This is a genomic window from Streptomyces sp. NPDC020742 (genome assembly GCF_040641675.1).
Taxonomy (GTDB): Bacteria; Actinomycetota; Actinomycetes; order Streptomycetales; family Streptomycetaceae; genus Streptomyces.
In genome coordinates, this window is the sequence record NZ_JBFAEA010000018.1 from 57672 (window position 1) to 115342 (window position 57671).

Annotated in this window: 44 protein-coding genes and 2 pseudogenes (1 of these 46 only partly in view); 22 read left to right on the top strand and 24 right to left on the bottom strand. The window is 71.8% G+C overall.

The features are described 5' to 3' along the window. Positions 1-205: 205 nt before the first annotated feature. A complete protein-coding gene (locus AB0G84_RS26380) occupies positions 206-1735 on the bottom strand; it encodes a UDP-N-acetylglucosamine 1-carboxyvinyltransferase (protein ID WP_361325596.1) in 1530 nt (509 codons plus the stop codon). A 97-nt stretch (positions 1736-1832) separates the two neighbouring features. Here AB0G84_RS26380 and AB0G84_RS26385 point away from each other — a divergent pair, with 97 nt between their 5' ends. Further along, positions 1833-2828, top strand: a complete 996-nt coding sequence (locus tag AB0G84_RS26385) for a DUF1648 domain-containing protein (RefSeq protein ID WP_361325599.1) — start codon at positions 1833-1835, stop codon at positions 2826-2828. 1 nt (position 2829) lies between these two features. Next, positions 2830-3189 (top strand): GntR family transcriptional regulator, encoded by a 360-nt coding sequence (locus AB0G84_RS26390; protein ID WP_361325602.1) that lies wholly within the window; start codon positions 2830-2832, stop codon positions 3187-3189. A 166-nt stretch (positions 3190-3355) separates the two neighbouring features. Here AB0G84_RS26390 and sigJ read toward each other — a convergent pair whose 3' ends face one another. After that, on the bottom strand, positions 3356-4246 hold the full coding sequence (gene sigJ, locus AB0G84_RS26395) for an RNA polymerase sigma factor SigJ (RefSeq protein WP_361325605.1): 891 nt from the start codon (positions 4244-4246) through the stop codon (positions 3356-3358). Positions 4247-4276: 30 nt separating this feature from the next. Continuing rightward, positions 4277-5446, bottom strand: a complete 1170-nt coding sequence (locus AB0G84_RS26400) for an alkene reductase (RefSeq protein ID WP_361325608.1) — start codon at positions 5444-5446, stop codon at positions 4277-4279. A gap of 112 nt (positions 5447-5558) precedes the next feature. Here AB0G84_RS26400 and AB0G84_RS26405 point away from each other — a divergent pair, with 112 nt between their 5' ends. Together AB0G84_RS26405 and acnA are read left to right on the top strand one after the other, a co-directional pair. Next, positions 5559-6488: a sigma factor gene (locus AB0G84_RS26405; protein WP_361325610.1), complete on the top strand. Its 930-nt coding sequence runs from the start codon at positions 5559-5561 to the stop codon at positions 6486-6488. Positions 6489-6639: 151 nt separating this feature from the next. Next, positions 6640-9354: an aconitate hydratase AcnA gene (gene acnA, locus AB0G84_RS26410; RefSeq protein ID WP_361325613.1), complete on the top strand. Its 2715-nt coding sequence runs from the start codon at positions 6640-6642 to the stop codon at positions 9352-9354. Between the two features lie 120 nt (positions 9355-9474). Here the strand turns inward: acnA and AB0G84_RS26415 are convergent, their stop codons facing one another. Next, positions 9475-12837, bottom strand: a complete 3363-nt coding sequence (locus AB0G84_RS26415; RefSeq protein WP_361325616.1) for a GH92 family glycosyl hydrolase — start codon at positions 12835-12837, stop codon at positions 9475-9477. 551 nt (positions 12838-13388) lie between these two features. Between AB0G84_RS26415 and ngcE the strand changes: the two genes are divergently transcribed. The 9 genes from ngcE to AB0G84_RS26460 all read left to right on the top strand — a co-directional run bounded on the left by ngcE (position 13389) and on the right by AB0G84_RS26460 (position 26214). Then, positions 13389-14825 carry an N-acetylglucosamine/diacetylchitobiose ABC transporter substrate-binding protein gene (gene ngcE, locus AB0G84_RS26420; protein WP_361325619.1) on the top strand — a complete coding sequence of 479 codons (1437 nt, stop codon included), beginning with the start codon at positions 13389-13391 and terminating at the stop codon, positions 14823-14825. A 73-nt stretch (positions 14826-14898) separates the two neighbouring features. Beyond that, positions 14899-15822 carry a sugar ABC transporter permease gene (locus tag AB0G84_RS26425; protein WP_361325622.1) on the top strand — a complete coding sequence of 308 codons (924 nt, stop codon included), beginning with the start codon at positions 14899-14901 and terminating at the stop codon, positions 15820-15822. Between the two features lie 11 nt (positions 15823-15833). Beyond that, positions 15834-16763 carry a carbohydrate ABC transporter permease gene (locus tag AB0G84_RS26430; RefSeq protein WP_361325625.1) on the top strand — a complete coding sequence of 310 codons (930 nt, stop codon included), beginning with the start codon at positions 15834-15836 and terminating at the stop codon, positions 16761-16763. Between the two features lie 388 nt (positions 16764-17151). Continuing rightward, entirely contained in the window at positions 17152-18351 is a 1200-nt protein-coding gene (locus AB0G84_RS26435) for an ROK family transcriptional regulator (protein ID WP_361325628.1), read from the top strand. A 140-nt stretch (positions 18352-18491) separates the two neighbouring features. After that, positions 18492-19586 (top strand): substrate-binding domain-containing protein, encoded by a 1095-nt coding sequence (locus AB0G84_RS26440; protein ID WP_361325631.1) that lies wholly within the window; start codon positions 18492-18494, stop codon positions 19584-19586. Positions 19587-19915: 329 nt separating this feature from the next. Further along, positions 19916-20716, top strand: a complete 801-nt coding sequence (locus AB0G84_RS26445; RefSeq protein ID WP_361325634.1) for an ATP-binding cassette domain-containing protein — start codon at positions 19916-19918, stop codon at positions 20714-20716. Continuing rightward, positions 20713-22020 (top strand): sugar ABC transporter permease, encoded by a 1308-nt coding sequence (locus tag AB0G84_RS26450; RefSeq protein ID WP_361325637.1) that lies wholly within the window; start codon positions 20713-20715, stop codon positions 22018-22020. Before AB0G84_RS26445 ends, AB0G84_RS26450 begins: the two co-directional genes overlap by 4 nt. A gap of 479 nt (positions 22021-22499) precedes the next feature. Continuing rightward, on the top strand, positions 22500-24491 hold the full coding sequence (gene dxs / locus AB0G84_RS26455) for a 1-deoxy-D-xylulose-5-phosphate synthase (RefSeq protein ID WP_361325640.1): 1992 nt from the start codon (positions 22500-22502) through the stop codon (positions 24489-24491). A gap of 196 nt (positions 24492-24687) precedes the next feature. Continuing rightward, on the top strand, positions 24688-26214 hold the full coding sequence (locus AB0G84_RS26460) for an amino acid permease (RefSeq protein ID WP_361325642.1): 1527 nt from the start codon (positions 24688-24690) through the stop codon (positions 26212-26214). A gap of 175 nt (positions 26215-26389) precedes the next feature. On the opposite strand, the gene AB0G84_RS26465 is transcribed toward AB0G84_RS26460, so the two are convergent. From AB0G84_RS26465 to AB0G84_RS26475, 3 genes are all read right to left on the bottom strand, one after another. Next, positions 26390-26797: an NTP pyrophosphohydrolase gene (locus AB0G84_RS26465; protein WP_361325645.1), complete on the bottom strand. Its 408-nt coding sequence runs from the start codon at positions 26795-26797 to the stop codon at positions 26390-26392. An 83-nt stretch (positions 26798-26880) separates the two neighbouring features. Continuing rightward, positions 26881-29016 carry a 3-hydroxyacyl-CoA dehydrogenase NAD-binding domain-containing protein gene (locus tag AB0G84_RS26470; RefSeq protein WP_361325647.1) on the bottom strand — a complete coding sequence of 712 codons (2136 nt, stop codon included), beginning with the start codon at positions 29014-29016 and terminating at the stop codon, positions 26881-26883. After that, positions 29013-30239, bottom strand: coding sequence for an acetyl-CoA C-acyltransferase (locus tag AB0G84_RS26475; protein ID WP_361325650.1), 1227 nt, complete (start codon positions 30237-30239; stop codon positions 29013-29015). The genes AB0G84_RS26470 and AB0G84_RS26475 overlap by 4 nt, the downstream gene beginning before the upstream one ends. A 248-nt stretch (positions 30240-30487) precedes the next feature. Between AB0G84_RS26475 and AB0G84_RS26480 the strand changes: the two genes are divergently transcribed. Beyond that, positions 30488-31183: a PepSY domain-containing protein gene (locus tag AB0G84_RS26480; RefSeq protein ID WP_361325653.1), complete on the top strand. Its 696-nt coding sequence runs from the start codon at positions 30488-30490 to the stop codon at positions 31181-31183. Positions 31184-31259: 76 nt separating this feature from the next. On the opposite strand, the gene AB0G84_RS26485 is transcribed toward AB0G84_RS26480, so the two are convergent. The 3 genes from AB0G84_RS26485 to AB0G84_RS26495 all read right to left on the bottom strand — a co-directional run bounded on the left by AB0G84_RS26485 (position 31260) and on the right by AB0G84_RS26495 (position 34238). Then, positions 31260-32549, bottom strand: coding sequence for a ribonuclease D (locus tag AB0G84_RS26485; RefSeq protein WP_361325656.1), 1290 nt, complete (start codon positions 32547-32549; stop codon positions 31260-31262). A 98-nt stretch (positions 32550-32647) separates the two neighbouring features. Next, positions 32648-33310: a response regulator transcription factor gene (locus AB0G84_RS26490; RefSeq protein WP_361325659.1), complete on the bottom strand. Its 663-nt coding sequence runs from the start codon at positions 33308-33310 to the stop codon at positions 32648-32650. A gap of 271 nt (positions 33311-33581) precedes the next feature. Continuing rightward, positions 33582-34238, bottom strand: a complete 657-nt coding sequence (locus tag AB0G84_RS26495) for a DUF3000 domain-containing protein (RefSeq protein WP_361325662.1) — start codon at positions 34236-34238, stop codon at positions 33582-33584. A 102-nt stretch (positions 34239-34340) separates the two neighbouring features. On the opposite strand from AB0G84_RS26495, the gene hemE reads away from it, so the two are divergent. Continuing rightward, complete coding sequence (gene hemE / locus AB0G84_RS26500; RefSeq protein ID WP_361325665.1) at positions 34341-35408, top strand: uroporphyrinogen decarboxylase; 1068 nt, start codon at positions 34341-34343, stop codon at positions 35406-35408. A gap of 52 nt (positions 35409-35460) precedes the next feature. Here the strand turns inward: hemE and AB0G84_RS26505 are convergent, their stop codons facing one another. The 3 genes and pseudogenes from AB0G84_RS26505 to AB0G84_RS26515 form a co-directional block, all read right to left on the bottom strand. Further along, a complete protein-coding gene (locus AB0G84_RS26505) occupies positions 35461-36843 on the bottom strand; it encodes an FAD-dependent oxidoreductase (protein ID WP_361325668.1) in 1383 nt (460 codons plus the stop codon). Positions 36844-36996: 153 nt separating this feature from the next. After that, positions 36997-37152, bottom strand: a pseudogene (locus AB0G84_RS26510) (aldehyde dehydrogenase family protein); the annotation flags it as partial. 130 nt (positions 37153-37282) lie between these two features. Continuing rightward, complete coding sequence (locus AB0G84_RS26515) at positions 37283-38479, bottom strand: thiolase family protein (RefSeq protein ID WP_361325671.1); 1197 nt, start codon at positions 38477-38479, stop codon at positions 37283-37285. A gap of 290 nt (positions 38480-38769) precedes the next feature. Here AB0G84_RS26515 and hemG point away from each other — a divergent pair, with 290 nt between their 5' ends. Beyond that, a complete protein-coding gene (gene hemG, locus AB0G84_RS26520) occupies positions 38770-40233 on the top strand; it encodes a protoporphyrinogen oxidase (protein WP_361325674.1) in 1464 nt (487 codons plus the stop codon). A gap of 11 nt (positions 40234-40244) precedes the next feature. Further along, the gene (hemQ, locus tag AB0G84_RS26525) at positions 40245-40997 is read left to right on the top strand and encodes a hydrogen peroxide-dependent heme synthase (protein WP_361325677.1); all 753 of its coding nucleotides are present in this window, start codon (positions 40245-40247) and stop codon (positions 40995-40997) included. A 128-nt stretch (positions 40998-41125) separates the two neighbouring features. On the opposite strand, the gene AB0G84_RS26530 is transcribed toward hemQ, so the two are convergent. The 7 genes and pseudogenes from AB0G84_RS26530 to AB0G84_RS26560 all read right to left on the bottom strand — a co-directional run bounded on the left by AB0G84_RS26530 (position 41126) and on the right by AB0G84_RS26560 (position 49593). Continuing rightward, positions 41126-42811, bottom strand: a complete 1686-nt coding sequence (locus AB0G84_RS26530) for an alpha/beta hydrolase (RefSeq protein ID WP_361325680.1) — start codon at positions 42809-42811, stop codon at positions 41126-41128. Between the two features lie 84 nt (positions 42812-42895). Further along, a complete protein-coding gene (locus tag AB0G84_RS26535) occupies positions 42896-43699 on the bottom strand; it encodes a TIGR04222 domain-containing membrane protein (RefSeq protein WP_361325683.1) in 804 nt (267 codons plus the stop codon). Positions 43700-43803: 104 nt separating this feature from the next. Next, a complete protein-coding gene (locus AB0G84_RS26540; RefSeq protein ID WP_361325686.1) occupies positions 43804-44778 on the bottom strand; it encodes a TIGR04222 domain-containing membrane protein in 975 nt (324 codons plus the stop codon). A 332-nt stretch (positions 44779-45110) separates the two neighbouring features. Beyond that, positions 45111-46338, bottom strand: a pseudogene (locus AB0G84_RS26545) (DUF692 family multinuclear iron-containing protein); the annotation flags it as partial. A gap of 243 nt (positions 46339-46581) precedes the next feature. Continuing rightward, the gene (locus tag AB0G84_RS26550; protein WP_361325797.1) at positions 46582-47661 is read right to left on the bottom strand and encodes a serine hydrolase domain-containing protein; all 1080 of its coding nucleotides are present in this window, start codon (positions 47659-47661) and stop codon (positions 46582-46584) included. 472 nt (positions 47662-48133) lie between these two features. After that, on the bottom strand, positions 48134-48658 hold the full coding sequence (locus AB0G84_RS26555; RefSeq protein WP_361325688.1) for an SLATT domain-containing protein: 525 nt from the start codon (positions 48656-48658) through the stop codon (positions 48134-48136). 179 nt (positions 48659-48837) lie between these two features. Next, positions 48838-49593 (bottom strand): peptidyl-tRNA hydrolase, encoded by a 756-nt coding sequence (locus AB0G84_RS26560; RefSeq protein ID WP_361325691.1) that lies wholly within the window; start codon positions 49591-49593, stop codon positions 48838-48840. A 195-nt stretch (positions 49594-49788) separates the two neighbouring features. On the opposite strand from AB0G84_RS26560, the gene AB0G84_RS26565 reads away from it, so the two are divergent. Beyond that, positions 49789-50763, top strand: a complete 975-nt coding sequence (locus AB0G84_RS26565; protein WP_361325799.1) for an ATP-binding cassette domain-containing protein — start codon at positions 49789-49791, stop codon at positions 50761-50763. Further along, complete coding sequence (locus tag AB0G84_RS26570) at positions 50760-51428, top strand: ABC transporter (RefSeq protein ID WP_361325694.1); 669 nt, start codon at positions 50760-50762, stop codon at positions 51426-51428. Before AB0G84_RS26565 ends, AB0G84_RS26570 begins: the two co-directional genes overlap by 4 nt. A gap of 78 nt (positions 51429-51506) precedes the next feature. Here the strand turns inward: AB0G84_RS26570 and AB0G84_RS26575 are convergent, their stop codons facing one another. Together AB0G84_RS26575 and zapE are read right to left on the bottom strand one after the other, a co-directional pair. Then, the gene (locus tag AB0G84_RS26575; RefSeq protein WP_361325697.1) at positions 51507-52874 is read right to left on the bottom strand and encodes an alkaline phosphatase PhoX; all 1368 of its coding nucleotides are present in this window, start codon (positions 52872-52874) and stop codon (positions 51507-51509) included. Between the two features lie 157 nt (positions 52875-53031). Beyond that, positions 53032-54117: a cell division protein ZapE gene (gene zapE, locus AB0G84_RS26580; RefSeq protein WP_361325802.1), complete on the bottom strand. Its 1086-nt coding sequence runs from the start codon at positions 54115-54117 to the stop codon at positions 53032-53034. A gap of 106 nt (positions 54118-54223) precedes the next feature. Between zapE and AB0G84_RS26585 the strand changes: the two genes are divergently transcribed. Together AB0G84_RS26585 and AB0G84_RS26590 are read left to right on the top strand one after the other, a co-directional pair. Next, positions 54224-55048: a pyrimidine reductase family protein gene (locus AB0G84_RS26585; RefSeq protein WP_361325700.1), complete on the top strand. Its 825-nt coding sequence runs from the start codon at positions 54224-54226 to the stop codon at positions 55046-55048. Positions 55049-55187: 139 nt separating this feature from the next. Continuing rightward, on the top strand, positions 55188-55685 hold the full coding sequence (locus AB0G84_RS26590) for an indole-3-glycerol phosphate synthase (RefSeq protein ID WP_361325703.1): 498 nt from the start codon (positions 55188-55190) through the stop codon (positions 55683-55685). Here the strand turns inward: AB0G84_RS26590 and AB0G84_RS26595 are convergent. Continuing rightward, positions 55630-56385, bottom strand: coding sequence for an ABC transporter ATP-binding protein (locus tag AB0G84_RS26595; RefSeq protein WP_361325706.1), 756 nt, complete (start codon positions 56383-56385; stop codon positions 55630-55632). The two genes, AB0G84_RS26590 and AB0G84_RS26595, sit on opposite strands and share 56 nt — an antisense overlap. After that, positions 56382-57476: an ABC transporter permease gene (locus tag AB0G84_RS26600; RefSeq protein ID WP_361325805.1), complete on the bottom strand. Its 1095-nt coding sequence runs from the start codon at positions 57474-57476 to the stop codon at positions 56382-56384. The genes AB0G84_RS26595 and AB0G84_RS26600 overlap by 4 nt, the downstream gene beginning before the upstream one ends. Before the next feature lie 184 nt (positions 57477-57660). Here AB0G84_RS26600 and AB0G84_RS26605 point away from each other — a divergent pair, with 184 nt between their 5' ends. Then, positions 57661-57671: the beginning of a sensor histidine kinase gene (locus AB0G84_RS26605; RefSeq protein WP_361325709.1), read on the top strand. The gene runs 1222 nt beyond the window's last position; only the first 11 of its 1233 coding nucleotides appear in the window; the start codon lies at positions 57661-57663; its stop codon lies off the right edge, out of view.

The window sequence follows — 57671 nt, forward strand, 5'->3', positions numbered from 1 at the left end:
GGTGAGACTCCGGCATAGCGATCCACCCTACGAGTTGCTCCTTGTGGATGCAGCTGCGGCGACGCCCGACAACCGAGGATCTCTTGACGAGAGCTGTGTCCCGTCGAGAAGTCCCACAGATGCCGCCGCACCCCCTCCAGGCCCGCATTCGTGCAGGTCAGGCAGGGGGTGCGGCGGGGTGCGAGGGCACTCTTGTGACGACCGGTCAGATGTCCCGGAACGTCTCGATCTGCGCCCCGATCGAGTTGAGGCGTTCCGCGAGGTCCTCGTAGCCGCGGTTGATGACGTAGACGTTGCGCAGGACGGAGGTGCCCTCGGCGGCCATCATGGCGAGGAGGACGACGACCGCGGGGCGCAGGGCCGGGGGGCACATCATTTCCGCGGAGCGCCAGCGGGTGGTGCCGTCGACCAGGACGCGGTGCGGGTCGAGCAACTTGACCTGGGCGCCGAGGCGGTTGAGGTCGGTGAGGTAGATCGCGCGGTTGTCGTAGACCCAGTCGTGGATGAGGGTCTGGCCCTGGGCGCTGGCCGCGATCGCGGCGAAGAAGGGGACGTTGTCGATGTTGAGGCCCGGGAAGGGCATCGGGTGGATCTTGTCGAGCGGGGCCTGGAGCTTGGAGGGGCGGACCGTCAGATCGATGAGCCGGGTGCGGCCGTTGTCGGCGTGGTACTCCGCGCTGCGCTCGTGGTCCAGGCCCATCTCCTCCAGGACCGCCAGCTCGATCTCCAGGAACTCCACCGGCACCCGGCGGATCGTCAGCTCCGACTCGGTGACGACCGCCGCGGCCAGCAGGCTCATCGCCTCGACGGGGTCCTCGGACGGCGCGTAGTCCACATCGCGCTCGATGTGCGCGGTGCCGTGGACGGTCAGGGTGGTGGTGCCGATGCCGTCGACGCGTACGCCCAGCTCCTCCAGGAAGAAACAGAGGTCCTGGACCATGTAGTTGGAGGAGGCGTTGCGGATGACGGTGACGCCGTCGTGCCGTGCGGCGGCCAGCAGCGCGTTCTCGGTGACGGTGTCTCCGCGCTCGGTCAGGACGATCGCGCGCTTGGGGGCGACGCTGCGGTCGACCTCGCCGAGGTAGGTGCCGTCGGTCGCGGTGATCTCCAGCCCGAAGTGGCGCAGCGCCGTCATGTGGGGCGTCACGGTGCGGGTGCCCAGATCGCAGCCACCGGCGTACGGCAGCTTGAAGTGGTCCATGCGGTGCAGCAGCGGGCCCAGGAACATGATGACGCTGCGGGTGCGACGGGCCGCCTCCATGTCCATGGAGTCCAGGTCGAGTTGGGCGGGCGGGATGATCTCCAGGTCGTTGCCGCCGTTGATCCAGCGGGTACGGACGCCGATGCTGCCCAGCACTTCGAGGATGCGGAAGACCTCCTCGATGCGGGCCACCCGGCGCAGCGTGGTGCGCCCCGCGTTGAGCAGGGTGGCGCACAGCAGCGCCACGCAGGCGTTCTTGCTCGTCTTCACATCGATGCTGCCCGACAGTCGGCGGCCGCCGACCACCCGCAGATGCATCGGACCGGCATAACCGAGGGACACAATTTCGCTGTCGAGCGCCTCGCCGATACGGGCGATCATCTCAAGGCTGATGTTCTGGTTCCCGCGCTCGATGCGGTTGACCGCACTCTGGCTGGTGCCGAGTGCCTCCGCGAGTTGAGTCTGGGTCCAGCCGCGGTGCTGCCGGGCGTCACGGATGAGTCGGCCGATGCGTACGAGGTAGTCGTCTGCCATGAGGGGACCGTATCTCAGATATGAGATGGCTATGCAATTGTGGATAACTGGATTGTTCGCCTACTATGCGAACAACTGAGAGGTGGTCACCAAGCCGATGAAGAGTGCCGAGCGTTCCGCCGTGGCGCCAAGGGGCCGTCTGTGGGCCCTGATTGCCGTCCTCCCCTTCGTCACCGCCACCGCGGTCGTCGCCGGTGTCTACACCTCCGTGTCCGCCCGTTTGCCGGATCCGCTTGCCACCCATTTCGGTGCAGCCGGCCGGGTGGACGGCTACTCCTCCGTCCACGGGTTCCTGACCGGCTGTCTGGTCGTGCTGCTCGTCCTCGGCACCGGCCTCGGGCTGCTCGTCCAGCGCCAAGAGCCCTCGGCGGGGACGCTCTGGGCGATCGCCGTCGGCTACGCCACCGCCGCCGGAGTCGGCTACCTCAGCTGCCTGACCCTGCTCGGCAACGCCGCGGCCACCGACGCCTCGGCCGTCCGGCTGCCGCTGTGGCAGGCGGCCGTCGCGTTGGGGGTGGCCCTGGCGGCCGGCGCGCTGGGACGGCTGCTCGCCGGTCGGGCGCCCCGTCCGCCCCGGCCGGCCGCGGGCGACGCGCCCCGTCTCGACCTCCCGGCCGGAGCCACGGCCGGCTGGTCACGGACCATCAGCACCCCGCCGCTGGTCGTACTGGGTGTGCTGACCGCCTGCGGAGGACTGGTCCTCCTCACGTCGGGCAGTGCGATCGCCGGTGTCGCGCTGCTGCTGTCCGGGGCTGCGGCCGCCGCCGTCACCGCGATACGGGTGACCGTCGACCGCCGCGGTCTGACGCTGGCGCCGCTGCTGCTGTCCGCCTTCCGAATCCGCTTCCGGCGGATACCCCTCGCCCGTATGAGCGAGGCCACCAGCCGCCCGATCTCCGTCTTCGCCGAATTCGGCGGCTGGGGCTACCGTGTCCGCCCGGGTCGCAGCGGGCTGGTGCTGCGCTCGGGGGACGCCGTCGTGCTGCGGTTGACCAGCGGCCGGGAGTTCGTGGTGAGCGTGGACGACGCCGCGACCGCCGCCGCACTGCTCAACACGTACCTGGACCGCGCACGTTCGCAGCAAGGAGGCTGAGGTGCTCTTCCGCGTCGACCCCGGCTCGTCGGTTCCGCTCGGCGACCAGATCGCGGCCTCGGTACGCGGAGCCATCGCGGACGGTTCGGTGTGCACCGGCGAGCGGCTGCCGGCCGCCCGCGAGCTCGCCGCGTCCCTCGGTGTGAATGTGCACACCGTGCTCCGTGGCTACCAGCGCCTGAAGGAGGAGGGGCTGATCGAACTCCGCCGCGGCCGGGGCGCGGTGGTCACCGGTGCGGCCTCCCCGGCCCGCGCCCGGCTGGGCGAGACCGCGGCCCGGCTGATCGCCGAGGCCCGCCATCTGGGGCTCTCCGACGAGGAGATCGTGACGGTGGTGCGGCTGGGGCTGGCCGGGCGCTGACCGAACGGGACCGCTGGCGCCCGGCCCCGGGGTACCCGGAATGCCGGGTCCGTGCCGTGAACGCCGGCTCCGATCCCCCCTTCCGGTCCGTCGTTGAGTCGTCCGGTCGGTCGTCCGGTCACGTCGCCGGTCAGCCATCTGGTCAGCCGTCCGGTCAGCCGTCCGGTCAGTCGTCGAGGACGGTGAGATCCAGGTGCCGCAGCCGGGCCGGGTCGGCGAGGATGTTGATCTCGGCGATCTTTCCGCGCACCACGGTGAAGTCCATGACCGAGAACGGCCGCCCGCCCGGCGCGGCGACCAGCCCGGGGGCGCCGTTGACCAGCGCCGGCCGGGTGAACTGCGCGAAGTGCGAGAACATCAGCGCCTGTTCCACGACGGTCCGGGCGCCATGGACCAACTTCGAGATCCCGCTCGATGCCCCCGCATCGGCCCGCAGCACCACGTCCGGGTCGAGCACCGCCAGCAGCCCGTCGAAGTCACCGGCGCGCGAGGCCGCCAGGAAGGCGTCGACGACCTCCCGCTGCCGCACGGGGTCGGTGTCCGGGGCCGGGGCGGTGCCCTGTACCCGGCGCCGGGCCCGGCTGGCCAGTTGCCGGGCAGCGGCGGGCGTACGGCCGACGAGCGGCGCGATCTCGTCGAAGGGCATCGCGAACATGTCGTGCAGGACGAAGGCGAGCCGTTCGGCGGGGGAGAGGGTCTCCAGGACGACGAGCAGCGCCAGCCCGACCGAGTCGGCGAGCACCGCCTCGCTCTCCGGGTCCTGTGGACCGACGGGGTCCAGCCGGGTCACGACCGGTTCGGGCACGTACACGTCGAGGGAGTCCTCGCGCCGCGCCTTCCGCATCCGCAGCTGGTCCAGGCACACCCGCCCCACGACCGTCGTCAGCCAGCCGCCGAGGTTCTCCACCCCGCCCGCGCCGGACCGGCTCAGCCGCAGCCAGGTCTCCTGGACGGCGTCCTCGGCCTCACTCAGCGAGCCCAGCATCCGGTAGGCCACCGCCCGCAGATGGCCGCGGTTCTCCTCGAACCGCTCCGCCAGCCATTCGGTGTCGCTCATCGCTCCCACGTCCTCCCCCGCAAGGTTCCGTCATCGCCATGACGTACGCCGCGGATCGTATGTGACAGGGTCGCCGGCGCCGTCCCCCTCGCAGACCGGGTAATCGACATAGCCGCGCGCCTCCCCGGTGTAGTACGTGGCCGGGTCGCCGACCGCCGGCGCACGGCCCAGGGCGAACCGGGTGACCAGGTCCGGGTTGGCGATGAAGAGCGTGGCGAACGAGACCGCGTCGGCGAGACCGGCCCCGATGAGGGCGTTCCCGGACTCCCGGTCGAAGCCGAGGTTGGCGATCAGGGGCCCGGCGAACCGCCGGCGGAAGCGCGCGAAGGCGGCGGGGTCGGGCGCCGCGCCCGGAGGCAGGTCCGGCCCGCGGAGGTGGAGGTAGGCCACCGGGTGGTCGTTGAGCCGGTCCACCAGCGCGTCGTAGTCGGCCAGCGTCTCCTCGTCGGCGGCGAAGTGCCGGTCCGCCGTCCAGTACGGCGAGAGCCGCACCCCGACGCGCCGTCCGTCCCAGGGCGCGGCGATCGCGTCGACGGTCTCCAGCAGCAGGCGCCGCCGTCCGGCGCGGTCACCGCCGTAGGCGTCGTCGCGGCGGTTCAGCCGGGGGCTGAGGAACTGCGCCATCAGGAAGACGCCGTTGGCCGCGAGCTCCACGCCGTCGAACCCGGCCCGCCGGGCGTTCGCCGAAGCGGTGCGGTAGTCGGCGAGGGTGTCCCTGAGGTCCTCGGCGGTCATCTCGCGCGGGGTGACGGTGTCCTTGAAGCCGTCCGCGGTGAAGGACCGGACGCCGGGGTCGACCGCCGAGGGCCCGGCGGGCAGCGCACCGCCGAGGTGATCGGGGTGCGAGGCGGCGCCGGTGTGCCAGAGCTGGAGCACCATCCGGCCGCCCCGCTCGTGCACGGCGTCGGTGACCCGTCTCCAGCCGGCGATCTGCTCCTCGGTGTAGATCCCGGGGACGTGACGGAAGCCGATGGCACGGGGGCTCACCCAGGTCCCCTCGGCGATGATCAGCCCCGCACCGGCCCGCTGGGCGTAGTGGGCGGCGTGCAGCTCCGTCGGCACCAGCCCGGCGTTGGTCGCGCGGGCCCGGGTGGTCGGCGCCATCACCACCCGGTTGGGCAGCCGGAGGTCGCCGAGGACCGCCGGCTGGAGCAGCGGCTGGGCCTCGGGCGTGGGGGCCGGGACGGATGGGGTGGTCATCGTGGTCACCTCTGCACGGTGGGGTTCGTCGGGAAGTCGGCTACGTCATGAGGCCGACAGGACGTCGGATGCGTCATAGAGGTCGACGGAGCGCGACGAGGAAAGGTGACCGATGGCAGGGCAGGACGTTCTCGCGGCACGGTTCGAGGCACAGCGGAGCCGGCTGGGCCAGATCGCCTACCGGATGCTCGGCTCGCTCCCCGAGGCGGAGGACGCCGTCCAGGAGAGCTGGCTGCGGCTCGGACGCGTCGACGCCGACCGGGTGGAGAACCTCGCCGCCTGGCTGACCACCGTCGTCTCCCGGGTCTGCCTGGACATGCTGCGCTCCCGCACCGCGCGCCGGGAGGACCCGGCCGGGTCGGAGCTGCCCGACCGGGCCCCGGACACCGGGGGCGGGAGCGACCCGGAGCACGAGGCGTTCCTGGTCGACTCGGTCGGCCGGGCGCTGCTGGTGGTCCTCGACCGGCTGGGGCCGGCCGAGCGGGTGGCGTTCGTCCTGCACGACTCCTTCGCGGTGCCGTTCGACGCGATCGCCCCGATCGTGGAGCGCTCACCGGTCGCCACCAAGAAGCTGGCCAGCCGGGCCCGGCAGAAGGTGCGGGGCACCCCGGCGGTCCCCGCCGCCGAGGTGGCCCGGCAGCGGCGGGTCGTCGAGGCGTTCCTGGCCGCCGCGCGCGGCGGCGACCTGCGGGCCCTGCTGGAGGTGCTGGCCCCCGACGTGGTGCGCACGGCCGACCCGGCCGCCCTGCCGCCGGGCGGGGTGACCGAGCTGCGGGGCGCCCGGGCGGTGGCCGAGGGGACGGTGCAGCTGGCGCGCACCGCGCGGTTCGCGGCACCGGCGCTGGTCGACGGCAGGGTGGGCATCGTGGTGGCCCCGCACGGCCGGTTGCGCCTGGTCCTCACCGTCGCCACCGAGGGCGACCGGATCACCGGGTACCAGGTCCTCGCCGACCCCGCCCGGCTGCGGCGGCTGGACCTCGGGGCTCTTGACAGGACGGGACCGGGGCAGTCAGGGCATGACCAAGCCGCAACGATGTACTAGAGTTATCTCGACATCGAGATATCTGCCACGAGGCGTACCGCTGCCGCGCCAGCAAGGCGTGCCTAACTTAGGCTTACCTTAGTGGATGGGGCAAGGACCCGTGACGGCAGCATTGCGGTGGTACGCGAATTCATGCATGAAGGAGACTGTCGTGTCGGCGAACAGCTTCGACGCCCGCAGCACGCTGCAGGTGGGCGACGAGTCGTACGAGATCTTCCGGTTGGACAAGGTGGAGGGCTCGGCCCGCCTCCCCTACAGCCTGAAGGTGCTGCTGGAGAACCTGCTCCGCACCGAGGACGGCGCGAACATCACCGCCGACCACATCCGGGCGCTCGGCGGCTGGGACTCCCAGGCCCAGCCCAGCCAGGAGATCCAGTTCACGCCGGCCCGCGTGATCATGCAGGACTTCACCGGCGTGCCCTGTGTCGTGGACCTCGCCACCATGCGTGAGGCCGTGAAGGAGCTGGGCGGCGACCCGGCGAAGATCAACCCGCTGGCGCCGGCCGAGCTGGTCATCGACCACTCCGTCATCGCCGACAAGTTCGGCACCAAGGACGCCTTCGGCCAGAACGTCGAGCTGGAGTACGGCCGCAACAAGGAGCGCTACCAGTTCCTGCGCTGGGGCCAGACCGCCTTCGACGAGTTCAAGGTCGTTCCGCCCGGCACCGGCATCGTCCACCAGGTGAACATCGAGCACCTGGCGCGTACCGTCATGGTCCGCAACGGCCAGGCCTACCCCGACACCCTCGTCGGCACCGACTCGCACACCACCATGGTCAACGGCCTCGGTGTGCTGGGCTGGGGCGTCGGCGGCATCGAGGCCGAGGCCGCGATGCTCGGCCAGCCGGTCTCCATGCTCATCCCGCGCGTCGTCGGCTTCAAGCTGACCGGTGAGCTGAAGCCGGGCACCACCGCCACCGACCTGGTGCTCACCATCACCGAGATGCTGCGCAAGCACGGCGTCGTCGGCAAGTTCGTCGAGTTCTACGGCGAGGGCGTGGCCGCCACCTCGCTGGCCAACCGCGCCACCATCGGCAACATGTCGCCGGAGTTCGGCTCCACCGCCGCGATCTTCCCGATCGACGACGAGACCCTGAACTACCTCAAGCTGACCGGCCGCTCCGAGCAGCAGGTCGCGCTGGTCGAGGCGTACGCCAAGGAGCAGGGCCTCTGGCTCGACCCGGCCGCCGAGCCCGACTTCTCCGAGAAGCTGGAGCTGGACCTGTCGACGGTCGTCCCGTCGATCGCCGGCCCGAAGCGTCCGCAGGACCGGATCGTCCTGGCCGAGGCCGCCACGCAGTTCGAGCGCGACGTCCTCAACTACGTCTCCGACGCCGACGAGGCCGGCGAGGAGTCCTTCCCGGCCTCCGACTCCCCGGCCGCCACCAACGGTGTGCCGAGCCGCCCGACCACGGTCACCGCCCCCGACGGCTCGACCTACGTGATCGATCACGGTGCGGTCACGGTCGCGGCCATCACCTCCTGCACCAACACCTCGAACCCCTACGTCATGGTCGCCGCCGCGCTGGTGGCCAAGAAGGCGGTCGAGAAGGGCCTGACCCGCAAGCCGTGGGTCAAGACCACCCTCGCCCCGGGCTCGAAGGTCGTCACCGACTACTTCGACAAGGCCGGGCTGACCCCGTACCTCGACAAGGTCGGTTTCAACCTCGTCGGCTACGGCTGCACCACCTGCATCGGAAACTCCGGCCCGCTGCCGGAGGAGGTCTCCAAGGCCGTCAACGAGCACGACCTGGCCGTGACCTCGGTGCTCTCCGGCAACCGCAACTTCGAGGGCCGGATCAACCCCGACGTCAAGATGAACTACCTGGCGTCCCCGCCGCTGGTCGTCGCCTACGCCCTGGCCGGCTCCATGAAGGTGGACGTCACCAAGGACGCGCTGGGCACCGACCAGGACGGCAACCCGGTCTACCTGAAGGACATCTGGCCCACCGAGGCCGAGGTGAACGAGGTCGTCGCCAACGCCATCGGCGAGGACATGTTCGAGAAGTCCTACGAGGACGTCTTCGCCGGTGACGCCCAGTGGCAGGCGCTGCCGATCCCGACCGGCAACACCTTCGAGTGGGACGCCGAGTCGACCTACGTCCGTAAGCCCCCGTACTTCGAGGGCATGACGATGGAGACCACCCCGGTCGCCGACATCGCGGGCGCCCGCGTGCTCGCCAAGCTCGGCGACTCGGTCACCACCGACCACATCTCCCCGGCCGGTGCGATCAAGGCCGACACCCCGGCCGGTCAGTACCTCACCGAGCACGGCGTCGAGCGTCGCGACTTCAACAGCTACGGCTCCCGCCGCGGCAACCACGAGGTCATGATCCGCGGCACCTTCGCCAACATCCGCCTGCGCAACCAGATCGCGCCGGGCACCGAGGGCGGCTACACCCGCGACTTCACCCAGGACGGCGGTCCCGTCTCCTTCATCTACGACGCGTCGCAGAACTACCAGGCCGCCGGCACCCCGCTGGTCATCCTGGCCGGCAAGGAGTACGGCTCCGGCTCGTCCCGCGACTGGGCCGCCAAGGGCACCGCGCTGCTCGGCGTCAAGGCCGTCATCGCCGAGTCCTACGAGCGCATCCACCGCTCCAACCTCATCGGCATGGGCGTCCTCCCGCTGCAGTTCCCGGAGGGCCAGTCCGCCGAGTCCCTCGGCCTGACCGGTGAGGAGACCTTCGCCGTCTCCGGCGTGACCGAGCTGAACGACGGCACCACGCCGCGCACGGTCAAGGTCACCACGGACGGCGGCGTCGAGTTCGACGCCGTGGTGCGCATCGACACCCCCGGCGAGGCGGACTACTACCGCAACGGCGGCATCATGCAGTACGTGCTGCGCTCGCTGATCCGCAAGTAAGCGCCGCAACGCAACGACGGGCCGCACTCCCCGGATCGGGGGGTGCGGCCCGTCCGCTTACCGGCGGCCGGCCGGCTCGGCTGTCAGAACAGCAGGCGATAACCACAACGGTCTGACGGGTCAACCGGTTTTGCCGCGGCCCAGCAGCTCGATCTCCGCGAGGGTGCCCGGTCCACCGTCGCTCACCAGCCGGTAGTGCCGGTACGAACCGGGGTGGGCGAGGCCGAACACCCGCGTCTGCCGGTCCCAGGTGAAGCGCTCGCCGGAGCGGCGGTCGAGCACCTGCCAGTGCCGGCCGTCGGCCGAGCCCTCCAGCCGCCAGCCCCCGGGCGCCGCGGCGTGGTCCGCCGACGTCAGGGTGTACGAGCCGACCCGGGCCGGTCCGGTCGGATCGGCCGCCACGGTGGTGAAGGACCCCGCGGTGCCGGAGGAGTTGTCGAAGAGCGGGCCGGCCGCCGGATCGGTCACATCGGCCGGCGGTGTGGGCACCTTGTCGTCCCGGGTGATCGAGGTCGGGGCGTCGTCCGGGCCGGAACCCCAGGCGGAGGGCCGGGGGCCCATGGTGAACGTCAGGGTGCCGCCGCGCGCCAGCAGCCCGTGCGGCAGGGCGGTGGAGTGCCAGGGCGTGCCGTTGACCTGGAGGCCCTGCGCATAGATGTTGCGGGCGCTGTTCCGGGGGGCCTCGATGGTGAGGTCGCGGCCGTTCTCCAGGTGAACGGTGGCCCTGGTGAACAGCGGTGAGCCCACCGCGTACTCGCCCTGCCCCATCACCAGGGGGTAGAAGCCCAGCGCACCGAAGACGTACCACGCGGACATCTCGCCGTTGTCCTCGTCGCCCGGATATCCCTGGCCGATCTCGCTGCCGAGGTAGAGCCGGGAGAGGGCCTCGCGGACCCGCTGCTGGGTCTTCCAGGGCTGCCCGGCCGCGTCGTAGACGTAGGCGATGTGGTGCGAGGGCTGGTTGCTGTGCCCGTACATGCCCATCCGGGTGTCCCGCGCCTCGGTCATCTCGTGGATCACCCCGCCGTAGGAGCCGGCGAACTCCTTGGCGGCCGTCTCCGGGGTGGAGAAGTAGGCGTCCAGTTTCCCGGCCAGGCCGGGGCGGCCGCCGTAGAGAGCGGCGAGGCCGCGGGTGTCCTGCGGTGCGGTGAAGGCGAAGGTCCAGGCGTTGGTCTCGGTGTAGTCGTAGCCCCAGACTCGGGGGTCGAACTGCCCGGGAGGCAACCGCCAGTTGCCCTGGGCGTCCTTGCCCTGGAAGAAGCCGACCTTGTCGTCGAAGAGCCTGACGTAGTTCTGTGCGCGGCCCAGGAAGTACGCCGACTCCTCCTTGTACCGGGGCTTCCCCGTCTTCTCGTACAGGGCCTTGCCCATCCGGGCGATGCCGAAGTCGTTGAGGTAGCCCTCCAGCGCCCAGGACATCCCCTCGCGGGTGTCGGTGCTGGTGTAGCCGAGGAAGGGGGCGGTGTCCATGCCCTTCCGGCCGACGCCGGGGTGCGGCGGGGCGACGGTGGCGTTCTTGACCGCCGCGTCGTAGGCGGCCTCCGCGTCGAAGCGCACGCCCTTGGCGTAGGCGTCGGCGAAGGCCACATCGGAACTCGTCCCGGTCATCAGGTCCGCATAGCCGGGCGAGGACCAGCGCGAGATCCAGCCGCCGTCCTTGTACTGCTGGACGAAGCCGTCGACCATCCTCCCGGCCCGCCCCGGGGTGAGCAGGGAGTAGGCGGGCCAGGTGGTGCGGTAGGTGTCCCAGAAGCCGTTGTTGACGTAGACCGCACCGTCGACGATCTTCGAGCCGGTGCGTGTCGGGGTGTCCTGGCCGGTCCGTGGTGAGAAGGGGCTGGCGTAGCGGCTGCGCCCGCCGGCCTTCTCGAAGCCGGAGTTGGGGTAGAGGTAGAGGCGGTAGAGGCTGGAGTAGAGGGTGGTGAGCTGGTCCCGGCTCGCGCCCTGGACCTCGATCCGGCCGAGGAGGTCGTCCCACTGGGACTGCGCCCGCCGCTCGATGGTGCCGAAGGGCGTACCGGCCGGGATCTCCCGGTCCAGGTTCTCCTTCGCCTGGTCCACGCCGATCAGGGAGGTGGCGATCCGCAGGGTCACGGTACGGTCCGCCCCGGGCCGGAAGCGCAGATAGCCCGTCACGTCCTTGCCGCCCCCGCCCTCCAGCCGGCCGCCGCCGGTGACCGGTGCGTCTACGACGCCGTAGACGAACAGTCGGGTGGCGCCGACCGAGAGTCCGCTGCGGACGTCCGAGAAGCCGGTGACCACGCCGCGGTCGGTGTCTAGGCTCAGCCCGCCCTTGTTGTTGACGTTGTCGAAGATCAGGCTCGCCCGGTCGTCGGGGAAGGTGAAGCGCATCAGCGCCGCGTGGTCGGTCGGGGTGATCTCGGCCTTGAGACCGTTGTCGAAGGTCACGCCGTAGTAGTGCGGTTTCGCGGTCTCACGAGAGTGGTGGAAGGGCAGGGCCCGACCGGTGCGGGAGGCGTCCGGGGTGCCGGCCGCGACCGACGGCATGACCTGGAAGGTCTGCCGGTCGCCCATCCAGGGGCTGGGTTCATGGCTGGCGCTGAAGGCCTGGAGGGTAGGGAGGTTGTCGGCGTTGTTCCGGCGGGCGTACTCATAGAGCCAGTCGGAGGAGCCCGCGTTGGTCACCGGGGTCCAGAAGTTGAACCCGTTCGGGACGGCGGTCGCGGGGAAGGTGTTGCCGCGGGAGAAGCTGCCGCTGGAGAGGGTGCCGCGGGTGGTGACGGCGTAGTCGGAGAGGTGCGCGAGCGGCTTGTCCGGGGGCTCGGGGGCGAGGGTGACGTCATCGAGCCAGCCGCGGAAGGCCGGTGCGGTGCCCGGCGCCCGGGGCGCGTCGTAGGCGAGCAGGATCCGGTCGACGGTCCGACCGGCGGCGACCGCACCGATCCGCGACGTGCGGTGGTTCCACTGGTTGACGTAGAGGGTCTTGGACGCGGCCTGACCCTGCGGGGTCAGCGGGGCGCCGTGCTGGTCGACCGCCCGCAGGTCGCTGAGGTAGCTGCCGTCGGTGAAGGCCAGATCGACCGAGACATGGGTCGCCGGGTAGTCGAGATCGGTGGTCGCCATCTCCGGGAAGAGCCGGTACGACAGCGAAGTGTCCGCGGTGACCGGCAGGTTGACGTCGAAGACTTTGTTGTACGCGTAGCCGTGGCCGGCCGCGGTGTGGGTGCCGGCGTAGCGCAGCGCATGGCCGCCGGTGAATCCGGCGTGCGCCTTGGCGGTGGGGGAGTCGGCGGGGCCGGTGTCGGTCCGGGTGCTCATACCGGGGGCCACGGGGGTGGTCTCCGGTGTGACGCCGGAGGCCTTCGGCCGGCCGTCGGGGCCGGTCTCGACGGTGTCGGTCCAGTCCGGCCGGGCGTCGCCGGGCTCGAAGGAGGAGCTGAACTCCGCGGCCTGACGGGGCTGGTGGGGCGGCACGGCGTGGACCGGGCCGGGAGCGGTGAGGACGAGCAGAGCGGCCGCCACCAGGGCGGCCGGGCGGGTGAAGCCCCGTAGGCCCCGTCGTCGAACTCCCGCCTGCCCCGCGAACGACGGGAGCGTGACGGCAGGGCCTGGTGCACTGTGCCGGTGTCTGAGCCGCACGCGGTCCCTCTCAACCAGGTTGACATCGTTGTCAGTTGCATGACGCCGCGTTGAACAGAGATAAGTAAGGTGCGTGGGCCCTTTGGTGTCAAGGGTGTCGCTGCGATCACTGGGCCGCCCGTGTCGCGGGGTGATCCGGACGGGTGTGCGTGGGGGATCCCGTGCATGCCGGGGAGGTCTCAACTAGGGAAAGACTCCGGGCCAACCCTGCATTCGATCTTGCCCCGTCGACCTGAAGTGGACTATACCTGTCGCGTCCGGCCGGCCGTACGACCCAGGCCGTAAGGAACCGGGGGGAAGGCGTGGAGCCGAACGTCTCCGCATTTCCCTGGCGCGCCCGGTGCACATCCCGTACAACTCAGCTTCATCTGACCCGCGGTGCCGGGGTGGCTCCGGTACACCGCCTGAGTCCTGAAGAAGGCGAGGACTTGAGCATGGGATCCACCTCAGAATTCAACCGCCGTGATCTGGTGAAGCGGGCGGCGGCCCTAGGAATCATCGCGGTGCCGGCCATGGGAACGCTCTCGGCGTGTGCCACCGGAGGGGGCGGCGGGGACGAGGACGGCGGCGCCAAGAACAAGGGCGCGACCTCGGCGAAGAATCCGCTCGGCGTGAAGAAGGGTACGCCGATGGAGGCGTTCATCTTCAAGGGCGGCCTGGGTGACCAGTATGCCAAGGACGCCGAGGCGGATTATGCAAAGGCGTACGGCGTCACGGTCAAGCACACCGGAACGCAGCAGGTCGGTCCGAAACTGCAGCCGCGATTCGCCGGCGGGAATCCCCCGGACGTCATCGACAACTCCGGGGCCGACCATCTGGACATGAACAAGCTGTCCGCGCAGGGGCAGTTGCAGGATCTGAGCGAACTGCTCGATGCGCCGTCGCTGGACGACCCGAAGAAGAAGGTCCGGGACACCCTTTACCCCAGCACCCTGGAAAAGGGCAAGCACAAGGACACCTTCGACGTTCTCTACTACGCGTTCACGGTCTACGGTTCGTGGTACTCCAACAAGCTGCTGAAGGACAAGGGCTGGGAGTACCCGACCTCGTTCGACGACATGATCAAGCTCTGTGCCGAGATCAAGAAATCGGGCGTGGCACCCTGGACGTACCCGGGCAAGTACCCGTACTACCTCCACTTCAATGTGTTCGCGCAGATCGCCAAGATCGGCGGACTGGACAAGTGGATCGCCATCGACAATCTGGAGCCGAAGGCCTGGACGTCGAATGACGCGGTCAAGCAGGTCATCGAGCACTACGAGGAACTCGCCGCCAAGGGCTACTTCCTCCAGGGCAGCCAGGGCCTGACCCATATCCAGTCGCAGACCGCCTGGACCCGGGGCAAGGCGGTCTTCATCCCCAACGGCTCCTGGGTCGAGAACGAGGCCGCGCCGACCACGCCCAAGGACTTCGACATGGCCGTCGGCCCGCTGTTCAACGGCGGCAGCGACGACAAGATGCCGCACGGCACGGTACGCGCCGAACCCAGTGAGCCGTTCATCGTGGCCAAGGGCGGAAAGAATCCGGTCGGCGGAATGGAGCTGCTGCGCATCCTGCTGTCCAAGAAGCACGCCCAGAATTTCGCCACGAAGGTCAAGTCGCTCACCTCGGTGCCGGGCGCGACCGACGGAATGCAGCTCTCGCCCGGCCTCTCCTCGGCCGCGAAGGTCGTCAAGGAGGGTGGCCAGAACCTGCTGATGATTCAGCTCCAGGAGTGGTACCCGAAGCTGACGGACGAGAAGCTGGGCGGACTCACCAGCCAATTGCTGACCGGTGACATGAAGGCCGCGGAGTGGATCAAGAAGGCCCAGCAGTACGCCGACGAATGCGCCAAGGACGACTCCATCACCAAGTTCCACCGCGAGGCCTGACCGGGGACCTGTCCGCCCCTGATCCATCGGACAGGCTCACACCACCGCTGACGAGGGAGGGCCGGGGAGCGCAATGCAACACGGCAAGTACCGATTCATCGTGGGGTTCCTGGCCCTGCCTCTGCTGCTCTACGGGATCTTTGTGATCTCGCCGTTCGTCCAGGCATTCCAGATCTCGACCACGGAATGGAGCGGCCTGCGCGGCACCGCCAAGAGCGTTGGGCTGAGCAACTACAGCAAGCTGCTGCACAGCGACGAGTTCTACAACGCGCTCAAGCACAACGTCATCATGCTGCTGCTGGTCCCGATCGCCACCCTGGCACTGGGACTCTTCTTCGCCTTCATGCTCAATGTCGGCGGCCGGGCGCGACGGGGCGCGGTCATCACCGGTGTCCGGGGAGCCGCGTTCTACAAATTCGTCTACTTCTTCCCGCAGGTCATCTCGATCACCATCATCTCGGTGATCTGGTTCAACATCTACAATCCGGATCCGCACGACGGCATGCTCAACTCGCTGCTGGGCGCGGTCGGTCTGGACTCGCTGCAGAGTTCCTGGCTCGGTGAGCGCAGCATCGCCCTCGCCTGCATCAGCGTGGTGATGGTCTGGGCGAACGTCGGCTTCTATGTCGTCCTCTTCTCCGCCGCGATGGCCTCCATTCCCCGGGAGATCTACGAGGCCTCGCTGCTGGACGGCGCGAACCGCATCCACACCTTCTTCCGGATCACCCTCCCCCTGCTGTGGGACACCGTGCAGACGGGCTGGGTGTACATGGGCATCATCGCGATGGACGCCTTTGCACTGGTGCAGATCATGTCGGTCAACATGGGCGGCCCGGACGGCGCCACCGATGTCGTACCGCTCCGGCTGTACCAAACCGCCTTCCGCGACAGCCAGTTCGGCTATGCGGCGGCGATGGGCGTCGCCATGCTCGTCGTCACGCTGTTGTTCGCCGTCCTCACGATGCGCTTCGCGCGCCGTGAACGGGTCGAGTTCTAGGGGCAGGGCGCATGACGACACAGACCAACGCGACGGAGAAGCTGTCGGCGCTGCCCGGGCAGCGGTCCGGGGGGCGACGGGGCGCCCGCACCCCGCGCGGGCGTTCCGAGGGCGGCGTCCTCAACGTCTTCTCGCACGGCATGCTGATCGTATGGGCGCTGATGGTGGGCATGCCGCTGCTGTGGGTGCTCTGGAGCTCGTTCAAGAGCAGCGGCGACATCCTGTCCACGCCCTGGTCGCTTCCGGACTCCCTGCACTTCGAGAACTGGGGCAACGCCTGGGAGAAGGCCAACATCGGCAAGATGTTCCTCAACACCCTGATCGTGGTGGGCGGTTCGGTCACCGGGACGATGGTGCTCGGCTCGATGGCCGGCTACGTCCTGGCGCGGTTCCGGTTCCCGGGGAACCGCTTCATCTACTACCTCTTTGTCGCCGGGATGTCCTTCCCGGTGTTCATGCTGGTCATCCCGCTGTTCTTCGTGCTGCGGGACTTCCCCGGCGTGCCGCTGCTGGCGACGTACCAGGGCCTGATCGCCGTCTACATCGCCTACTCGCTGCCGTTCACGGTCTTCTTCATGACGTCCTTCTTCCGTACGCTGCCGACGTCGGTGGCCGAGGCGGCGATGATCGACGGGGCGTCACACGCCCGGACCTTCTTCCAAGTGATGCTGCCGATGGCCCGGCCCGGCCTGATCAGCGTCGGGATCTTCAACTTCCTCGGGCAGTGGAACCAGTACCTGCTGCCGATGGTGCTCAACCAGGACGAGGACAAGTACGTCCTGACCCAGGGCCTGGCCAACATCGCGCTGCAGCAGGGCTATGAGGGCGACTGGGGCGGGCTGATGGCCGGCATGATGATCGCGATGCTGCCGGTGCTGCTGGTGTACTTCATCTTCCAGCGCCAGGTGCAGGCCGGGCTCACCGCGGGGGCGATCAAGTAGGGCGGACCGGCCGCCCCGGACCGGCCGCCCCGCGGTGGGCGTACCACCGGAGTCGGGGCGCACCCGGGCGTACCGCCGGGGCGAGCGGGACGTACTGCCGATGGATTTGCGCCATCCCGGCGCGTGCCTTGTGCGCGCGCCGCGGCTGCTCCGGGGCGGTTCCGCGGTGGCGGAGCCGCCCCGCAGGCGTCTTCCCTGCTGGCCTGTCCTGATCATGTGGGCCTCAACGCCTTGACGAGACTTCCCGGCTGGAGTTCTGCTTAGAGTTCACATGTTGAATCAAGGGTCGCCCCCCGAGGGTGTGGGTGCGACCGGCGGGCGGTCGTCGTGCCTCCCCCGGCCCCCGGCTGGGAGGCACCCCGGGCCCCAGACAGGAGTGGATGAGTCGATGGAGACTCCGGGGTCGCAGTCCTCGCTGCACCGGGCCAATCTGGAGCGGGTCGTGCGCGCGGTGCGTATGGCGGGCTCACTCACGCAGGCGGAGATCGCCCGGAGCACGGGGCTGTCCGCGGCCACCGTCTCCAACATCGTTCGCGAGTTGAAGGACGGCGGGACCGTTGAGGTGACCCCCACCTCGGCGGGCGGGCGCCGGGCCCGCAGCGTCTCGCTCTCCGGCGACGCGGGGATCGTCGTAGGGGTAGATTTCGGACACTCCCACCTGCGGGTGGCGATCGGCAACCTCGCCCACCAGGTGCTCGCCGAGGAGGCCGAGCCGATCGATGTGGACGCCTCCGCCGCCGAGGGCTTCGACCGGGCGGAAGTGCTGGTCAACCGGCTGATCGAAGCCACCGGCATCGGTCCGGGCAAGGTCATCGGCGTCGGTCTGGGCGTACCCGGACCGATCGATGTGGAATCCGGGACGCTGGGCTCGACCGCGATCCTGCCGGGCTGGTCGGGCACGAACCCCGGCCAGGAGCTGTCCGGCCGCCTCGGCGTGCCGGTCTACGTCGACAACGACGCCAACCTCGGCGCGCTGGGCGAACTGGTGTGGGGCGGTGGCCGCGGAGCCGCCGACCTGGCCTACATCAAGGTCGCCAGCGGCGTCGGCGCCGGCCTGGTGATAAGCGGGCAGATCTACCGCGGGCCGGGCGGTACCGCGGGCGAGATCGGGCACATCACGCTGGACGAGTCCGGCCCGGTGTGCCGCTGCGGCAACCGCGGCTGCCTGGAGACCTTCACCGCGGCCCGGTACGTCCTGCCGCTGCTGCAGCCCAGCCACGGTCAGGACCTGACCATGGCGCGGGTGGTCCAGCTGGCCCGCGAGGGGGACCCCGGCTGCCGCCGGGTGATCGCGGATGTGGGCCGGCACATCGGCAGCGGCGTGGCGAACCTGTGCAATCTGCTCAATCCCAGCCGAGTGGTGCTCGGCGGCGACCTCGCCGAGGCCGGTGAACTGGTGCTGGCGCCGATCCGCGAGTCGGTCTCCCGATACGCGATCCCCAGCGCGGCGCGGCAGTTGGGCGTCGTCCCCGGCACGCTCGGCGGCCGGGCCGAGGTGCTGGGCGCGCTGGCGCTGGTGCTGAGCGAGATGGGCGATTCGACCCTGCTCGACGGCGCCCTCGGGGCGGACGCTCCTGCCCTGGCATGAGCGCTCTGAGTTCACACAGCTAACGCATGGCACCGTTGTCATCTCGTTAAGGATTTACTCCTTGACGGTCGGCGGGGGGCCGAGTTGACTTCCAGCCACCTCGGCCGCAACGACGCGGCCTCGTTAGGGAGGCAACCCCAATGAACGTTTGGACGCGTCGCGTCGTCGTAGGTACTGCCGCCGTCTCGATGGCCCTCTCCGTGGCCGCCTGCGGTAAGGCGGGGGACAACGCCAAGGGTGGCGGTGGCGACAACAAGACCATCGGCCTGCTTCTGCCGGAGAACAAGACCACGCGTTACGAGACCTTCGACCGCCCGCTGATGGAGGCGAAGATCAAGCAGCTGTGCAGCGACTGCACGGTGCGGTACAACAACGCGGCCCAGGACACCGAGACCCAGAAGAAGCAGTTCGACGCGCTGATCACCCAGGGCGTGAAGGTCATCATCCTGGACGCGGTCGACTTCAAGGCCACCAAGTCCTGGGTGAACCAGGCGGCGAAGAAGGGCGTCAAGGTCGTCGCGTACGACCGGCTGGCCGAGGGCAAGCTCTCCGCCTACGTGTCCTACGACAACGAGAAGATCGGCCGCCTGCAGGGCCAGGCGCTGGTCAAGGCGCTCGGCAACAAGGCCAAGGACAGCAAGGTCGTCATGATCAACGGATCGCCGACCGACCCGAACATGCCGTTCTTCAAGAAGGGCGCCCACAGCGTCCTCGACAAGCAGGTCAAGAAGATCGCGTACGAGCAGGACATCCCCGACTGGTCGTCGGACGAGGCCAACCGGAAGATGGGCGCGGCCCTCGACTCGCTCGGCAAGGACGGCTTCCAGGGCGTCTACTCCGGCAACGACGGCATGGCCGGCGGCATCATCACCGCGCTCAAGCAGAAGGGCGTCAAGGTCCCGGTCGGTGGTCAGGACGCCGAGCTCGCGGGTCTACAGCGGATCCTCAAGGGTGACCAGGCCTTCACGATCTACAAGCAGATCAAGCCGCAGGCCGACTCCACCGCCGAGATCGCGGTCAAGCTGCTCAAGGGCGAGAAGATCGACTCCCTGACGGACCGCAAGGTCGACAGCCTCAGCGGCGAGGTCAAGGGCATCCCCGCGAAGCTCTACGACGCGCAGATCGTGACCAAGGACAACATCGCCTCCACGATCATCAAGGACAAGGTCTACAAGGCGAGCCAGATCTGCACCGGCGACGTCAAGAAGGCCTGCGCGGCGGCCGGCATCAAGTAGGGCCACCGCCGCGGCCGGGACCCAATTCCCCGGCCGTCCCCGGGCCCGCGCCGTTCGACCCACGCCGACGCACCCCGGCCCACCCCGACTCACTCCGGACCAGGCCACCGGCCCACCGGCCGACGGCACCGTGCACACCTCGCCTCGGCCCTGGTGAAGGGCCCCCGCCCCGGGTCAAGGCACCCACCCCCGGTCAGGGCCCCCGGTCCGGGCCCGGCTCGCGCCTCTCCGTTCCGGGCGCGGGCCGGGCCCTCCCGCACTACCCCCCCGCCTCGCAGAGTCCCCCCTCTGTGCACCACCATCCCGCCGTTGTGACGGCGGCGAAGGAGATGATTCACGTGTCCGCTCCGCCCGTGCTGGCGTTGCGCGGGATCTCCAAGCGGTTCGGCGCCGTCCAAGCACTCACGGACGTCACCCTGGAGATCCACGCCGGAGAGGTGGTCGCCCTCGTCGGCGACAACGGCGCCGGTAAGTCCACCCTGGTCAAGACCATCTCGGGCGTCCACCCGGTCGACGACGGCGCCATCGAGTGGGAGGGCCGGACGGTACGCATCGGCAAGCCGCACGACGCCCAGGAACTCGGCGTCGCCACCGTGTACCAGGACCTCGCGCTCTGCGACAACCTCGACGTCGTCGCCAACCTCTTCCTCGGCAACGAGACCCGCACCGCCGGTGTCCTCGACGAGATCGCCATGGAGAAGCGGGCCAAGGAGCTGCTGGACACCCTGTCCATCCGCATCCCCAGCGTCCGCATCCCGGTCGCCGCGCTCTCCGGCGGTCAGCGGCAGGTCGTCGCCATCGCCCGTGCGCTGATCGGCGACCCGAAGGTCGTCATCCTCGACGAGCCCACCGCGGCCCTCGGCGTCGAGCAGACCGCACAGGTCCTCGACCTCGTCGAGCGGCTGCGGGAACGCGGTCTGGGCGTGATCCTCATCAGCCACAACATGGCCGACGTACAGGCCGTCGCGGACCGGGTCGCGGTGCTGCGGCTGGGCCGCAACAACGGTGTCTTCGATGTCGAGGGCACCTCCCACGAAGAGGTCATCGCCGCGATCACCGGCGCCTCGGACAACGCCGTGACCCGCCGCAAGGCGCGCACCGCCCTGGTGAAGAAGGAGGCCGGAGCATGAGCGACCTCACCAAGGAGCCGACCGGCGAGGCGCAGGCCACCGAGGCGGCACCGACCGCCGCCGAAGCCCCCCAGCCGGCCGCCGTCGACCCCCGCCTGCTCGTCCGCGAGCAGGGCGTTGCCGGCTACCTCAACGACTTCAAGCGCCGGGTGCGCGGCGGTGAGCTGGGCTCGCTGCCGGTCGTCGTCGGCCTGATCGTCATCGCGATCATCTTCCAGTTCAAGAACAGCAGCTTCCTGTCCGCGGACAGCCTCGCGAACATCGGTGTCTACACCTCGGGCCTCGGCATCATGGCCGTCGGCATCGTCTTCGTGCTGCTGCTCGGCGAGATCGACCTCTCGGTCGGCTCCGTCGCCGGCGTCGGCGCGGCCGTCTGGGCCGTGCTGAGCGTCACACACGGGGTCAACGACTGGCTCGCCGTGCTGATCGCGGTGGCCGCCGGTGTGGCGATCGGCACGCTGCACGGGTTCTTTTTCGCCAAGATCGGAGTGCCGGCCTTCGTCGTCACCCTGGCCGGTTTCCTCGGCTGGAGCGGTCTGCAGATCTGGATGATGGGCAACGAGGGCTCCATCAACACGCCGAGCGGCAGCGTGGTGGAGAACCTCACCGGCTACTACTTCGAGGACAAGGCGGCGGGCTACGGCCTCGCGCTGGTCGCGGTCCTGGCGTACGCCGCGTCGCAGTTGCTGGACCGCAAGCGCCGCAAGGCCGCCGCGCTGCCGTCCCGGCCGTTCAGCGAGATCCTGCTGCGCTCCGGAGTGGTCGCGGTGCTCGCCTTCGCCGTCGCCTACGTCCTGAACGAGCCGGCCGGCGCCCGCGGCCTGCCGCTGGCCCTGGTGCTCTTCCTCGCGGTGCTGGTCATCGCCGACTTCGTGGTGCGCCGCACCACCTACGGCCGGCAGATCTTCGCGGTCGGCGGCAACGCCGAGGCGGCCCGCCGGGCCGGCATCAACGTGAACAAGATCCGGATCAGCGTCTTCGCGATCTCCGGCATGCTCGCCGCCTTCGGCGGGCTGTTCATCGCCAGCCTCTCCGGTGGCGCCACCAAGAACCTGGGGTCCGGCAACACCCTGATGAACGTCATCGCGGCGGCCGTCATCGGTGGTACCAGCCTCTTCGGCGGACGCGGAAAGATCTGGTCCGCGCTGCTGGGCATGCTGGTCATCCAGTCCATCCAGCAGGGCCTGAACCTGCTCGGCATGGCCAGCGAGATCCAGTACATGATCACGGGCGCGGTGCTGCTCGCCGCCGTCGTGATCGACTCGGTGTCGCGGCGGACCCAAAAGACCGCGGGGCGCACGTAAGGCCCCGTCGTTGGTCGTCTGCGGCGGCGCTCCGGGCGCACGTAAAGTCCCGTCGTTGGTCGTCTGCGGCGGCGCTCCGGGCGCACGTAAGGCCCCGTTGTCGGTCGTCTGCGGCGGCGCCCCGGGCGTACCCGGCGCCCCGTCGTCATCCTTCTGCCGTAGCCGTCCGGGGGCACCCGGACGGGCGGCAGCCGCCCCCGTGGCGGTGTGCCGGGTGCGCCTGACCCGCGCCCGGCCGCCGCCGGCGGCACCGGCCCCCACCGGGCACGATCCGGTGGGGGCCGGTCCGCGTCCGCGGCCGGGCCCATACCACGTCTGCGGCGGTGCTCCGACCGGTGGGCTGAAAGCCGCCCTCACCCGAGTGACATACATCGCCGGGCCCGGGCGTCGGCCCAGCGGACGCGACATTAGACTCATCTGATCGGCAAGCTCGATCAACAGCAGCAAGCTCGACGACCCACAGCAGCAAGGAGGCAGGGGTGGCGTTGCTTTCCCGTATCAGGGGACCGCGCGATCTGGACCGACTGGACCCGGAGCAGCTCCAGCAGCTGGCGGGGGAGATCCGTACCTTCCTTGTGGACGCGGTCTCCAAGACCGGCGGACACCTCGGCCCGAACCTCGGTGTGGTCGAGCTGACCATCGCCCTGCACCGGGTCTTCGACTCGCCCCACGACCGGGTCCTCTTCGACACCGGCCACCAGTCCTACGTCCACAAGTTGCTCACCGGCCGTCAGGACTTCTCCAGGCTGCGCGCCAAGGGCGGTCTGTCCGGCTACCCCTCGCGGGCCGAGTCGCCGCACGACGTGATCGAGAACAGCCACGCCTCGACGGTGCTGGGCTGGGCCGACGGCCTGGCCAAGGCCAACCAGGTGCGCGGCAGTGACGACCACGTGGTCGCGGTCATCGGTGACGGCGCGCTGACCGGCGGCATGGCCTGGGAGGCGCTCAACAACATCGCGGTCGCCAAGGACCGCCCGCTGGTCATCGTCGTCAACGACAACGAGCGCTCCTACGCGCCGACCATCGGCGGCCTGGCCGACCACCTGGCGACCCTGCGCACCACCGACGGCTACGAGCGCTTCCTGGCCCGTGGCAAGGACATCCTGGAGCGCACCCCGGTCGTGGGCAAGCCGCTCTACGAGACGCTGCACGGCGCCAAGAAGGGCCTGAAGGACTTCATCGCCCCGCAGGGCATGTTCGAGGACCTGGGCCTGAAGTACGTCGGCCCGATCGACGGCCACGACCTGGAGGCCCTGGAGTCCGCGCTGCAGCGCGCCAAGCGCTTCGGCGGCCCGGTCATCGTGCACTGCCTGACCGAGAAGGGCCGCGGTTACAAGCCGGCCGAGCAGGACGAGGCGGACCGCTTCCACGGCATCGGGGTGATCCACCCCGACACCGGTCTCCCGGTCGCTTCCGGCGGCGCCAGCTGGACCTCCGTCTTCGGCGAAGAGATGGTCAAGCTGGGCCAGGAGCGCGAGGACATCGTGGCGATCACCGCCGCGATGCTGCAGCCGGTCGGCCTGGGCAAGTTCGCCAAGGCCTTCCCGGACCGGGTCTACGACGTGGGCATCGCCGAGCAGCACGCGGCCGTGTCGGCCGCGGGCCTGGCCACCGGCGGCCTGCACCCGGTCTTCGCGGTCTATGCCACCTTCCTCAACCGCGCCTTCGACCAGGTCCTGATGGACGTCGCGCTGCACAAGTGCGGGGTGACCTTCGTCCTCGACCGGGCCGGCGTGACCGGCGACGACGGCGCCTCGCACAACGGCATGTGGGACATGTCGCTGCTGCAGGTCGTCCCCGGCCTGCGGATCTCCGCGCCGCGCGACGCCGACCAGGTGCGCGCCCAGCTGCGCGAGGCCGTCGAGGTCAAGGACGCGCCGACTGTCGTCCGCTACTCCAAGGGCAAGGTCGGCCCCGCCGTCGAGGCGGTGGGCCGGGTCGGCGGCATGGACGTGCTGCGCGAGCCCGCCGAGAGCACCGGGCGCCCGGACGTACTGCTGGTCTCGGTCGGTGCACTCGCCCCGATGTGCCTGGAGATCGCCGACCTCCTCGACAAGCAGGGCATCTCGACGACCGTGGTGGACCCGCGCTGGGTCAAGCCGGTCGACGAGGCGCTCCCGGGCCTGGCCGCCCGGCACCGTGTGGTGGTCACCGTGGAGGACAACTCCCGTACCGGCGGCGTCGGTTCCGCCATCGCCCAGGCGCTGCGGGACGCCGGGGTGGACCTGCCGTTGCGCGACTTCGGCATCCCCGAGCGGTTCCTCGACCATGCCTCCCGCAAGGAGATCATGGCGGAGATCGGGCTGACCGCTCCCGACATCGCCCGCCAGGTGACCGGCCTGGTCGCCAAGATCGACGGCCTTCCCCAGTCCCGGACCGGTGGGTCCGGCGCGGCCTCGATCGACGACGCGGACGCGCCGGAGGCCGGTGCCCAGGGCGCGGCCGAGCCGGCCGAGGTCGCCCGCGACTGACGGCACAGCCTGCGCCGATGGGCCGGTCGGTCATCCGTACGGATGTTCCGCCCGGCCCATCGGCATACCCGGTGACCCACCCCATCGGGTGAATCACCGCCGTGTGGAGGCTCGCCGAGGCTGACTGTTTCCTGACATTGCGGAGACTCGGTCAGTTCAGGAGAGTTGCGAGGGTCGTCCAGGCGGAGGTTCGCCCATGAGCACACAGCACGGCACACCACACCATTCCAGCCGCCAACGCGGCATGTTCCGGACGAAGACTGTCGAGCAGTCGATCCTGGACACCGAGGAGCCGGAGCACGCACTCAGGAAGTCCCTGTCGGCGCTCGATCTCACCGTTTTCGGCGTCGGTGTCGTCATCGGCACCGGCATCTTCGTCCTCACTGGAAAGATCGCCAAGGAGCAGGCCGGCCCGGCCGTCGCGCTGGCCTTCGTCGTCGCGGGCGTGGTCTGCGCCCTGGCGGCGCTGTGCTACGCGGAGTTCGCCTCCACCGTGCCGGTCGCCGGATCCGCCTACACCTTCTCGTACGCCTCCCTGGGCGAGCTGCCGGCCTGGATCATCGGCTGGGACCTGATCCTGGAACTCGCCCTGGGCTGTGCGGTGGTCGCGGTCGGCTGGTCGGGGTACATCCGCTCCTTGCTGGACAGCGTCGGATGGCACCTTCCGCCCATGCTGTCCGGCACCCACGAGGGGCACTTCGGCTTCGACCTGCTCGCCTGCCTCCTCGTCCTGGCGCTGACCGCCATCCTGGTGCTCGGGATGAAGCTGTCGTCGCGGGTGACCGCGGTGGTCGTCGGGGTCAAGGTCACCGTCGTCCTGCTGGTCATCGTCGCCGGCGCCTTCCTGATCAGCGGTGCCAACTACCAGCCCTTCGTGCCGCCCAGCGTGCCCAGCCAGGCCGGCGGCGGGTTGGCCGCGCCGCTGTCCGAGCTGCTGTTCGGCTTCGCCCCGTCCCACTTCGGCACCATGGGCATCTTCGCCGCGGCGGCCGTGGTCTTCTTCGCGTTCATCGGCTTCGACATCGTGGCGACCGCCGCCGAGGAGACCCGCAATCCGCAGCGCGACGTCCCCCGCGGCATCCTCGGCTCGCTGGCCATCTGCACGCTGCTCTACGTCGCGGTGTCGATCGTGGTCACCGGCATGGAGAAGTACGACAAGCTCTCCGTCGACGCCCCGCTCGCGGACGCCTTCAAGGACCTCGGCCACCCGTTCTTCGCCGACGTCATCAGCTTCGGCGCCGCCGTCGGCCTGACCTCGGTCTGTCTGATCCTGCTGCTCGGCCAGAGCCGGGTGTTCTTCGCGATGAGCCGGGACGGCCTGCTGCCGCGGGTCTTCTCCCGCGCCCACCCCAAGTACGGCACCCCCTACCGGTCGACCATCGCACTGGGCGTCGTGGTCGCCGTGGTCGCCGGCTTCACCTCGATCGACGTCCTGGCCGAACTGGTCAACATCGGCACGCTGTTCGCGTTCGTGGTGGTCGCCATCGGCGTCATCCTGCTCCGCCGCTCCCGCCCCGACCTGCACCGGGCCTTCCGCACCCCGTGGGTGCCGTTCGTGCCGGTGGTGTCGGTGCTCGCCTCGCTGTGGCTGATGCTCAACCTGCCCGCCGAGACCTGGGTGCGGTTCGCGATCTGGATGGTGGTCGGCTTCGGCGTCTACTTCCTGTACGGGCGGTCGCACAGCCGGCTGGGCCGCCATGGACAGCAGGAGGGCCGGGGCTGACCCCGGTCTGCCGACTCGTCCCCGGCCTATCCCCGGCCCGTCCCCGGCCCGTCCCCGGTCCGTCCCCGGTCCGTCCCCGGCCCGTCCCCGGTCCGTCCCCGGTCCGTCCCTGTTCCGCTCCGCCGAACGGCCCGTACGCCACGGTGTACGGGCCGTTCGTACGCCGTGGGCGGCCCTACGGCGCGTCCGCAGCGCGCCCCCGGCCGTCCCGCCTGCGCACCGTCCGCGGGCCGGCCACCCGGGCGCCCAGCGCCTCGACGCGGGCCCGCAGGCCGCGGTCCGCGGTGACCACCAGGCAGTCCCGTCCGCCGCGCTCGTCCGCGACCAGTTCCACGATCCGGTCGTCGCCGCTGCCGTCCGCCGGCACCACCCGCACCCCGTCGACCGAGGTCACCCCGCGGGCCGCGCCCTCCACCACCAAGACCAGCTCCAGGGGCGGGGCGACCAGCCCCGGCAGCCCCTCCGCGGCGTACCCGCACAGGGCGTCCCGCAGCCGCTCCGCGGCGCCGTGCCGGTCCCGCCACCAGCCGTCGGGCACCGAGCCGACGACGTTGGCGGCATCGACGATGACCAAGGAGTCCATGCCTCCACCCTGCCATGCCGTACACAGGGAAAGGCGCGGGCCGGCTCCTTCGAGCCGACCCGCGCCTTGGCACGGCCATGGCCTTACGCGGGCACGCTCGCCACGCCGGGGGCCAGGAACTTCTTGCCGATCACCCGCTCGGAGACACCCGCGCGGTCCAGGTACGGCGTGATGCCGCCCAGGTGGAAGGGCCAGCCGGCGCCGGTGATCAGGCACAGGTCGATGTCCTGCGCCTCGGCGACCACACCCTCGTCCAGCATCAGGCCGATCTCCTGTGCCACCGCGTCCAGGACGCGGTCGCGGACCTGGTCCTCCGTCAGCACCGAGTCGCCCTGCTTGAGGAGCGCGGCGACCTCGGGGTCCAGCTCCGGCTTGCCGGAGTCGTAGACGTAGAAGCCGCGCTTGCCGGCCTCGACGACGGCCTTGAGGTTCGGCGAGACCTTGAAGCGGTCCGGGAAGGCGCGGTTGAGCGTCTCCGAGACGTGCAGGCCGATCGCCGGGCCGACCAGCTCCAGCAGCACCAGCGGCGACATCGGCAGACCGAGCGGCTCGATGGCCTTCTCGGCGACCTCGACCGGGGTGCCCTCGTCGATGACGTTCTGGATCTCGCCCATGAAGCGGGTCAGGATGCGGTTGACGACGAACGCCGGGGCGTCCTTCGTGAGCACCGCGGTCTTCTTCAGCTTCTTGGCGACACCGAAGGCGGTGGCCAGCGAGGCGTCGTCGGTCTTCTCGCCGCGCACGATCTCCAGCAGCGGGAGGATCGCGACCGGGTTGAAGAAGTGGAAGCCCACGACCCGCTCGGGGTGCTTGAGCTTCGAGGCCATCTCGCTGACCGACAGCGAGGAGGTGTTGGTGGCGAGGATGGCGTGCGCCGGGGCGACGGCCTCCACCTCCGCGAACACCGTCTGCTTGACGCCGATCTCCTCGAAGACGGCCTCGATGATGAAGTCCGCGTCGGCGAAGCCCTCGGCCTTGTCCAGCACACCGGTCACCAGGGCCTTGAGGCGGTTGGCCTTGTCCTGGTTGATCCGGCCCTTGCCGAGCAGCTTGTCGATCTCGGCGTGGACGTAGCCGACGCCCTTGTCGACCCGCTCCTGGTCGATGTCGGTCAGCACGACCGGCACCTCCAGGCGGCGCAGGAAGAGCAGCGCCAGCTGCGAGGCCATCAGACCGGCGCCGACCACGCCGACCTTGGTGACCGGGCGTGCGAGGTTCTTGTCCGGTGCGCCGGCGGGCCGCTTGGCGCGCTTCTGCACCAGGTTGAACGCGTAGATGCCGGAGCGCAGTTCGCCGCCCATGATCAGGTCGGCCAGCGCCTGGTCCTCGGCGTCGAAGCCGGCCTGCAGGTCACCGCTCTTGGCCGCGGCGATGATGTCCAGCGCGCGGTAGGCGGCCGGGGCGGCCCCGTGCACCTTGCCGTCGGCGATGAACCGGCCCTTGGCGACGGCCTGGTCCCAGGCCTCACCGCGGTCGACCTCGGGGCGCTCGACTGCCACGTCGCCCTTGAGGACCTTCGCGGTCCAGATCAGCGACTGCTCCAGGAAGTCCGCGCCCTCGAAGATCGCGTCCGCGATGCCGAGGTCGAAGACCTGCTGGCCCTTGAGCTGCTTGTTCTGGTTGAGCGAGTTCTCGATGATGACCGAGACGGCCTTGTCCGCGCCGATGAGGTTCGGCAGCAGCGCACAGCCGCCCCAGCCCGGGACGAGACCGAGGAAGACCTCGGGCAGCGAGAAGGCCGGCAGCGCCTGGGAGACCGTGCGGTAGGTGCAGTGCAGACCGACCTCGACGCCACCGCCCATGGCAGCGCCGTTGTAGTACGCGAAGGTCGGTACGGCGAGCGCGGCCAGCCGCTTGAAGACCTCGTGGCCGCCCTTGCCGATGGCGAGGGCTTCCTCGTGCTTCTTCAGCAGCTCGACGCCCTTGAGGTCGGCGCCGACGGCGAAGATGAACGGCTTGCCGGTGAGGCCGACGCCGACGATGTCGCCGTCCGCGGCCTCCTTCTCGACCTGGTCGAGCGCGGCGTTGAGGTTCGCCAGCGAGGCCGGGCCGAAGGTGGTCGGCTTGGTGTGGTCGAAGCCGTTGTCGAGCGTGATGAGCGCGAACCGGCCCGCGCCGTACGGCAGGTCGAGGTGGCGGACGTGCGCCTGGGTGACGACCTCGTCGGGGAACAGCTCGGCCGCACCCTTCAGGAGTTCGGCGGTGGTGGTGGTGCTCACTTGTCGCCTCCGGCGTCCTTGTGGTTCGGGTTCTCCCAGATGACCGTCGCGCCCATGCCGAAGCCGACGCACATGGTGGTCAGGCCGTAGCGGACCTCCGGCTGCTCCTCGAACTGGCGGGCCAGCTGCGTCATCAGCCGGACACCGGAGGAGGCCAGCGGGTGGCCGAAGGCGATGGCGCCGCCGTACTGGTTGACGCGCGCGTCGTCGTCCGCGATGCCGTAGTGGTCGAGGAAGGCGAGCACCTGCACGGCGAACGCCTCGTTGATCTCGAACAGGCCGATGTCACCGATGCCCAGGCCCGCCTTGGCGAGCGCCTTGTCGGTGGCCGGGATCGGGCCGTAGCCCATGACCTCCGGCTCGACGCCGGCGAAGGCGTACGACACCAGACGCATCTTCACCGGGAGGTTGTTCTCCCGGGCGAAGTCCTCGGAGGCGATGATCGAGGCGGTGGCACCGTCGTTGAGGCCGGCGGCGTTGCCCGCCGTGACGCGGCCGTGGGTACGGAACGGCGTCTTCAGACCGGCGAGGTTCTCCAGGGTGGTGCCCGGGCGCATCGGCTCGTCGGCGGTGACCATGCCCCAACCGGTCTCGCCCACCTCGGCGTTGGTGTTGCGCACCGAGATCGGGACCAGGTCCTGCTGGACCTTGCCGTTGGCGTAGGCCTTGGCCGCCTTCTCCTGCGAGCGCACGGCGTACTCGTCGGCGCGCTGCTTGGTGATCTGCGGGTAGCGGTCGTGGAGGTTCTCCGCCGTCATGCCCATGAACAGGGCGGACTGGTCGACCAGCTTCTCGCTGACGAAGCGCGGGTTGGGGTCCACGGCCTCACCCATGGGGTGGCGGCCCATGTGCTCGACACCGCCCGCGATGACGGCGTCGTACGCGCCGAAGGCGATGGAGCCCGCGGTGGTCGTGACGGCCGTGAGCGCACCGGCGCACATGCGGTCGATGGAGTAGCCGGGCACGGACTGCGGGAGGCCCGCGAGGATGCCGGCCGTACGGCCGAGGGTCAGGCCCTGGTCGCCGATCTGGGTGGTGGCGGCGATGGCGACTTCGTCGATCTTCGCGGGGTCCAGGGCCGGGTTGCGGCGCAGCAGCTCCCGGATGGCCTTCACGACGAGATCGTCGGCGCGGGTCTCGTGGTAGATGCCCTTCGGGCCCGCCTTGCCGAACGGGGTGCGGACGCCGTCGACGAAGACGACGTCCCTAGCGGTACGAGGCACGTTGGCTCTCCTCCAGGTGCGGGATGGCGCTGCTGCGTGGGCGCCCCGAAGGGCGCTTCACACCGACATGCTACTTACGGGTAACCAGGCTGCACACCCCCACCGCCATGAGCGGTGAAGGTCACACCGGATGGAGGCGCGGAGGCCTGCGTGCCGGGATCGCGACCGATCGAGCAGGGTGACCGAAAAGGGCCGAATGCGGTCGGGTCCTGGCGTAATTCGTACGTTCCTGCACTTAGAGTGCGTGCATGGATACGAAGAGTAGCGATGTGGTGACGGTCCGTCGGCTACCGGCCGTGCCCCGCACCCTCGGCCTGGTCTGCGCCGTCGTCGCCGCCGGCGCGCTGCTGGCGGGATGCGGCAGCGAACACGCGGACGGCGGCCAGGACCACGTCAGCGCGGTCCCCTCGCGGGAGGTGGCCGCCTCGGCCGGCGCCCACGCCAGCCCCACGCTCACCGCCGACCAGGCCCGGCGCAAGGCGCTGATCCCGGCCGCCAAGGTGGACTACGCGCACGCGCTGCGGGCGGCGGTGGCGGCCGTCCCGTCCTCGGAGCCGCTCGCGGCCGACCTCAAGGGCACGGCCAACAGCCCCTATTGGCAGACCGCGGTGGCCACCTCCGACGGAACGGTGAACCAGGTCCGCGTCGACGCGGTCACCGGCAAGGCCGGCCAGCCGCGCACCGAGTCGGACGACACCGACGACAAGCAGCAGCTCGCGGCCCGGCTGAACAAGGCCACCGTCACGGCCGAGGAGGCGGCGCAGACCGCCACCGAGAAGACCAAGGGCACGGTCAGCGCGATCGAGTTGGGCACCGCCGACAACGGCAGCGACGCGGTGGTCTGGTCCGTGGACGTGGTGACCACCGACGACTGGAACCAGACGCACTACGAGATCGACGCGACCAACCGCAAGGTGCTGCGGATGCAGGTCGACCAGGACTGACACGGACCGGCCGGGGCCGGGGAACCGTGTCCCCGGCCCCGGCCGGCCCGTGCGGCTGCCTCCGGGGCGGCCCGTTTCAGTCCGCGTCCGGGTCCGTCAGCAGGGCGTCCGTGAGGAGCGGCGTCACCTGCTCGATCTGCCAGGGGCGGGCGCCGTGGCCGGCCAGGACCGCAGCCACCGTGTCCGGGGTGGGGTCGGCCGGCGGCTCCCAGCACAGCCGGCGCACCGTGTCCGGGGTGATCAGGTTCTCCTGAGGGAGGTTCAGGCGCTCGGCGAGCCCGGTGACCGCGGCGCGGGCGGCCGACAGCCGGGCCGCGGCGGCCGGGTCCTTGTCGGCCCAGGAGCGCGGCGGCGGCGGGCCGTTGAGCGGCTGGCCGGGCTGCGGCAGCTCGTTCTCGGGCAGCGCGCGGGCACGGTCGACGGCGGCCTGCCACTGCTCCAGCTGCCGGCGGCCCATGCGGTGCCCGAAGCCGGACAGCCCCGCGAGGGCGTGGCTGTTCGGCGGCAGGTGCAGCGCCGCCTCCACGATCGCGGCGTCCCCGAGCACCTTGCCGGGGGAAATGTCGCGCCGCTGGGCGATCTGGTCGCGGGCCGTCCACAGCTCACGGACGACCGCCATCTGGCGCCGCCGGCGAACCTTGTGCATCCCGGAGGTGCGGCGCCAGGGGTCCTTGCGGGGCGGTGGCGGGGGAGCGGAGGCGATCGCCGCGAACTCCTGCCGGGCCCACTCCAGCTTCCCCTGCCGCGTCAGCTCCTCCTCCAGCGCGTCGCGCAGGTCCACCAGCAGCTCGACGTCGAGGGCGGCGTAGCGCAGCCAGGGGTCGGGCAGTGGGCGGGTGGACCAGTCGACGGCGGAGTGGCCCTTCTCCAGGGCGTAGCCGAGGACGTTCTCGACCATCGCGCCGAGGCCGACGCGGGCGAACCCGGCCAGCCGCCCGGCCAGCTCGGTGTCGAACAGTCGGCTGGGGGCCATCCCTATGTCACGCAGGCACGGCAGGTCCTGGCTGGCGGCGTGCAGTACCCACTCGGCGTCGCCGATCGCCTCGCCCAGGGCCGACAGGTCGGGGCAGCCGACCGGGTCGATCAGCGCGCTGCCCGCGCCCTCCCGGCGCAGCTGGACGAGGTAGGCGCGCTGGCCGTAGCGGTAGCCCGAGGCCCGCTCGGCGTCCACCGCCACCGGGCCCGTACCGGCCGCGAACGCGGCCACGACCTCGGCGAGCGCCTCTTCCGTGGCGACCACCGGGGGGATGCCCTCACGGGGCTCCAGGAGAGGGACCGGCGCCGGGCGGAGATCCGGAGGAGGGTCTCCGGCTGCTCGCAGTGTCGTGTCTGTCGTCTCTGCTGCGGTGTTTTGGGCGTCGGTCACCAGTCAAGGGTATCTGTGTATGCACGTCGCCCGTCGAGGGAACGTTCCCTCGACGGGCGAGCGGGTCGCGTGAAGTCGGTCGAATTCAGCTGAAGCGGTCAGTGGATGATGCCGGTGCGCAGGGCGACCGCCACCATTCCGGCCCGGTCGCCGGTGCCGAGCTTCCGGGCGATCCGGGCGAGGTGGCTCTTGACGGTCAGCGCCGACAGCCCCATCGACACGCCGATGGCCTTGTTGGACTGGCCCTCCGCCACCAGCCGCAACACCTCGACCTCACGGCCCGACAGCTCGCGGTAGCCACCCGGGTGTCCGGGGGCACCCGGCGGGCGGCGCTGCAGCCGGGCCGCGTTGGCGCCGATCGGGGAGGCGCCGGGGCGGCCCGGGATGCCCAGGTTGGTCCGGGTGCCGGTGACGACATAGCCCTTGACGCCGCCGGCCAGGGCGTTGCGCACGGCGCCGATGTCGTCGGCGGCGGAGAGCGCGAGGCCGTTGGGCCAGCCGGCCGCCCGTGTCTCGGACAGCAGGGTGAGGCCGGAGCCGTCGGGAAGGTGGACGTCGGCAACGCAGATGTCGCGCGGGTTGCCGACGCGGGGACGGGCCTCCGCGATGGACGACGCCTCGATCACGTCCCGTACCCCGAGGGCCCACAGGTGGCGGGTGACGGTGGAGCGGACGCGGGGGTCGGCCACGACGACCATGGCCGTCGGCTTGTTCGGGCGGTAGGCGACCAGGCTCGAAGGTTGCTCGAGGAGAACAGACACCGGGCCTCCTGGGGGGAGTGGCGAGGGACGGAAGCCGACTTGGGGGAGCCGGAATGATCCGTGTTTGAAGGGTCACTGACCTCTTCGGCAGCAATCCTGGGGAACTTTAGACTTTGATCACGATTTAGTTAGGGGCAATTCGGGCAAATCGGATGGGTGATCGATCAGGTGTGGGCACGGAGTGCATACCGAGGTGATCAGAGCCGTACGCGAACGTGATCAGTACGGACGGGAGGGTGCGGGCCCGCGGGCGCGCCCGGTGTCACCGGCCTCAGCGCGGTTGTGCACCACGACGCTGCGGCAGCGGTACCACCCCGCCGCGCGGCGCCACCTCCAGCGTGGCCGGCGGCAGCCCGGCGACCTGGCACAGCAGATCGCACCACGCCGACAGGTGTGCCGCCAGATCCGGCACCCCGCCGGGCCCCTCGACCGGAGTCCAGGACGCCCGGATCTCGATCTGGGTCGCCGGCTCGCGCGCCGCCAGCCCCCCGAAGTAGTACGACCCGGCCCGGGTCACCGTGCCGCTCGGCGCGGCGTACCGCACCGAGCGGGCATCCAGCGCACCCGTCAGCCACGACCAGGACACCTCCGGCAGCAGCGGGTCGGCGCCCATCTCCGGCTCCAGCTCCGCCCTCGCCAACGTCACCACGCGGAAGGCGCCCTGCCAGGTGTCGTCGCCCGACGGGTTGTGCAGCAGCACCAGCCGGCCGTCCGCCAGGTCCTTGTCCTCGCCGCCCGGCCCCTCGCCGTGCTCGACGACCGCCGCTTCCAGGGCGTACGCATAAGGGGCGAGCCGCTTGGGTGCGGGCGTCGGGTCGATCTCGATCTCCGGCCGGAGTCGGGCCGTGCGCAGCGCCTCGACCGCCTTACGGAAGGGGATCGGGGCCTCGTCCGCGCTGTCCGCGAGGTGTTCGTGAGCCGCAGCCATGCCCGGAAGCGTAGGCGGAAGACGACCCGCATACGGGGAGGACACCCGGTGCGCGCGTCGCCCATTCGGAGGCCCCCTTGCGCGCATGCGAAGATTTGGGCCGTGAGCGCCAACGACAGCCCCCGGGGCCAGCAGCAGACCGCTACGTACGACTCGGCTTTCCTCAAGGCCTGCCGGCGGGAGCCGGTGCCGCACACACCCGTGTGGTTCATGCGCCAGGCCGGGCGCTCACTGCCCGAGTACCGCAAGGTGCGCGAGGGCATCGCGATGCTCGACTCCTGCATGCGGCCCGAGCTGGTCACCGAGATCACCCTGCAGCCCGTGCGCCGGCACGGCGTCGATGCCGCCATCTACTTCAGCGACATCGTCGTCCCCCTGAAGGCCATCGGCATCGACCTCGACATCAAGCCCGGCGTCGGCCCGGTCGTCGAGAACCCGATCCGCACCCGCGCCGACCTGGCGCAGCTGCGCGACCTGGAGCCCGGAGACGTGTCCTACGTCACCGAGGCCATCGGCCTGCTCATCCGGGAGCTGGGCGAGACCCCGCTGATCGGCTTCGCCGGCGCGCCGTTCACGCTCGCCAGCTACCTCGTCGAGGGCGGCCCGTCCCGCAACCACGAGCGCACCAAGGCCCTGATGTACGGCGACCCGCAGCTGTGGGCCGACCTGCTGGACCGCCTCGCCGAGATCACCGCGGCGTTCCTCAGGGTCCAGATCGACGCCGGGGCGAGCGCGGTCCAGCTCTTCGACTCCTGGGTCGGCGCGCTCTCGCCCGCCGACTACCGCCGCGCCGTGATGCCGGCCTCCGCCAAGGTCTTCCGCGCCGTCGAGGGCCTGGGCGTGCCGCGCATCCACTTCGGCGTCGGCACCGGTGAACTCCTCGGCCTGATGGGCGAGGCCGGCGCGGACGTCGTCGGCGCGGACTGGCGGGTCCCGATGGACGAGGCGGCCCGCCGGGTCGGCCCCGGCAAGGCGCTCCAGGGCAACCTCGACCCCGCCGTGCTGTTCGCCCCCCGCGAGGCCGTGGAGACCAAGGCCCGCGAGGTGCTGGACGCGGCCGCCGGGCTGGAGGGCCACATCTTCAACCTCGGCCACGGCGTGCTGCCCAGCACCGACCCGGACGCGCTGACCCGCCTCGTCGAGTACGTCCACACGCAGACGGCGCGCTGAGCGGCCCCGCGGCGGACCGGGGCCGGGGCGCCCGGCGCCCCGGCCGGCGGGGTCAGGCGCCCGCCGCCCGCACCGCCGCGGTCGCCTTGCGGGCCGCGACCAGCACCGGGTCCCAGACCGGGGAGAACGGCGGGGCGTAGCCCAGGTCGAGGGCGGTCATCTGCTCCACCGTCATCCCTGCGGTGAGGGCGACCGCCGCGATGTCCACCCGCTTCCCGGCGCCCTCACGGCCGACGATCTGCACCCCGAGCAGCCGGCCGGTGCGGCGCTCGGCGAGCATCTTGACGTGCATTGGGCGGGCGCCGGGGTAGTAGCCGGCGCGGTTGGTGGCCTCCACGGTGACGGTGACGAACCGCAGCCCGGCGGCGTCCGCGTGCCGCTCCAGCAGCCCGGTCCGCGCGATCTCCAGGTCGCAGACCTTGCTGACGGCGGTGCCGACCACCCCGGGGAACGTCGCATAGCCGCCGCCCACATTGGCCCCGATGACCTGGCCGTGCTTGTTGGCGTGGGTGCCCAGCGCGATGTGCCGGGTGTGGCCGGAGACCAGGTCGAGGACCTCGACACAGTCGCCGCCGGCCCAGACGTCCTCCCGGCCGCGGACCCGCATCGCCAGGTCGGTGAGCAGCCCGCCGGAGTCGCCCAGCGGCAGCCCGGCCGCCGCGGCCAGCGTGGTCTCCGGGCGTACGCCCAGGCCGAGCACCACCACATCGGCCGGGTACTCGGCGTCCTCGGTGGTCACCGCCCGGGCCCGGCCCTCGGTGTCGGTGAGTACCCCGGTGACGGTCGCCCCGCGCACCGTCTCGATGCCCAGCCCGCACATCGCCTCGTGGACCAGTGCGCCCATGTCCGGGTCGAGGGTCGACATCGGCTGCGTACGCTGCTCCAGGACCGTGACCGCATAGCCGCGGTGGACCAGTGCCTCGGCCATCTCCACCCCGATGTAGCCCGCGCCGACCACCACCGCTCGCCGGCCGGTGGACCGCTCCAGGGTGTCCAGCAACGCCCGGCCGTCGTCCAGGTTCTGCACCCCGTGCACACCCGGCGCGTCGATCCCCGGCAGGCGGGGCCGGCGCGGCCGGGCGCCGGTCGCCAGCACCAGCTTGTCGAAGCCGGTCCACGACTCCCGGCCGCCGTTGTCCAGCTCCCGGGTCCGCACCCGGCCCCGGTCCAGGTCGAGTTCGGTGACCTCGGTGCGCATCCGCAGATCGATGTCCCGGGCCCGGTGCTCTTCGGCGGTGCGGGCGATCAGCGCGTCCGGCCCGTCGACCACCCCGCCCACCCAGTACGGGATCCCGCAGGCCGAGTACGAGGTGAAGTGGCTGCGCTCGAACGCGGTGATCGCCAACTCGTCGGGTTTCCTCAGCCGCCGCGCCTGTGACGCCGCGGCCATCCCCGCCGCATCGCCCCCCACGACCACCAGCCGTTCCGCCGCCATCTCGAACTCCCTCTCGTCGCTTACTGCTGCCCTGTGTGGTCCGCCGTGGCGGGTCGTTCCGAGGACCCCGCCGCCCGCCCGGCGCGCGCTCCGTCACGGTACGGCCGGCGGGCCGCTGTGCCGTGGCTTCAGGACGGGTAGGCGGCGGGCGTGGCGCGCATCGTCGTCCAGCGGGCCGAGGTGCCCCTCTTCGCGGTGGGGGTCCCCGACGGCCGGGGCGTCGGCCTTGGCGGCCAGCCGTTCCCCGTACGCGTCGTGGAGCGAGGCGTGGACGAGGTGGCGTCCCGCGGTCATGCACACCCGGCTCTGTAGGCGGCCTTGCCCTGGATGCTGCCGGCCTCCCGGACGATCCATGCGCCGGTCTCCGGCTCATGGGCCCGTGTTGGTGGTGCGGCCGGGGTCGGGGGCTGACGGGCGGTTGCGGTCCCGGCCGGTGGGCTCAGCGTTCCAGTACGAGCGCGAGCCCCTGCCCCACGCCGATGCACAGGGCGGCGAGGCCGGTGCCCGAGCCCAGGGCGGCGAGCTGGTGGGCGACCGCGCCCGCCAGGCGTGCGCCGGATGCGCCCAGGGGGTGGCCGATGGCGATGGCGCCGCCGCGTGGGTTCACCACCGCGGGGTCGAGATCCGGCCACTGGCCGATGCAGCCCAGCGCCTGGGCCGCGAACGCCTCGTTGAGCTCGAAGGTGGCGAGGTCGGCGAAGCCGCGGCCGGAGCGGTCCAGGGCCCGCCGGACCGCCTCCACCGGCCCCAGCCCGAACAGCTGCGGCTCGACGCCGGTCACCGCGCTCGCGCGGAGACGGGCCAGCGGCTCCCGCCCGGTGGCCCGCAGCCCCTCCTCGTCCACCAACAGCAGGGCCGCGGCCCCGTCGTTGAGCGGTGAGGAGTTGCCGGCCGTGACCGTGCCTCCGGCCGGGCGGAAGGCCGGCTTCAGCTTGGACAGGGACTCCAGCGAGGAGCCCTCCCGGATGGTCTCGTCGCGGGGCAGGTCCACCCCGGGGTAGGCCACCACCTCCGCGTCGTAGCCGCCCTCCCGCCAGGCGCGTACCGCCTTCTGGTGGCTGGCCAGCGCGAACACGTCCTGCTGCTCGCGGGTGATGCCGTGCTGGTCGGCGATCAGCTCGGCGCCCTCGCCGAGCGCGACCGTCCACTCCGGGCGCATCCCGGGGTTGACCATCCGCCAGCCCAGCGTGGAGGAGAACATCTCCTGATGGCCCGCGGGGAACGCCCGCTCGGGCTTGCGCAGCACGTACGGCGCCCGGCTCATCGACTCCACCCCGCCGGCCACCGCGATGTGCGCATCGCCCTGTGCGATGGCCCGGGCCGCCTGGATGACCGCCTCCAGGCCCGACCCGCACAGCCGGTTCACGGTCACACCGGGGACGGTCACCGGCAGCCCGGCCAGCAGCACCGCCATCCGCGCCACGTTCCGGTTGTCCTCACCGGCGCCGTTGGCATCGCCGAAGCAGACGTCGTCGATCCGCGCCGGGTCCAGCTCCGGTGTGCGGTCGACCAGGGACTTCAGCACGTGGGCGGCGAGATCGTCCGGCCGGATGCCGGCCAGGGCGCCGCCGTACTTGCCGACGGGGGTCCGTACCGCATCGACGATGTACACATCCCGCAGACGTGACTCGGTCATCAGGCGCTGCCCTCGCTGTCCCGGTATCGACGGACGGCGGACGGTACGAAGATCGCCGCCCACCGTCCCGAGTCTTTGCCCGCCCCGCTCGGCTGTCAACGGGGTGCCCGGTCATCCACGTCCGCCGCGGCGGTGCTGACGGCGGCCCGGTACCGGGTGCCGCCTAGTGGTGCCCCGTTGGTGGCCGCCGGGCCCACCCGGGCGGCCGTCCGAAGAGCGAGAACCGGTCGGGGTCCTGTCGGTGGGCTTTGAGAGAGTGGGGGCATGAGCGAGCACAGCGAGGTATCGGCATGAGTACGGCGCACCCCACCGGTGGCCGGGAGGCCGGCGGTGCCCCGTCGGTGGTCGTCGTCGGAGGCGGTATCTCCGGGCTGGCGGCGGCGCACCGGCTCCTCGACGGCGGCGCCCGGGTGACCCTCCTGGAGGGCTCGGACCGGCTGGGCGGCAAGTTGCGCGCGGGCCGGATCGCGGATGTACCGGTCGACCTCGGGGCCGAATCGATGCTGGCCAGACGGCTGGAGGCAGTGGAGCTGGCCCGCGCCGTCGGGCTCGGCGACCGGCTCCAGCCGCCCACCAACGCCACCGCCGCGCTGTGGACCCGCGGGGCGCTGCGCCCGATGCCCAAGGGGCACGTCATGGGCGTCCCCGGAGACCTCGCCCCGCTCGCCGCGTCCGGAGTGGTCTCCCCGGAGGGGCTCGCCCGCATCGAGGAGGACGCGCGGCTGCCGCACACCGAGGTCGGGGAGGACGTTGCCGTCGGCGCGTACGTGGCCGAGCGGCTAGGCCACGAGGTCGTCGACCGGCTCGTCGAGCCGCTGTTGGGCGGCGTCTACGCGGGCGACGCCTACCGGATCTCCCTGCGCGCCGCCGTCCCGCAGCTGTTCGAGGCCGCACGCACCCACCGCTCCCTGCTCGACGGCGTACGGGCCCTCCAGGCGCGGTCCGCCGACACCTCCCACCGGACCGGCCCCACCGCCTCCGGCTCCGTCTTCATGGGCATCGACGGCGGCATCGGGACCCTGCCGGGGGCGGTCGCCGACGCGGTACGGGCCAAGGGCGGCGAGATCCGCACCGGCACACCGGTCACCGCGGTCCGGCGGACCGCCGATGGCTGGCGGATCGTCCTCGACGGCGCCGAACTCACCGCCGACGCGGTCGTCCTGGCCACCCCGGCGCCCGCCGCCGCCCGCCTCCTCGGCGCCGTCTGCCCGCCCGCCGCCACGGAGCTGACCACCGTCGAGTACGCCTCGATGGCCCTGGTCACCATGGCGTTCCGCCGCGCCGACCTCGACCGGGACCTCACCGGCAGCGGCTTCCTCGTCCCGCCGGTCGACGGCCGCAAGATCAAGGCCGCCACGTTCGCCAGCAACAAGTGGGGCTGGATCGCCGGCGCCGACCCCGACCTGCTGGTGCTCCGCACCTCTCTCGGCCGGTACGGCGACGAGCAGGACCTGACCCGCGAGGACGCCGACCTGGTCGCCCTCTCCCGCGCCGACCTGCGGGAGGCGGCCGGGCTGACCGCCGCACCGGTCGACTCCCGGGTCACCCGCTGGGAGCACGGACTGCCCCAGTACCCCGTCGGACACCTGGAGCGGGTGGCCCGCATCCAGGCCGCCGTCGCCCAGCTGCCCGGCCTGCGGGTGTGCGGCGCGCTCTACGAAGGCGTCGGCATCCCGGCCTGCGTCGCCTCGGCGCGCAAGGCCGCCGACGACGTCCTCGCCACCCTCCGGCCGGCCGGCCTCCCCGGCGAGTGAGAATGGACGACATGACAGACGCTTCCACCCCCGCATCCGCACCGCAGACCCCTGCGGTGCCCGAGAAGGCCCCGCACGCCGGCAAGAAGGCCAAGGACCTCAACGAGGTCATCCGCTACACCCTGTGGTCGGTGTTCAAGCTGCGCGACGTCCTGCCCGAGGACCGCAGCGGCTACGCCGACGAGGTCGAGGAGCTGTTCGCGCAGCTCGCCGCCAAGGACGTGGTGGTCCGCGGCACCTACGACGTCTCCGGTCTGCGGGCCGACGCCGACGTGATGATCTGGTGGCACTCGGAGAGCTCGGACGCCCTCCAGGAGGCGTACAACCTCTTCCGCCGCACCCGGCTCGGCCGCGCGCTGGAGCCGGTGTGGTCCAACATGGCGCTGCACCGCCCCGCCGAGTTCAACAAGTCGCACATCCCGGCGTTCCTCGCCGACGAGCGCCCCCGCGCCTACGTCAGCGTCTACCCCTTCGTGCGCTCCTACGAGTGGTACCTCCTCCCCGACGAGGACCGCCGCCGGATGCTCGCCGACCACGGCAAGATGGCCCGCGGCTTCCCGGACGTGCGCGCCAACACCGTGCCGTCGTTCTCGCTTGGCGACTACGAGTGGGTGCTGGCCTTCGAGGCCGACGACCTGTACCGCATCGTCGACCTGATGCGGCACCTGCGCGGCTCCGAGGCGCGGATGCACGTCCGCGAGGAGATCCCGTTCTACACGGGCCGGCGCAAGGAGGTCGCGGAGCTGGTGGCGGGCCTGGCGTGATGCGCCGGGCCGCGGCCTGACCGCGGGCACGGCAACGGGCCGCCCCTCGAGGGACGGCCCGTTCCGCTCTCTGCCGGCCGGAGACTTCTCCGGCCGGTTGCTTCCCTGACCGGATGCTTCCCGGCTGGTTACTTCCCCGGCAGCGCGTGCTGCGCCCGGGTCACCGTCTGCCCCGGTACCGGCTCGGGGCGCGGCGCGCAGTACACCCGGCGCGAGGGGATCTTCCCGCGCAGCAGGTAGGCCTCGGCGAAGTTGTTGACACAGGCGTTGTCGTTGAAGGCGATGCCGTGGGTGCCCGCACCGTTCTCGGTGACCAGGGAGGAGCCCGGCAGCCGCCGCTGCAGTTCCAGGGCCCCCCGGTACGGCGTGGCCGCGTCCCGCTCGGCCGCCAGCAGCAGCACCGGCGGCAGTGCGCCCGGCCTGGTGCGGATGTCCAGGGGGTGGCGCTGTCCGCGGAGCGCACCGTCGAGCGCGGTGGTGGCGGCGTGGTGGGTGGCGTCCGACAGCTCCTGGCCGGCACCGTGCTCCGCCCGGCGGATCGCCTCCTGGACACCGGCCTCGGCCGACTCCGCCCGGCTCGGCCAGTAGGCGCACGGCAGGTTCATCCAGGCGTTGTCCCAGGTCTCGAACGGCGCGATCCGGGCGACCTGGGTGTTGTCCCGGTCCCAGGTCCTCCAAGACTGCGGCCAGGGCGCGTCATTGCACTCCACGGCGGTGTAGACGGCGTTGGCGTTCTCCTCCTCCTTGGCACCGTCCGTCCGCGGCAGGGCCTGGGCGATCAGCGGCTTGGGGTCGCCGTGCAGGAACTTCGAGAGCGCCTCGGCGCGCATCGGCCAGAAGGCGTCGGTGTAGCCGGTCTTGAGGAAGGCCGATTGCAGCTGGCCGGCGCCGATCGTGCCGTTGACCGGGTGGCCGCGCAGCTTCCGCGCGGCGGTGTCGTACGCCCGCTGCACTGCCTGCCCGGTCCTGCCCAGGTGGTAGCGACCGTCGTGCTTGGCGACCCAGCGCAGCCAGTCGCCCCAGCGCCGCTCGAAGGCGATGTTCTGGTCGAGGTTGTTGCGGTACCAGATCTGCCGGGGATCGGGGTTGACCACACTGTCGAAGAGCATCCGCCGGACGTGGCCGGGGAAGAGCGTCGCATAGACCGCGCCGAAGTACGTCCCGTACGAGGCGCCCATGTACGTCAGCTTCTTCTCGCCCAGCGCGGCCCGGAGCATGTCCAGGTCGCGGGCGTTGTTGACCGAGTTGTAGAACGGCAGCGCCGAACCGGCCCGGCGGGCGCAGCCCCGGGCGTAGGCCTGCGCCTGGGCCCGCTTCCTGCGCTTGAACGCCGCGTCCGGGTGCACCTGGCTGTCGGTGGGTACCTTGGCGAACTCCTTGGGGTCCTGGCACGACAGCGGCGCCGAACGGCCCACACCGCGCGGCGAGTAGCCGACGAAGTCGTAGGCGCGGGCGATCTTGCTCCACTTGGGGAGCGTGCCGTAGAGCGGGAACTCCAGGCTCGACGCGCCGGGGCCGCCGGGGTTGAAGACCAGTGAGCCCTGCCGCTCGCCGCGCGCGGTGGCGCGGATCCGGCTGACGGTCAGCTGGATCTTCCTGCCGTCGGGGCGCGCGTAGTCGAGGGGGACGGTGAGCCGGCCGCACTCGACGGACGTCGGCAGGTGTTCCACCGGCGCGCAGCGGCCGAACTCGATCCGGTGCGCCACGGGGGCCGGCGGCGCATCGGGCGCCGTCGTGGCCCCGCCCGCCGGGGCGGTGGCCAGGGCGGACGCGATCAGCGACCCGATGGTGCCGTACAACGCAAGTGCTCTCACTGGCCGTCCCTTCGTGTGTGCATACAAAAGGGATATTTGGGTCGGTGAATGGCGAAGTAAAGCACCTGGTGCCGGTGTCGGACGCTATGCCCCGGAAGAGTGGAGCGCGGCGCGCAGGGCGGGGTCGGTGAGGGCGGTGGGGCCGTGCAGCGCCAGGGTGATGAGGGAGGAGAAGGGGGAGCGGGAGCCGGGGGAGGGGGCGGTACCGGCCCGGCCGGGCAGCCGCCGTTCGCCCGCCCCGGTGGCCCAGTCGCGGTACGGATGGAGCTCGAAGCGGGCCACCGCGAGGGTCCCCACGACGAGGATCAGGGGCAGTGCGAACCAGCCCAGCAGCACCCCGGTGTCCGCTCCGGAGGGCGCCGCCCAGAGACTCGCCGCGGCCGACAGCGCCACCACCAGTGCCGCGCCCTGGACCTGGCGCACCGCGGTGCGGATGCCGCGGGCCGCGGCGGGCAGCGCCAGCCCCGCGGCCACCAGCCGGTCGCCGACCTCCCGCACCGCCTCGTCGGCCACCAGCGCGTCCCGGACCTCCGGTATCCGGCACTGTCCGTCGGGGCCGATGGCGCTGAGCGTGGCCCGCTCGACCGGGTCCAGGCCGACCGGGTCGACGACGGTGGCCCAGCCGGTGTGGGCGAGCAGCAGCCTCCGCTGCTGGGCCATGAGCACCAACACCACATCGGCGAGCCGGTGCGGGCCGCCGGACAGATAGGCCACCTCGTAGAGGGTCAGCTCCGACGCGGGCCGGTCGGTCGCCTGCGGATCCGGGGAGACGAAGGGAGGCGGCACGGACGGTCCCGTGACGCGGGCGAGGGCGACGGCGGCACGGCAGATCTGCGCACAGGTCAGGACCGCCGCCACACAGGCGACGAGGAAGAAGGGCAGCCACATAGGAGGTTTCTTACGGCACGATCCGGGGAAGCGCCATGATTTTTCGCCCCATGTGGCGCACCTCCCGTCCCTCTCACCCCAGGCGGCCGGGAGCGCTACGCGCGTCAGCTGCCGCCGCAGCCACCGCCCCCGCACGACGACCCGCCCCCGCACGACGAGCCGCCACCACACCCCGAACCTCCCCCACATGACGATCCGGCGCCGCAGGACGACCCGCCGCAGCCCGATCCCGACCCGCCGTCGGACCCGCCACACCAGCCGCCGCCGTCGCCGCCCGTACCACCACCGGAGTCCCCGCCGGACGACGAGGGCGCGCCCGCGCCGGCCGCAGCCGCCCGGTGCGCCTCCTCGAACTGCTCGCGCAGCAGCTCGTCCGCGACCAGCGCGGTCCCGCCGAGCGCCACCGCCAGCCCGACGGACTCCCAGGCGGCACCGTCGGCCGGCTCGGGATGCGCCGCCTTCGCGGCACGCAGCGCCGAGGAGCCCGCCGTGGTGATCCGCCGGGTGAACGCCTTCCGACACCACGAGCCCACCACCAGCCCGCCGATCATCGCCGGTACGACCGCGACGACCACCGGCGGGTCCGCCATGCCCGCCGTACCGGACGCCGGCAGCGCGGCCAGGAACACCACCCCGCACGCCACCATGTGCACCAGCGCCAGCCGCCGCCAGCCGGGCTGCGGACGGCGCATCAGGCCCCGCGCCGCCAGCCGGTCGCCGACGCCCTGGACCCCCGGGCTGCGCATCGCCGCGGCACGCACCGTGGCCAGCGCCCCGCCGGGCGTCCGGGCAACCGCGTCCAGGACGGCCTCCTCCACCGCGTCCCGGGCGGTGGCCTGCCGTACGGTCACCACGCCGGGGCCGCCCACCACCAGCCGGCCGTCCTGGTGCATCTGCGCGATCACGGCGTCCACCAGCCGCGCGGGGCCGCCGGCCAGAAAGGCCATCTCCCAGACGTCACGGGTGAGTGCGTCCGTCTTGCCCGCGGACGGCGTCGCCAGCCGCATCCGCACCACGCCGGCCACCAGCACCAGAGAAGAGAGGCCCAGCCCGGCGTACACCCACTGTGCGAAGGACACCCCGGTCACCTCCTGTACAGCGCGTCGCGCAGCGTACGGGTGAGTCGGGCCAGGGGCCGCGCGGACGGCGGCGTGGGGCCCGCGCGATCCCGCCACCAGCGGGTCAACCGCTGCCGTGCGGCCGGGTCTTCGGGGCGTGCCTGGGCCAGCAGATGGGCCGCGAAGTCCAGGGCGTCCCGGCGGTAGCCGCCGGCCATCGGCCGGTTCCGGGCGTAGTCGAGGAACGCCGCTCGGTAGTCCGCGCCGAGGATCTCCGGCAGTTCGGGCGCGACCGTGGTGACCACCGAGGCCCGCTTGGCGACCAGGGCCCGGCTCTGCACCCGCAGCCGGGCGCGGTCGAAGCCCTCGGGCGCCGGGGTGCCGGCGACCAGCGCGGACAGCAGCGCGGCCTGTGCCAACGCCAGCCGCTGACGGGCCGGTTCGGTGCCGGCGCCGGTCTCCGGCGCGGCGGGCTGTGGGGCGTGGGCCCGCGGCGCCCCGGTCCGGGCCGCGGAGCCCTCCGGTATGAGGTGCGACGGTGCGGATGTCTCCAGGACTGATGTCTCCGGTACGGATGGCTCGGGTGCGGAGGCCGCGGACGCCTCCGGTAGGTGGTGTGACGGCGCGGACGACTCCAGTCCGGAGGGCGCGGACGTCTCCGGTGCGGAGGGCGCGGACGTCTCCGGTGCGGAGGGCGCCGGTGGCGGAGTCTCCGCCGTGGACCGCTCCTGTACTGCCTCAGGCTGCCTGCGCATGACCGGCCTCCCTCAGCACCGCACGGATCGCGTCCAGCTCCCCGGCCAGCTCCCCGCCCTCGGGGAAGTCCTCGTCCCGCTCCAGCAGCACCCCGGGCGGGGCGACCCGGGCACACAGCTCGGCGAGCACCTCCAGCACCGGCCGGGTCACCGGGTGGGCGTGGCTGTCGTGCCACACCCCGTCCCGCTCCACCCCGCCCGCGACATGGACGTACGCGATGGCCTCCACTGGCAGCTCGTCCAGGGTGACGGCGGGGTCCTCGCCGCGGTTGACGTGGTTCGTATGGAGGTTGGCGACGTCGATGAGCAGTCGCACCCCGGTCCGCTCCACCAGTTCCGTCAGGAACTGCCCCTCGGTCAGCTCCTCGCCCGGCCAGTTGATCAGGGCTGCGATGTTCTCCAGGGCCAGCGGCACCGGAAGGGCGTCCTGCGCGATCCGTACGTTCTCGCAGAGCACCTCCAGCGCGTCACGGGTGCGCGGCACCGGCAGCAGGTGCCCGGCCTCCATCACGGGTGAGGCGGTGAGCGGCCCACCGGCCCGGACGAAGGCGAGGTGTTCGGTGACCAGCGGGGAGCCCAGCGCCTCGGCGCGCTCGGCGAGTGCGGCCAGCCGGCCGGGGTCCGGGCGGTCCGCGCCGCCGAGGCCCAGCGAGACCCCGTGCGGGACGACGGTCGTGCCGCGCCCGCGCAACTCCGCAAGGGCGGGCGGCAGATGGTCCGGGCAGATGTTCTCCGCCACCACCTCGACCCAGTCCAGGCCGGGCAACTCCGCTATCTCCATGGCGATCTCCGGCCGCCAGCCGATTCCGGTACCCAGGCGCTCCATGGCTCCCCCTCTCGCCGGGTGGTCGGGGTACTCATGGCCGTGTCGTACCACGCCGAATCCTACGGCGGCCGACTTCAGAGGTTGATTTGAGCTTCGTACGCGCCGCCGCGGACGGTCGGCTGGTCGAGGCCAGCCCGACACCGGCCCCGCCTCGACACCGGCCCCGCCTCGACACCGGCCCCCGACACCGCCCCCTGATACCGGCCCCGCCCCTGACGCGCGGGGCGGTCCCGGCAGGCGCGGTCAGCGGCACAGGGCCGTGTCCACGACCTTCTCCGCGTGCTCCATGGCTGCCTCGTCGGTCGGCTGGAGGGTGACCGCGACGTTGGCGGCGCGGCCGTCGTCGGTGGCTCCGCCCCGGGTCTCGTACCCCGGGAGACTGCCGCCGTGGCCCCAGTAGACCCCGCCGCACGACAGCGGCGTGCTCACCAGCCCCAGTCCGTAGCGGGCGCCGGAGCCGAAGTAGTCGGCGGGAACGGTGGTGCGCATCTGGGCGAGCTGGGCCGGCGGGAGGAGGCGGCTGGCAAGGAGCGCGGTGAAGAACCGGTCGAGGTCGGAGCCGGTGGAGATCATCTGGCCTGCCGCCCAGGCCCAGGAGGGGTCCATTTCCGTGACATCGCGCAGAGGCGCGCCTGCTGACTCCCTGTCGTAGCCCTTGGGATGGGGTTCCCGGAGGGTCATGTCACCGGGTGCCGGGAAGTAAGTGTGGTGCAGCCCGATGCGTTCGATGATGCGCTGGTCCATCTCCTCGGCGAGGGGGCGGCCGGTGACCTTCTGGACGATCAAGCCGGCCAGTACGTAGTTCGTGTTGCTGTACTCCCACTTCGCCCCGGGCTCGAAGTGAGCCTTGTGCCGGAGAGCGATGCCGAGGAGCTCGCGGGGCTCGAAGTACCGTGGCTGGAGGTCGTAGTCGGTGTAGTTGGGAAGTCCGCTGGTGTGCTGCAGGAGCTGACGGACGGTGATGCGGCGTCCGTCGATCCCCTCCCCGCGTACCAGGCCCGGCAGATAGGTGTCGACCGTGGCGTCGAGGCCGATCTTCCCTTCCCCGACCAGTTGCAGCACGACCACCGCGGTGAACACCTTGGTGTTGCTGCCGATCCGTACCTGCCCGTCCTTCGGCACCTTCGAGCCGGTGGCCACGTCGCCGACCCCCGCGGTGTAGGTACGGGTGCGGCCTGTGCGGTCCTGGACGCTCGCCAGCGCGGCGGGCAGACCGTCGGTGCGCACCAGCGCGTTCAGGCCCTGCTGGACGGTGTCCGGCCTGGCGGCGGCAAGCGCCGTGGGCGGCGCCAGGGCGCTCATCGTCATGATGCCGACGGCCATCGCGGCCACGGCCGGCACGGCTCTGCGCCGGCCGCTCCGCCGCCGTCCGGAAGAACGAAGCGGGTCCCCTGCCCGTCCGGAAGAACGAAGCGTGTCCCCTGCCCGTCCGGAAGGACGAAGCCCTTGCCATGCCTGCTCACGCACGTGCCAACTCCTGTGGAATCGTTGGGTAACCAGCGGTATGTGCTGGGCCCAGCTTTTCCGGGTGCGGCGACCTGCGGCGATCCTGCTACCCGCCCGCCCCGGGTAGGGCTAACCCCCGGTGCGCCCAGCCGATGGGGACGGGGCGGGGACGCGGTGCCCGCGGCGCCGGGGCAGGCGGGCGCGCCTCACCCACCGTGCGGCGGCAGCGCCCTCCGCAGCGCGGGGTGGTCGGCGACGACCGCGCACGATCCGGGGACGACCATCAGCCTCCACGGCGTGATGTAGGCGCTCCGAGTCCAGCTAGGGAAGAGCAGTCCACGCGCATGGGCTACTCATGGGAGGACCCGGGAAGGGCGTTCGCGCGGGACTCATAGGCCGTGATCGCCCGCCTGGCAAGCCGCCGGGGTATGGCTGGCAACGTTGGGGCAGACTGCTCTATCTCCTGCCACTCGGATGACATGGTGTCGATGTCCGAGTCACGCAGCCGCTCGTCATTGACCTTCGCGAGATCCACCCGACGGCGAAGGGACGCATACTGCACAGCAGCATCACGATGGCGTGAAGCCAACTCCGGGTAGTTCCAGACCAGTTGTCCGGCGCCGAGCGCCGCTGCTACCAGGCTGAAGGCACCAGCGGCAACGCGTACGGTGGGCGAGTCCGAGCTCGACAACGAGGCGAAGATCGCAGTACCCACGACGGTCGACAGCATCGCCGTGGCGAGCCCCGTGATGCGACTCCACCGGCTGAACCGTTCCGATGCGATGTTGTGCGCGACATGAAGCACCTGTAGGCCCTTCGACCATCGTTCCAACAATTCCAAACGGCCCGAAGCGGCGTGCGCGTCCGCACCCACGAGTCCCCCTCAGCGACACGACATGCGATGCCCAGTGCGTGCATCCATCTCGCCTCACCGCTAGGCGCTCGTCAACCATGCCCCGCCTCTCAGCGGAGGCAGTGAGACACCACACGGCTCCGCCTCCGGCACCTCACGCCCCGCCTGCCAGGCCTCACGAGGCTCGGCGGTCGGTACTTTCACTGAGGCAGCGGCGGCAGCGCCCTCCGCAGCGCGGGGTGGTCGGCGACGACCGTGCACGATCCGGGGACGACCTCCGTGAAGCCCGCATCCCGTACCACCGGCAGCCCGCTGCGGGTCAGCTCCGCCCACTGCGCGGGCTCCGCGGACCGTACGGCCAGCGCGAAACCCGCCTCGCGCCAGGCCGTCCGCGCCTCCTCGGGCAGCTCCCACCAGGCCAGTTGCGCGCCATGGCCGGTCTGCGCCATCTCCTTGCCCGCCGACATCTCCAGCCCCGGATTGAGCCACAGCACCGGCAGGCCCTCGGTGGGCGCCGCGGGCGGTTCCGGATCGTCCAGCTCCGTGCCCGACACCTGTAGCCGCGCCAGGTCCTTGGGCCAGCCGTCCAGCGGTACCGGAGGAAAGACCCGTACCTCCGCGCCGTCGCCGACGACCGTGATGCCCGGCAGCGCCTCGGCCCGCCGCCACTCCGCGCCGCGCGCCCGCCGTACCACCTTCCGGATCCGGGCGTCCTGCCAGTCCCGCACCGCCTGCGCCCACGGGCCGTCCCCGGCCGCCCGCTCGTCCGCCAGCAGCACCAGGACCGCCCGCGCGGCCGTCTCCAGCGCATCGGTACGCGCCGGTGGCTCGGCCCGCTCCATCCGCACCACGAGCGGCAGGACGAACTGCGGTGCCGCGTCCCGGTCGGACTCTCCGTGGCGGAACGGGCTGCTGGAGCTGTTGCCGGGCGGGCCGGCGGACTCGGTGCTGGTCACGTGCCCAGTCTGCCAGCCGCCACCGACAACGCCGCCGCGGTACCGGAGGCCGGCCGCTCCGGCTCCCGTCGGACTTGGTGACCGGCGGGGGAACGCACCGGGCATCAGGAACGTCGCACACCACGGGGCAGCTGGTGCGCAGCGAGCGCCCGGGATGCCGGAAGCCGGGGGAGGACAGCGAAGGTGCCGGAGCATATGAAGCTGGACGGGGTGGGGCGGCGCTACGGGGTGCGCGGCCCCTGGGTGCTGAGGGACGTGCACCTGGAGGTGCCCGCCGGGGCGCTGTTGCGCATCGAGGGGACCAACGGCAGCGGGAAGTCCACCCTGCTGCGGCTGCTCGCCGGCATCGACCGTCCCAGCACCGGCCGCATCACCGGCCGCCCGCGCAGCGCCTACGTTCCCGAACGCTTCCCGGCCGCGCTGCCGTTCACCGCCGTCGGCTACCTCACCCACCTCGGCCGCGTGCACGGGTTGCGCGGCCCGGTCGCCGCTCGACGGGCCACCGAGTGGCTCGAACGCTTCGGCGCGGCCGGACACGCCCGGACGCCGCTGACCGAGCTGTCCAAGGGCACCAGCCAGAAGGTCGCGGTAGCCCAGGCCCTGCTCGCCGAGCCCGCACTCCTCGTCCTGGACGAGGCCTGGACCGGCCTGGACCGCGGGGCGCGGGAGGTGCTCGACCGGGCGGTCGCCGAGCGGGTCACGGCCGGTGGCACCGTCGTCTTCGTCGACCACGACCCGCGCCGGCTGGCCGGCGCGGACGACGCCCGCTACCGGGTGGTGGAGGGGCAGTTGCTCGTCCATGGGGCCGGCGGGGCGCCGGCGGTCGACGCCTCGGCGGCCCCCTCCGGACCCCAGGTGGTGATCGTGGCCGAGGGCGCCCCGGGGGCCGTACCCGGTGGGTCCGCCGGGGAGCCGCGGCTGCCCGGCAGGCCGGAGATCGCACCGGAGCCGGACGGGACGGTCCGCCTGACCGTCCCGGCCGTCCACTCCGACTCACTGCTGCGCACTCTGCTGGCCGCCCGGCCGCCCTGGCACATCCGCTCGCTCGGCCCCGTCCACCGGCCGGCCGCCGACCCCGGCATGCGCCACGGCTCCGCCGCCCCGCCCGGACCGTACGCCGCCCCCGACACCGATGCCGCCCCCGACCCCGATGAGGACCCGCTCCCGTGATCGCTCTGCTTCGCTATCAGGCGGCCCTGCTCATCGGCTCGCACCGCTGGCTGCCGCCGGTCATCGCCTACGCGGCGTTCCTGGCCATCGGCATCCAGAGCGGCGGCGCGATCCTCAACGACTTCGGCTACGCCGCGGGCGGGCTGCTGCCGGTCGCCGTATGGCTCACCCGGGTCTGCGTCACCAACGAGCCGCCGGCCGCCCGCGCCTGCGCCGCGGCCGCCGCCGGGCCCGGCCGGGTGCACCTCGCCGGTGTGCTGACCGCGGCCGGCGCCGGAGCGCTGCTCGCGCTCGTCGGTACGGCGCTGGTGGTGCTGCTGTCCGACCCGCACTCCGCCGGCCACCGGGTGGCCGTCCCGGTCCTCCCGGCGACCTGCGCGGGGCTGCTCGCCGCGCTGTCGTGCCTGCTGCTGGGCATCGCCGCCGGGGTGCTGTGCAACTGGCCGGTGCTGCGCCGCTCCGGGTGGGCCATCCCTGCGGGGCTGCTCGCTGCCCTGCTGCTGCTCGTCCTCGGCCCCTCACCCGCCAACGCCGCCGTTCACGGTCTGGTCACCGGCTCCCTGCACGGCGTCGTCGCCATCCCCTGGCTCCCGTTCGCCACCACCGCGGCCCTCGCGGCGGGCGCCACGGCCGCGGCCTGTGCGCTGAGCTCCCGCCGCACCTGAACCGCCGCCGCGGCCCCCGCCCCTGAGGGGACCCGGTGGGACGACCGGCAGCCGGACGTCTCACCGGGCACCCGCCGTTCAGTGATGCCAGGGCCCCGTCACGGCGAACGTCGTCCCCGGCGTGTAGCAGTTCACGTACATCGTGCGGTGGTCGGGGGAGAAGGTCACCCCTGCGAACTCGCCCCACTCCGGCTTGTCCGGGGTGCCGATGTTCTGCCGGCCGCGGGCCATCGGGTAGACCTCGCCGCCACGGGTGAGGCCGAAGACGTGCTGGGCGCCCTCGCCGTCCTCACAGACCATCAGGCCGCCGCTGGGCGCCAGGCAGATGTTGTCGGGGGATTCGCCGGGCAGTTGGAGGTCGGTGTCCGGGCCGAAGACCACGACCTGGGTGAGCCGGCGCCGCTGCGGGTCGTACTTCCAGACCTGGCCGTAGTGGTCGGCGGCCGAGCCGTCGGAGCGGTGCGCGAAGCTGGACGTGAAGTAGACGCAGGAACCGCCCCAGTAGCAGCCCTCCAGCTTCTGGGCATGGGTGATGCCCTGCGGGCCGAAGTCCTGGAAGCGGACGGGAGTCCGGCGCGCGAGCGGATCGGGCACATCGACCCAGGTGACGTGGTCGAAGGTGGCGCCGGGCTGCTGGATGGTGGAGAGGTCGGGCACCCCGGGGACGCGCAGCGCCTGGAGGCGGCCGCCGGCCCGGAGGGAGCCGCGCCCGCCCAGCGGCTTCTCCGGAAGGAAGCGGTAGAACAGCCCGAACGGCCTGTCGAAGGCGTCCTCGGTCTCGTAGACCGTGCCGGTGCGGGGGTCCACGGCGATCGCCTCGTGCTGGAAGCGCCCCATCGCGGTCAGTGGGACGGCCCCGGTGCGCCGCGGGTCGTACGGGTCGACCTCGAAGATGAAGCCATGGTCCTTGGTGTAGTTCTCCTCCCCGGCCCGCAACTCGGTCTCCTCGCAGGTCAGCCAGGTGTGCCAAGGGGTCGGGCCGCCCGCGCAGTTGGTGGAGGTGCCGGCGATGGCGACCCGTTCGGAGCGCACGGTGTTGTCCCCGGCCAGCTCCAGGGCCGTACACCCGCCCTCGCCACCCGGGTCGTACGTCAGATCGCGCACGTGCGGGACGGCGGAGCGGGAGCCCGTACGGTTCTCGTGGTTGCGGACGAGGTGGGTGCCGCCGCGGCGGCCCGGGAAGGCCGACATGCCGTCGCAGTTGCTCGGCACCTTGCCCTCCCCGGAGCGCAGCGGATCGCCCTCCTTGGAGAGGACCCGGTAACGGAAGCCCTTGGGGAGGTCGAGCAGACCGGCCGGGTCGGGGACCAGCGGGCCGTAGCCCCGCCGCCCCATGTCCCGGGCCGTCGCGGTCCCCGCGAAGATCTCGGTGAGGCTCCCGGAGAAGGCGATGGAGGCTCCCAACGCGCCGGTTCTCGCCAGGATCTGACGTCGTGTCGCAGACATGGGCAACTCCCTGTTGGCGGACAGGTGACGTGACCCGCTCGTGTGTATCACGCACCTGCCCCGCCGGGAACCAGGGCCGCGCCTGCGGGGATCGCCGCCCGGGCGGCGCGGGGGAGTGCCCTCGCCGCCCGGCCCACGAAGACCCGAAAGAAACGCCCTAGCGGGAGCCGCCCTCCGCCAGCGGCTTGGCGTCGCGCGCCAGCGCGGTCAGCCGGGAGATCGCCCGGAAGTACTTCTTGCGGTAGCCGCCGCGCAGCATCTCCTCGCTGAACAGCTCGTCGAAGGGCTTGCCGGAGGTCAGCACCGGCACCTCGCGGTCGTAGAGCCGGTCCGCGAGGACCACCAGCCGCAGCGCGGTGGACTGGTCGGGCACCGCCTGGACGTCGGTGAGGCAGACCGCCTCGATGCCGTCGCACATCGCGCCGTAGCGGCTGGGGTGGACCTTCGACAGGTGGTCGAGCAGGGAGGGGAAGTCGTCGAGCGAGGCGCCGGGCGTGCGGTACGCGGTGCGGGTGACGGTCTCGTCGTCGTACGGGGGCGGAGCCTCGGGCAGGCCGCGGTGGCGGTAGTCCTCGCCGTCGATGCGCAGCGGGCGGAAGTGGGCGCTCAGGCCCTGGATCTCGCGCAGGAAGTCGGCGGCGGCGAACCGGCCCTCGCCGAGCTTGCCGGGCAGCGTGTTGGAGGTGGCGGCCAGCGCCACTCCGGCGTCCACCAGCTTGCCGAGGAGGGTGGAGACCAGCACCGTGTCGCCGGGGTCGTCCAGCTCGAACTCGTCAATGCACAGCAGCTTGTGCGCGCCGAGCGTACGGACGGTCTGCTGGAAGCCGAGCGCGCCGACGAGATTGGTCAGCTCGACGAAGGTGCCGAAGGCCTTCTGCTCGGCCGGGGCGGGGGCGGCGTGCCACAGCGAGGCGAGCAGATGGGTCTTGCCGACGCCGTAGCCGCCGTCCAGATAGACGCCGCGCGGCCCCTTGGGGGCGGCCGGCTTCCTGGCGAACCAGCGCCGCTTGCCGCCGCCCGCGCCCGCCCCGGCGTCGACGCCGTCGGCGAAGTCGCCGAGCACCTGGACGGCCTCGGCCTGGCTGGGCTGGGAGGCGTCCGGGATGTAGGTGTCGAAGCGGGCGCCCTGGAAGCGCGGGGGCGGCACCATCTCCGCCACCAGGCGGTCGGCCGGGACGTGCGGGGCGCGGGCGGTCAGCGCGGCGGGTGCCGTGTCGTCCCCGTCGGCCGGCGGTCCGGCTATCGGGTCGGGCTGCGGAGCGGAGGGCTGGGAAGATGACACAGCTGTCCAGCCTATCTCCTCGGCGGTATCCGCCGGTCCGCCGGGCGAGGCATGTCACACTGCCGCCATGCGACGCCTGTTCCCGCTCCCCGTCCCGCCCCCGCCCGCCCCCGACCCCGCGAACCCCGAGGTGGCGGCGGCCGCCCTCGCCGACCGGGAGTGGACGCTGGAGGAGCTGGCCGACGCCTATGCGTACCCGGCGGCCGGCGATCCGGTGCGGGCCGGGCGTCCCGGATGGCTGCGCGCCAACATGGTGTCCTCGATGGATGGCGCGGCCCATCATGAGGGCCGCTCCCAGCCGCTGTCCAGCGAGGCCGACATGCGGATCTTCGGGGTGCTGCGGGCGCTCGCGGACGCGGTGGTGGTGGGAGCGGAAACCGTCCGGCAGGAGGGCTACCGGCCGGCCCGGGCCCGGGAGGCGTTCGCCGCTCGCAGGGCCGCCGCCGGCCAGCAACCGGCCCCGGCCATCGCGGTGGTCACCGCCGGCCTCGGGCTGGATTTCTCGCTGCCGCTGTTCACCGAGCCGCTGGTCCCGACCCTGGTGGTGACCGGTGCGGGCGCCCCGGCCGATCGGGTGGCCGCGGCCCGGGCGGCCGGCGTCGAGGTGCTGTTCGCGGGGGAGGGGCTGGGTGCTGACCCGGCGCGGGTCGTCGCGGTGCTGGCCGAACGGGGCCACACCCGGCTGCTGACCGAGGGCGGGCCGAGGTTGCTGGGGCAGTTCGCGGCGGCCGGAGTGCTGGACGAGATGTGTCTGACGCTGGCTCCGGTGGTGGCCGTGGGCGGTGCGCCGAGGGTCATGAACGGGCCGGCCGTCCCGGTTCCCGAGCGGTTCGCGCTGGCGTCCGTATTGGAGGAGGCAGGGTTCCTGTTCACCCGGTACCGCAGGTCCTGACACTCAGCGGAATCATCTGTTCCGCTTGGCTTCGTTTGGGCACACTAAAAGCCACAGGTCCCGAGTGGCGACGGGGCAGGATGGTTTCTGTCGGGCGCCGCGCAATTGTGGTGCCCTTAGGAGAAGAAGGGCGTCCGTCGTGTTCACGAGCGTATTGATGATCGAGAAGCCTCTGACGCCCGCGGACGTGGAGTTCGTGACCACCCTGCACGGCGATGACCGGATCTCGTTCGTCGTTCTCATGCAGCCGCGGGGCAAGCAGGACGTGCTGCTGCGGGCCATCGACGACGTCGCCCTCGGCGAGTTCGACGATGCGGTGCGGGAGGGCGGCGAGCCGTCCGGTGCCCAGGCCGAGGCACCCGCCGAGTTCGCCCTGTCGCACACCCTGCAGGCGCTGCGCGCGGCGGGCTCCGAGGCCGTGGGGCAGGTCGTCGAGGACCATCCGATGGAGGTGCTGCGGTCCGTCGTCGACGAGACCGGCGCGGACGAGGTGATCGTGCTGACCACCCCGCACTTCGTCGAGGAGTTCTTCCACCGCGACTGGGCCTCCCGCGCCCGCCACAAGGTCGGCGTCCCGGTCCTCAAGCTCTTCTCGCACGCCGCGGACGACCAGCCCCAGGAGTCGCCCGGGGGCTGATCGCCAGGCCGTCAGGGACGGGCGGCTCCGCCCTCGGGCGGAGCCGCCCGTCCCGTACCTCCATGACGTCGTCCGCCGAGTCCAGGTGCGTGTGGTCGTGGGTGACCAGCACCGTCGCGGTGTCCCGCTGATGGGTCAGGGTCAGCAGCAGGTCGAGGACGGCCGCGCCCCGCTCGTGGTCCAGGGCGCTGGTCGGCTCGTCCACCAGCAGCACCGCGGGCTCGTTCATCAGCGCCCGGGCGATGTTGATCCGTTGCCGCTGGCCGCCGGACAGCTGGTGCGGCCGCCGGTCGGCGTGCCCCTCCAGGCCGACCGCCGCCAGCAGCTCCCTGGCCCGACCCCGCGCCCTACGGGGTGAGCGGCCGTCCAGATGGGCCATCACCTGTAGCTGCTCGGCGGCCGTCAGGGACGGCAGCAGGTTCGGCTGCTGGAAGACCGTGCCGAGGGTGGTACGGCGCAGTGCGGTCAGTTCGCCGCGGCCCAGCCCCGTGGTGTCCGTACCGTCGATCACCACCCGCCCGCGGTCCGGGCGGATCAGCGTCGCGGCCACCGCGAGCAGGCTGGACTTCCCGGACCCGGACGGCCCGATCACCGCGGTCAGGCAGCCGGCGGGCACGGACAGCGAGACCTCGTCCAGCGCGGTCAGCCGGGCGTCGCCGTCGGGGTAGGTGAGGGTGACATCGGTCAGGTGCAGGCTCATCGGGCACTTCCCAGGGCGGTCAACGGGTCGACGGACGTGATGCGGCGGATGGCGAGCGCGGCGCCGACGGCACCCAGCGCGATCATGATCAGGGCGGGGAACAGCACGGTGGACGCATCGAGCACGAACGGCACCGTCCCGCCGACGGCGGCGCCCACCCCCGCCGCCACCGCGGTGCCCAGGCCAGTACCGAGCGCCAGCAGGACGACGGCCTGGCCTAGCGCATCGCGCAGCAGCGAGCCGGTGGAGGCGCCCAGCGCCTTCAGCACCGCGACATCGCCGCTGCGCTGGATCGTCCACACGGTGAAGAAGGCGCCGATGACCAGCGCGGAGATGGCGAACAGAAAGCCGCGCATCAGCTGCAGCGAGCCGTGTTCCGCGGTGTACGAGCCGATCGCGGCCAGCGCGTCGTCCGGGGTGACGGTGCGGGTGCCGAGCCGTGTGTCGGCGGCCGACAGATCGGCCGTCCCGGTGGTGGAGAGCGCGAGCACCGTGGCGCCCACGGGTGAGGCGGCAGCACGGCCCGCCCCGGTAGCCCCCGACAGCGCCTGCCAATCGCCGACCGACGTCCACACCACCGGGGTGTGGCTGTACATCGCCGCCCCCGATACCGCCGCGACGCGCACCGTACGGCCGCCCAGCTTCAGCGCGTCCCCGGTGTGCGCCCCGAGCTCGGCCGCGGCCTTCGCGGACAGCACCACGGCACCGTCCGCGACCCGCTCCGCCTGGCCCAACGGCGACCCCGGCCGCACCCCGAACGCCGACACCGCGGCCGTCTGCCCGCCCGCCTCGGCCTTCGTCGTGGCGATCCCCAGCGGCTCGGCCCACCGTACGCCGGGCACCCGCGCCCAGTCCCGTACGGTCCGCTCCGACAGCCGCGAATCGGCGAACGTGACGCCGCCGTCCCCGGCGGGCGCGGAGAAGACCAGGTGGTCGGCGGGGAGTGCGGTGATCGCCGAGGTGTTCTCCCGGCCCAGGCCCGCCGTGAGGCCCGACAGCAGCCCCACCAGCATGGTGATCAGCACGATGACGGTGCCCATCAGGGCGAACCGCCCCTTGGCGAATCTCAGGTCTCTCCAGGCGACGAACACGGGCTCTGCCATCCTCCGATCCGGCGCCGGACCCCACTGGCCCGGCGGCTGGCCCCACCGTCGCCCGTGGAGCGGGGGTGCGGCATCGCGCCGCGGAGTGGTCCACCGGCATCGAAGGGTGCGCCCCGGCATCAACCCTTCGATTGATGCCGCAGGTGGGGCGGGCCCTTAGCCTGAAGGGGCCGTGACCGAAGA

Bases quoted from the DNA above. Each gene is read 5' to 3' on its own strand.
- AB0G84_RS26380 (WP_361325596.1), bottom strand. From the start codon at position 1,735: ATGGCAGACGACTACCTCGTACGCATCGGCCGACTCATCCGTGACGCC.
- AB0G84_RS26385 (WP_361325599.1), top strand. From the start codon at position 1,833: ATGAAGAGTGCCGAGCGTTCCGCCGTGGCGCCAAGGGGCCGTCTGTGG.
- sigJ (WP_361325605.1), bottom strand. From the start codon at position 4,246: ATGAGCGACACCGAATGGCTGGCGGAGCGGTTCGAGGAGAACCGCGGC.
- AB0G84_RS26400 (WP_361325608.1), bottom strand. From the start codon at position 5,446: ATGACCACCCCATCCGTCCCGGCCCCCACGCCCGAGGCCCAGCCGCTG.
- AB0G84_RS26405 (WP_361325610.1), top strand. From the start codon at position 5,559: ATGGCAGGGCAGGACGTTCTCGCGGCACGGTTCGAGGCACAGCGGAGC.
- ngcE (WP_361325619.1), top strand. From the start codon at position 13,389: ATGGGATCCACCTCAGAATTCAACCGCCGTGATCTGGTGAAGCGGGCG.
- AB0G84_RS26425 (WP_361325622.1), top strand. From the start codon at position 14,899: ATGCAACACGGCAAGTACCGATTCATCGTGGGGTTCCTGGCCCTGCCT.
- AB0G84_RS26430 (WP_361325625.1), top strand. From the start codon at position 15,834: ATGACGACACAGACCAACGCGACGGAGAAGCTGTCGGCGCTGCCCGGG.
- AB0G84_RS26435 (WP_361325628.1), top strand. From the start codon at position 17,152: ATGGAGACTCCGGGGTCGCAGTCCTCGCTGCACCGGGCCAATCTGGAG.
- AB0G84_RS26440 (WP_361325631.1), top strand. From the start codon at position 18,492: ATGAACGTTTGGACGCGTCGCGTCGTCGTAGGTACTGCCGCCGTCTCG.
- AB0G84_RS26445 (WP_361325634.1), top strand. From the start codon at position 19,916: ATGATTCACGTGTCCGCTCCGCCCGTGCTGGCGTTGCGCGGGATCTCC.
- AB0G84_RS26450 (WP_361325637.1), top strand. From the start codon at position 20,713: ATGAGCGACCTCACCAAGGAGCCGACCGGCGAGGCGCAGGCCACCGAG.
- AB0G84_RS26460 (WP_361325642.1), top strand. From the start codon at position 24,688: ATGAGCACACAGCACGGCACACCACACCATTCCAGCCGCCAACGCGGC.
- AB0G84_RS26465 (WP_361325645.1), bottom strand. From the start codon at position 26,797: ATGGACTCCTTGGTCATCGTCGATGCCGCCAACGTCGTCGGCTCGGTG.
- AB0G84_RS26480 (WP_361325653.1), top strand. From the start codon at position 30,488: ATGGATACGAAGAGTAGCGATGTGGTGACGGTCCGTCGGCTACCGGCC.
- AB0G84_RS26495 (WP_361325662.1), bottom strand. From the start codon at position 34,238: ATGGCTGCGGCTCACGAACACCTCGCGGACAGCGCGGACGAGGCCCCG.
- AB0G84_RS26505 (WP_361325668.1), bottom strand. From the start codon at position 36,843: ATGGCGGCGGAACGGCTGGTGGTCGTGGGGGGCGATGCGGCGGGGATG.
- AB0G84_RS26515 (WP_361325671.1), bottom strand. From the start codon at position 38,479: ATGACCGAGTCACGTCTGCGGGATGTGTACATCGTCGATGCGGTACGG.
- hemG (WP_361325674.1), top strand. From the start codon at position 38,770: ATGAGTACGGCGCACCCCACCGGTGGCCGGGAGGCCGGCGGTGCCCCG.
- hemQ (WP_361325677.1), top strand. From the start codon at position 40,245: ATGACAGACGCTTCCACCCCCGCATCCGCACCGCAGACCCCTGCGGTG.
- AB0G84_RS26535 (WP_361325683.1), bottom strand. From the start codon at position 43,699: ATGTGGCTGCCCTTCTTCCTCGTCGCCTGTGTGGCGGCGGTCCTGACC.
- AB0G84_RS26550 (WP_361325797.1), bottom strand. From the start codon at position 47,661: ATGGCCGTCGGCATCATGACGATGAGCGCCCTGGCGCCGCCCACGGCG.
- AB0G84_RS26565 (WP_361325799.1), top strand. From the start codon at position 49,789: ATGAAGCTGGACGGGGTGGGGCGGCGCTACGGGGTGCGCGGCCCCTGG.
- AB0G84_RS26575 (WP_361325697.1), bottom strand. From the start codon at position 52,874: ATGTCTGCGACACGACGTCAGATCCTGGCGAGAACCGGCGCGTTGGGA.
- AB0G84_RS26585 (WP_361325700.1), top strand. From the start codon at position 54,224: ATGCGACGCCTGTTCCCGCTCCCCGTCCCGCCCCCGCCCGCCCCCGAC.
- AB0G84_RS26595 (WP_361325706.1), bottom strand. From the start codon at position 56,385: ATGAGCCTGCACCTGACCGATGTCACCCTCACCTACCCCGACGGCGAC.